The sequence below is a fragment of the Enterobacter sp. MEB024 genome (assembly GCF_030209635.1).
GTDB classification, from domain to species: domain Bacteria; phylum Pseudomonadota; class Gammaproteobacteria; order Enterobacterales; family Enterobacteriaceae; genus Enterobacter; species Enterobacter ludwigii.
Map to the genome: position 1 here is coordinate 1 of NZ_JARVRQ010000013.1, position 57671 is coordinate 57671.

General features: G+C 55.4%; 48 protein-coding genes (1 of these 48 running past the window's edge). 28 read left to right on the plus strand and 20 right to left on the minus strand.

The window, feature by feature from the left end; genetic code table 11:
• The first annotated feature begins 191 nt into the window (after positions 1-191).
• Genes murB through QRN24_RS18420 form a run of 3 tightly spaced genes read left to right on the plus strand, consistent with a single transcriptional unit; the run spans position 192 to position 3181 of the window.
• Entirely contained in the window at positions 192-1220 is a 1029-nt protein-coding gene (gene murB / locus QRN24_RS18410; protein WP_047742659.1) for a UDP-N-acetylmuramate dehydrogenase, read from the plus strand.
• Positions 1217-2179 carry a bifunctional biotin--[acetyl-CoA-carboxylase] ligase/biotin operon repressor BirA gene (birA, locus tag QRN24_RS18415; protein WP_047355813.1) on the plus strand — a complete coding sequence of 321 codons (963 nt, stop codon included), beginning with the start codon at positions 1217-1219 and terminating at the stop codon, positions 2177-2179. Before murB ends, birA begins: the two co-directional genes overlap by 4 nt.
• Before the next feature lie 6 nt (positions 2180-2185).
• Positions 2186-3181 (plus strand): family 8 glycosyl hydrolase, encoded by a 996-nt coding sequence (locus QRN24_RS18420; RefSeq protein ID WP_270293051.1) that lies wholly within the window; start codon positions 2186-2188, stop codon positions 3179-3181.
• Positions 3182-3225: 44 nt separating this feature from the next.
• Here the strand turns inward: QRN24_RS18420 and bcsG are convergent, their stop codons facing one another.
• From bcsG to bcsE, 3 genes are read right to left on the minus strand one after another with little or no spacing between them, the layout of a single operon-like run.
• Positions 3226-4905, minus strand: a complete 1680-nt coding sequence (gene bcsG / locus QRN24_RS18425; RefSeq protein ID WP_020884479.1) for a cellulose biosynthesis protein BcsG — start codon at positions 4903-4905, stop codon at positions 3226-3228.
• Entirely contained in the window at positions 4898-5095 is a 198-nt protein-coding gene (gene bcsF, locus QRN24_RS18430; protein WP_025202797.1) for a cellulose biosynthesis protein BcsF, read from the minus strand. Before bcsF ends, bcsG begins: the two co-directional genes overlap by 8 nt.
• Positions 5089-6651, minus strand: coding sequence for a cellulose biosynthesis c-di-GMP-binding protein BcsE (gene bcsE, locus QRN24_RS18435; protein ID WP_020884480.1), 1563 nt, complete (start codon positions 6649-6651; stop codon positions 5089-5091). The genes bcsF and bcsE overlap by 7 nt, the downstream gene beginning before the upstream one ends.
• 173 nt (positions 6652-6824) lie before the next feature.
• Here bcsE and bcsR point away from each other — a divergent pair, with 173 nt between their 5' ends.
• The 9 genes from bcsR (at position 6825) to QRN24_RS18480 (ending at position 22688) form a co-directional block, all read left to right on the plus strand.
• A complete protein-coding gene (bcsR, locus tag QRN24_RS18440; protein WP_020884481.1) occupies positions 6825-7013 on the plus strand; it encodes a cellulose biosynthesis protein BcsR in 189 nt (62 codons plus the stop codon).
• 11 nt (positions 7014-7024) lie between these two features.
• Positions 7025-7777: a cellulose biosynthesis protein BcsQ gene (gene bcsQ / locus QRN24_RS18445; RefSeq protein WP_025202798.1), complete on the plus strand. Its 753-nt coding sequence runs from the start codon at positions 7025-7027 to the stop codon at positions 7775-7777.
• Positions 7774-10389 (plus strand): UDP-forming cellulose synthase catalytic subunit, encoded by a 2616-nt coding sequence (bcsA, locus tag QRN24_RS18450; protein WP_025202799.1) that lies wholly within the window; start codon positions 7774-7776, stop codon positions 10387-10389. Before bcsQ ends, bcsA begins: the two co-directional genes overlap by 4 nt.
• Before the next feature lie 10 nt (positions 10390-10399).
• Entirely contained in the window at positions 10400-12820 is a 2421-nt protein-coding gene (bcsB, locus tag QRN24_RS18455) for a cellulose biosynthesis cyclic di-GMP-binding regulatory protein BcsB (RefSeq protein WP_032670490.1), read from the plus strand.
• 6 nt (positions 12821-12826) lie between these two features.
• Entirely contained in the window at positions 12827-13933 is a 1107-nt protein-coding gene (gene bcsZ, locus QRN24_RS18460; RefSeq protein WP_020884485.1) for a cellulose synthase complex periplasmic endoglucanase BcsZ, read from the plus strand.
• A complete protein-coding gene (gene bcsC / locus QRN24_RS18465; protein ID WP_073397708.1) occupies positions 13915-17397 on the plus strand; it encodes a cellulose synthase complex outer membrane protein BcsC in 3483 nt (1160 codons plus the stop codon). Before bcsZ ends, bcsC begins: the two co-directional genes overlap by 19 nt.
• Before the next feature lie 119 nt (positions 17398-17516).
• The gene (gene hmsP, locus QRN24_RS18470; RefSeq protein WP_284942953.1) at positions 17517-19523 is read left to right on the plus strand and encodes a biofilm formation regulator HmsP; all 2007 of its coding nucleotides are present in this window, start codon (positions 17517-17519) and stop codon (positions 19521-19523) included.
• A gap of 159 nt (positions 19524-19682) precedes the next feature.
• The gene (locus QRN24_RS18475; RefSeq protein ID WP_014172087.1) at positions 19683-20969 is read left to right on the plus strand and encodes a dicarboxylate/amino acid:cation symporter; all 1287 of its coding nucleotides are present in this window, start codon (positions 19683-19685) and stop codon (positions 20967-20969) included.
• A gap of 225 nt (positions 20970-21194) precedes the next feature.
• The gene (locus QRN24_RS18480) at positions 21195-22688 is read left to right on the plus strand and encodes a M16 family metallopeptidase (protein ID WP_025202804.1); all 1494 of its coding nucleotides are present in this window, start codon (positions 21195-21197) and stop codon (positions 22686-22688) included.
• A 45-nt stretch (positions 22689-22733) separates the two neighbouring features.
• On the opposite strand, the gene kdgK is transcribed toward QRN24_RS18480, so the two are convergent.
• Positions 22734-23663 (minus strand): 2-dehydro-3-deoxygluconokinase, encoded by a 930-nt coding sequence (kdgK, locus tag QRN24_RS18485; RefSeq protein ID WP_020884489.1) that lies wholly within the window; start codon positions 23661-23663, stop codon positions 22734-22736.
• 228 nt (positions 23664-23891) lie between these two features.
• Here kdgK and pdeH point away from each other — a divergent pair, with 228 nt between their 5' ends.
• Positions 23892-24665, plus strand: coding sequence for a cyclic-guanylate-specific phosphodiesterase (gene pdeH / locus QRN24_RS18490; protein WP_032679195.1), 774 nt, complete (start codon positions 23892-23894; stop codon positions 24663-24665).
• A 65-nt stretch (positions 24666-24730) separates the two neighbouring features.
• A complete protein-coding gene (locus QRN24_RS18495; protein WP_086532996.1) occupies positions 24731-26773 on the plus strand; it encodes an AsmA family protein in 2043 nt (680 codons plus the stop codon).
• 60 nt (positions 26774-26833) lie between these two features.
• Here QRN24_RS18495 and QRN24_RS18500 read toward each other — a convergent pair whose 3' ends face one another.
• The 3 genes from QRN24_RS18500 to QRN24_RS18510 all read right to left on the minus strand — a co-directional run bounded on the left by QRN24_RS18500 (position 26834) and on the right by QRN24_RS18510 (position 30393).
• A complete protein-coding gene (locus QRN24_RS18500; protein WP_014172082.1) occupies positions 26834-28156 on the minus strand; it encodes an MFS transporter in 1323 nt (440 codons plus the stop codon).
• Between the two features lie 261 nt (positions 28157-28417).
• Positions 28418-29443 (minus strand): inner membrane protein YhjD, encoded by a 1026-nt coding sequence (gene yhjD / locus QRN24_RS18505; protein ID WP_284942954.1) that lies wholly within the window; start codon positions 29441-29443, stop codon positions 28418-28420.
• A gap of 50 nt (positions 29444-29493) precedes the next feature.
• Positions 29494-30393, minus strand: a complete 900-nt coding sequence (locus QRN24_RS18510) for a LysR family transcriptional regulator (protein WP_284942955.1) — start codon at positions 30391-30393, stop codon at positions 29494-29496.
• 119 nt (positions 30394-30512) lie between these two features.
• Between QRN24_RS18510 and QRN24_RS18515 the strand changes: the two genes are divergently transcribed.
• Entirely contained in the window at positions 30513-31271 is a 759-nt protein-coding gene (locus tag QRN24_RS18515) for an SDR family NAD(P)-dependent oxidoreductase (RefSeq protein ID WP_025202809.1), read from the plus strand.
• A 173-nt stretch (positions 31272-31444) separates the two neighbouring features.
• Complete coding sequence (locus QRN24_RS18520) at positions 31445-32047, plus strand: response regulator transcription factor (RefSeq protein WP_078774781.1); 603 nt, start codon at positions 31445-31447, stop codon at positions 32045-32047.
• Here QRN24_RS18520 and QRN24_RS18525 read toward each other — a convergent pair.
• Both QRN24_RS18525 and QRN24_RS18530 read right to left on the minus strand, forming a co-directional pair.
• Complete coding sequence (locus tag QRN24_RS18525) at positions 32026-32364, minus strand: lysozyme (protein ID WP_014172077.1); 339 nt, start codon at positions 32362-32364, stop codon at positions 32026-32028. The two genes, QRN24_RS18520 and QRN24_RS18525, sit on opposite strands and share 22 nt — an antisense overlap.
• A 71-nt stretch (positions 32365-32435) precedes the next feature.
• Positions 32436-32975, minus strand: coding sequence for a GNAT family N-acetyltransferase (locus QRN24_RS18530; protein WP_284942956.1), 540 nt, complete (start codon positions 32973-32975; stop codon positions 32436-32438).
• Between the two features lie 148 nt (positions 32976-33123).
• On the opposite strand from QRN24_RS18530, the gene QRN24_RS18535 reads away from it, so the two are divergent.
• Complete coding sequence (locus tag QRN24_RS18535; protein ID WP_032679187.1) at positions 33124-34713, plus strand: STY4199 family HEPN domain-containing protein; 1590 nt, start codon at positions 33124-33126, stop codon at positions 34711-34713.
• A gap of 60 nt (positions 34714-34773) precedes the next feature.
• Here QRN24_RS18535 and QRN24_RS18540 read toward each other — a convergent pair whose 3' ends face one another.
• The 3 genes from QRN24_RS18540 to QRN24_RS18550 form a co-directional block, all read right to left on the minus strand.
• Positions 34774-36423, minus strand: a complete 1650-nt coding sequence (locus QRN24_RS18540; RefSeq protein WP_020884498.1) for an alpha,alpha-trehalase — start codon at positions 36421-36423, stop codon at positions 34774-34776.
• Positions 36424-36694: 271 nt separating this feature from the next.
• Positions 36695-38047 (minus strand): glutathione-disulfide reductase, encoded by a 1353-nt coding sequence (gene gorA, locus QRN24_RS18545; RefSeq protein ID WP_284942957.1) that lies wholly within the window; start codon positions 38045-38047, stop codon positions 36695-36697.
• A 71-nt stretch (positions 38048-38118) separates the two neighbouring features.
• Positions 38119-38961, minus strand: a complete 843-nt coding sequence (locus tag QRN24_RS18550; protein ID WP_020884500.1) for a 23S rRNA (adenine(2030)-N(6))-methyltransferase RlmJ — start codon at positions 38959-38961, stop codon at positions 38119-38121.
• 214 nt (positions 38962-39175) lie between these two features.
• Between QRN24_RS18550 and prlC the strand changes: the two genes are divergently transcribed.
• Both prlC and rsmJ read left to right on the plus strand, forming a co-directional pair.
• Positions 39176-41218: an oligopeptidase A gene (gene prlC, locus QRN24_RS18555; RefSeq protein WP_032680115.1), complete on the plus strand. Its 2043-nt coding sequence runs from the start codon at positions 39176-39178 to the stop codon at positions 41216-41218.
• A gap of 7 nt (positions 41219-41225) precedes the next feature.
• Positions 41226-41987 carry a 16S rRNA (guanine(1516)-N(2))-methyltransferase RsmJ gene (rsmJ, locus tag QRN24_RS18560; RefSeq protein WP_040018266.1) on the plus strand — a complete coding sequence of 254 codons (762 nt, stop codon included), beginning with the start codon at positions 41226-41228 and terminating at the stop codon, positions 41985-41987.
• Between the two features lie 86 nt (positions 41988-42073).
• Here rsmJ and uspA read toward each other — a convergent pair whose 3' ends face one another.
• Positions 42074-42511: a universal stress protein UspA gene (gene uspA / locus QRN24_RS18565; protein WP_003861223.1), complete on the minus strand. Its 438-nt coding sequence runs from the start codon at positions 42509-42511 to the stop codon at positions 42074-42076.
• A gap of 283 nt (positions 42512-42794) precedes the next feature.
• Between uspA and uspB the strand changes: the two genes are divergently transcribed.
• Positions 42795-43130 (plus strand): universal stress protein UspB, encoded by a 336-nt coding sequence (gene uspB, locus QRN24_RS18570; protein ID WP_003861224.1) that lies wholly within the window; start codon positions 42795-42797, stop codon positions 43128-43130.
• Between the two features lie 54 nt (positions 43131-43184).
• Here uspB and pitA read toward each other — a convergent pair whose 3' ends face one another.
• Positions 43185-44684 (minus strand): inorganic phosphate transporter PitA, encoded by a 1500-nt coding sequence (gene pitA, locus QRN24_RS18575; protein WP_014172068.1) that lies wholly within the window; start codon positions 44682-44684, stop codon positions 43185-43187.
• A gap of 229 nt (positions 44685-44913) precedes the next feature.
• On the opposite strand from pitA, the gene QRN24_RS18580 reads away from it, so the two are divergent.
• A complete protein-coding gene (locus QRN24_RS18580) occupies positions 44914-46110 on the plus strand; it encodes a BaiN/RdsA family NAD(P)/FAD-dependent oxidoreductase (protein WP_284942958.1) in 1197 nt (398 codons plus the stop codon).
• A 32-nt stretch (positions 46111-46142) separates the two neighbouring features.
• On the opposite strand, the gene QRN24_RS18585 is transcribed toward QRN24_RS18580, so the two are convergent.
• Both QRN24_RS18585 and QRN24_RS18590 read right to left on the minus strand, forming a co-directional pair.
• Entirely contained in the window at positions 46143-47081 is a 939-nt protein-coding gene (locus QRN24_RS18585) for an NAD(P)-dependent oxidoreductase (protein ID WP_284942959.1), read from the minus strand.
• On the minus strand, positions 47081-47773 hold the full coding sequence (locus QRN24_RS18590; protein WP_025202818.1) for an RraA family protein: 693 nt from the start codon (positions 47771-47773) through the stop codon (positions 47081-47083). Before QRN24_RS18590 ends, QRN24_RS18585 begins: the two co-directional genes overlap by 1 nt.
• A 169-nt stretch (positions 47774-47942) precedes the next feature.
• Here QRN24_RS18590 and QRN24_RS18595 point away from each other — a divergent pair, with 169 nt between their 5' ends.
• Positions 47943-48680 (plus strand): IclR family transcriptional regulator, encoded by a 738-nt coding sequence (locus QRN24_RS18595; RefSeq protein WP_020884507.1) that lies wholly within the window; start codon positions 47943-47945, stop codon positions 48678-48680.
• Positions 48681-48717: 37 nt separating this feature from the next.
• On the opposite strand, the gene QRN24_RS18600 is transcribed toward QRN24_RS18595, so the two are convergent.
• Entirely contained in the window at positions 48718-50052 is a 1335-nt protein-coding gene (locus QRN24_RS18600; RefSeq protein ID WP_078774775.1) for an MFS transporter, read from the minus strand.
• Positions 50053-50386: 334 nt separating this feature from the next.
• Between QRN24_RS18600 and QRN24_RS18605 the strand changes: the two genes are divergently transcribed.
• Together QRN24_RS18605 and QRN24_RS18610 are read left to right on the plus strand one after the other, a co-directional pair.
• On the plus strand, positions 50387-50785 hold the full coding sequence (locus QRN24_RS18605) for a potassium channel family protein (protein ID WP_032680118.1): 399 nt from the start codon (positions 50387-50389) through the stop codon (positions 50783-50785).
• A 165-nt stretch (positions 50786-50950) separates the two neighbouring features.
• Positions 50951-51979 carry a TerC/Alx family metal homeostasis membrane protein gene (locus tag QRN24_RS18610; RefSeq protein ID WP_025202820.1) on the plus strand — a complete coding sequence of 343 codons (1029 nt, stop codon included), beginning with the start codon at positions 50951-50953 and terminating at the stop codon, positions 51977-51979.
• A 45-nt stretch (positions 51980-52024) separates the two neighbouring features.
• Here QRN24_RS18610 and QRN24_RS18615 read toward each other — a convergent pair whose 3' ends face one another.
• Positions 52025-52687, minus strand: a complete 663-nt coding sequence (locus tag QRN24_RS18615) for an HAD family hydrolase (protein WP_014172059.1) — start codon at positions 52685-52687, stop codon at positions 52025-52027.
• 240 nt (positions 52688-52927) lie between these two features.
• Between QRN24_RS18615 and QRN24_RS18620 the strand changes: the two genes are divergently transcribed.
• Complete coding sequence (locus tag QRN24_RS18620; protein WP_059305858.1) at positions 52928-53455, plus strand: NlpC/P60 family protein; 528 nt, start codon at positions 52928-52930, stop codon at positions 53453-53455.
• Positions 53456-53459: 4 nt separating this feature from the next.
• On the opposite strand, the gene QRN24_RS18625 is transcribed toward QRN24_RS18620, so the two are convergent.
• On the minus strand, positions 53460-54254 hold the full coding sequence (locus QRN24_RS18625; protein WP_025202822.1) for an SDR family NAD(P)-dependent oxidoreductase: 795 nt from the start codon (positions 54252-54254) through the stop codon (positions 53460-53462).
• A 33-nt stretch (positions 54255-54287) separates the two neighbouring features.
• Positions 54288-55169, minus strand: a complete 882-nt coding sequence (locus tag QRN24_RS18630) for a LysR family transcriptional regulator (RefSeq protein WP_020884513.1) — start codon at positions 55167-55169, stop codon at positions 54288-54290.
• A 99-nt stretch (positions 55170-55268) separates the two neighbouring features.
• On the opposite strand from QRN24_RS18630, the gene QRN24_RS18635 reads away from it, so the two are divergent.
• The 3 genes from QRN24_RS18635 to arnC all read left to right on the plus strand — a co-directional run.
• Entirely contained in the window at positions 55269-55775 is a 507-nt protein-coding gene (locus QRN24_RS18635) for a phenolic acid decarboxylase (RefSeq protein ID WP_020884514.1), read from the plus strand.
• Between the two features lie 322 nt (positions 55776-56097).
• Positions 56098-57237 (plus strand): UDP-4-amino-4-deoxy-L-arabinose aminotransferase, encoded by a 1140-nt coding sequence (gene arnB, locus QRN24_RS18640; protein ID WP_284942960.1) that lies wholly within the window; start codon positions 56098-56100, stop codon positions 57235-57237.
• 1 nt (position 57238) lies between these two features.
• Positions 57239-57671, plus strand: the start of a protein-coding gene (gene arnC / locus QRN24_RS18645) for an undecaprenyl-phosphate 4-deoxy-4-formamido-L-arabinose transferase (RefSeq protein WP_020884516.1). 551 nt of this gene lie beyond the right edge of the window; 433 of the gene's 984 nt are visible here — the first part of the coding sequence; its start codon is at positions 57239-57241; the stop codon falls past the right edge of the window.

The window sequence follows — 57671 nt, forward strand, 5'->3', positions numbered from 1 at the left end:
CCGTAGCGCCGATGGTAGTGTGGGGTCTCCCCATGTGAGAGTAGGGAACTGCCAGGCATCAAATAAGTGAAGAGGCCATCCGAAAGGATGGCCTTTTTGCGTTTTTATCCCTTCCTCGTTTCTCTAAACTAATCACCTATCCCCCCGTATATACGGTAAACTATCCCGGTTTTTGTCTCAGGATAGCGTCTATGAATCACTCCCTTAAGCCTTGGAATACCTTTGGCATTCAACGTAATGCTAATAAAATTGTACGTGCCGATACTGCACAGCAGCTGCTGGATGCCTGGCAAAGCGCAACAGAACAAGACGAACCTGTACTGATTCTGGGCGAAGGAAGTAATGTCCTGTTTCTCGATGATTTTGCGGGAACGGTGATCGTTAACCGCATCATGGGAATTGATGTGGAAGAGCGCGCCGATAGCTGGCATCTGCACGTTGGCGCCGGTGAAAACTGGCATCATCTGGTGCAATACACCCTGGACAAAGGGATGCCAGGACTGGAAAACCTTGCCCTTATCCCTGGCTGCGCCGGATCATCCCCCATTCAAAATATCGGTGCCTATGGCATCGAACTGAAACACGTTTGTGAATACGTAGATTGTATTGAGCTGTCGACCGGCGCGGCTCAGCGTTTAACCGCTGAACAGTGCCGTTTTGGCTACCGTGACAGTATTTTCAAGCATGAATATCAGGATCGCTACGTGATTGTCGCCGTAGGCCTGCGTCTGTCAAAAAACTGGCAGCCGGTGCTGACCTACGGTGATTTAACGCGTCTCGATCCCGAAACGGCGACTGCCCGTGATGTTTTTGACTCGGTGTGCCATATGCGCACGACCAAACTTCCTGATCCTAAAGTGAATGGAAATGCGGGAAGCTTCTTCAAAAACCCGGTTATCAGCAGCGAAAACGCACAAGCGTTTCTTGCAGGTTGGCCTGCCGCCCCCCATTACCCACAGGCGGATGGTAGCGTGAAGCTGGCCGCGGGCTGGCTTATCGATCAGTGCCAGTTAAAAGGCGCCTCCGTGGGCGGTGCGGCCGTTCATCGCCAGCAGGCTCTGGTGCTGATTAATCAAAACGATGCGACCAGCGAGGATGTTGTCCAGTTGGCCCATCACGTCCGTCAGCAAGTGGGCGAAAAATTTAACGTCTGGCTGGAGCCAGAGGTCCGCTTCATTGGCCGTACGGGTGAAGTGAATGCCGTGGAGGTTATCGCGTGAAGGACAATACTATCCCTTTAACCCTGATAAGCATTCTTGCCGACGGTGAATTCCATTCCGGCGAGCAGCTGGGTGAACACCTGGGCATGAGCCGTGCCGCCATTAACAAGCATATCCAGACCCTCCGCGACTGGGGTGTTGATGTCTTTACGGTACCCGGAAAAGGCTACAGCCTGCCGGAGCCGATTCAGCTGCTGAATGAAGAGCTGATCCGCAGCCAGGTAGAGCAGGGCAATGTTGCGGTCTTGCCGGTGATCGATTCGACCAACCAGTACCTTATGGATCGACTCAGCGAATTATCCTCCGGGGATGCCTGTGTAGCCGAGTACCAGCAGGCCGGGCGTGGCCGTCGAGGCCGCAAGTGGTTTTCGCCATTTGGTGCCAACCTCTATCTCTCCATGTACTGGCGTCTGGAGCAGGGTCCGGCTGCTGCTGTTGGCCTGAGTCTGGTCATCGGGATTGTGATGGCGGAAGTGCTGCACGATCTGGGCGCTGATAAGGTGCGGGTGAAATGGCCAAACGACCTTTATCTGAACGATCGTAAACTTGCCGGTATTCTCGTTGAATTAACGGGTAAAACAGGCGACGCGGCGCAAATTGTCATTGGTGCAGGCCTCAATATGGTGATGCGCAATGTACAAAATGACGTGGTGAATCAGGCGTGGACCAACCTGCAGGAAGCGGGGATCACCATCGATCGCAACACCCTTGCCGTGCGTATGATAAAAGAATTACGCAGTTCGCTTTCGCTCTTTGAACAAGAGGGGTTGGCATCCTTCCTGTCCCGTTGGGAAAAGCTGGATAACTTTATTAACCGTCCGGTGAAATTGCTGATTGGTGATAAAGAGATCTACGGTATTTCCCGCGGCATCGACGCACAGGGCGCGTTGCTCCTGGAGCAGGATGGCGTGATCAAACCCTGGGTGGGCGGTGAGATTTCACTGCGCAGCGCGGAATAACCCATTATGCGAAAACCCGCATGCGCCGCTCTGGCCGTCATGATGAGTTTACTGTTCTCCCCCCTCTCTCAGGCGGGCCAGGCCTGGGAGAGTTACAAAGCACGCTTCTTTACGCCGGAAGGGCGGATTGTCGATACCGGCAACGGTAATGTTTCGCATACTGAAGGCCAGGGCTTCGCCATGCTGATGGCGGTGGCTAACGACGATAAAACCACGTTCGATAAGCTCTGGAAATGGACTGACAGTACGCTGAAGAACAAAGAAAATGGTCTGTTTTACTGGCGTTATAACCCTGCCGAGTCCAACCCGATTGCTGACAAAAATAACGCCGCCGATGGCGATGTCCTGATTGCCTGGGCGCTGTTGAAAGCGGATACGCGCTGGCATGACAAACAGTACAGCGCCGCATCGGATGCGATAACGAAAGCACTCATTAGCCACACCGTGACCCGTTATGCGGGTTACCGCGTGATGCTGCCCGGCGTCCAGGGGTTTACCCTCGACGGTGAGATCGTGCTTAACCCCTCTTATTTCGTCTTCCCGGCCTGGCAGGCCTTTGCCAGTCGCAGCCATTCGCCGGTCTGGGGCAAGTTGATTCAGAATGGCCATCGTTTGCTGGCAAAAATGGGATCGGGTAAAGCTAGGCTTCCCACGGACTGGGTCTCGCTGGACTCTACGGGCACGTTGTCCCCGGCCAAAGCCTGGCCGCCACGGATGAGCTACGACGCGATCCGCATTCCACTTTACCTGGCCTGGTCTGATAAGAAGAGCCCGCTGTTAACGCCGTGGCGAGCCTGGTTCGGTCAGTTCCCCCGCGAACAAACTCCCGCATGGGTAAACGTGACGACCAATGAATATGCGCCTTACATGATGGAAGGGGGGCTGCTGGCGGTACGTGATTTAACGATGGGACAGCCATCCGGAGAACCCGAGATCACTGCAAAGGATGATTACTACTCCGCAAGCCTGAAAATGCTTGTATGGCTTGCTGAGCAGCCATAACGGAACGGGTGAGCCCTCTCCCCTGGGGGAGAGGGAAATGCGGTTTACTGCGGATAAGGTACCCAGTCTCCACCGTTCAGGCGAACGTACGGTTTGTTCTGATACTGAATCACGACCGCGTTCGCGTTCTCAGAGACTTCGGCAGTTTGCGGCAGGTTACTGGTAAGCTGATCCCAGTTCACGCTGTCTTCCACAAACAGTTTGCCGTCAACCGCGCGGGCAACCAGTTCTGAAATGGCCAGATAGCTGGTTGGCTGGGCGATCTCAATCGGTGCGCCCTGATGAGGTGCCTTCATACCAAAGAATTTAATGCCTGCCGGTACGTTGGTAATAGACGGGCTAGGGATATCACGCAGACCTGACACCTGCATTCTGTCGCCTTTCAGCGCGGCGCCGTGTTCAGGTACCACAACCACCATCACTTTACGGCCCGATTTATCCAGCTCCGTAAAGAATGCGTCCAGTTCATCGAAGAATTTCTGCGCACGAACTTTATAATCGGCCGTTTTGCTCACGCCAGGGAAGTGGTTACCATCGTGAAGCGGCAGCGTGTTGTAGAACGTTGCACTGCGCGGATTACTGTCTTTTTCGATGGTCTTCAGCCAGCGTTGCAGCACGGCGGTATCGTCATAAACAGGTGAACCGTCAAAGCCCAGCAGAGTGACCGGCAGTCCGGTTTGATCCATCAGCTGTGCCTGCATACCACCCTGTTCGCGTACCTCTTTCAGGAAGTTACCGAACTGGCCGTTATGTCCCAGCATCAGATGCTGCGTGAAGCCCAGTTTTGAGAGGTTATCGAACAGATAACACTGGTTGCCGGCGGGTTGATACAGGTTCTTATGCGATGTCTGACCGCAGCTTGCACGAAGCAGGCGAATTGCCGCCGGGCCGCTGTACGAGGTGGCAGAGTTAAAGTCTTTAAACTGGATATCGAAATGGGACCACAGCGGGTGAGACATCAAACCCGCGGCATCGACGTCAGCCCAGGAGAGTGAACAGATGTTGATCACCAGCAGCTCAAACGGCTGAGCATCCGCCGGCAGGGCTTCCGGGAATTTGGTCTGACGTTTATCTTCCGCGGTATAGAAGCTGGAGAGCCAGGCGTTCAGGTTAGTGGACGTCGGCGGTGCGGTCTGCGTCGGGATATCGCCGACCACAGGCGTATCACCTGCCGTCGTGACGGTTGCCGCTGCACTTCCCCCGGTAGTGGTCACCGTGGTCGTGGGTTGACCCGCGGGCCACAGGGAGAAGTCTGGACCCGCAAGCGTTAGCACGTTCAGCCAGATCATAATGGCGACGACAAATACCGTGACGCGGATCCATTGTGACAGGAACAGCCAGGCCACCAGCAGCACAAAGACGGCACCTATCATTTGCCAGTTAATAAAGCGCTCGGTCAGGTCAAGGACATAGCTGGCGCTAAACCCTGCCACCTGCGAACCCTGACTCATAATGCTGTCCGGCCCCGGCAGCCAAGTGTCATGCCAGAACAGAGCAAAGCCGACAGGGATAGCAATCCAGTGACGCAAGCGATGCAGCCTGATATTGGGCAAAGGCATCAGCAGGAAAGCCATAAACACCAGGTTGAGCAGGGGATGGAAATTCAGATAGCCTGCCCACAGCAGACCAAACTTCACCAGAAAGTAGAAGTTCCAGCCGGAAAGGCCGCGCCAGTATTGCCAGAGCGGCGATGGTGACGAAGCGGTATAGGTAGAATTAGTCATGTTTTCGGTCTGCCTTGACGTGTGATGCCCGTGTCAGTGTTCCGGCTGGTTTTACATAGCGAGGTTTTACAAACAGCACTCTGGCCGTATCGCGGATACGGCGTATGGAATGGCGCGCATAGTAGCCAAGCGGGAAAAAGATCAGCGCACAGAATACGACCAGTTGAATGATATCGCTGATATTCATGATGGTGCGTTCTCCCCATTCTCAGTTAACAGGCGAAGGGGTTCCGGTATTCGCCGCCAGACGTGTCCGTCATGTCGGGCGTTGAGAATCGGTTTGGCATCGCTCTTCACGGTGAGCGGTTTCGCCCATTGTTCAGGCTCGAGGGCACGCATCTGCACCAGCTCTGCACTGATAGAATTATCTTCGAACCAGATCATACGGTTCGAGAAAATATCCCCGGTTGGCAGGGGAAAGATATGGTTAAGGGCGGTATCAAGATCGTTTATCCGGCAGAAGGACAAGAACAGCACCAGGCGGTTGTCGCCGATGGTCATGATGTCTCCTGTGCGGTTCGGACGACATAACGTGAGCGCCTGTTCAACGCGGATACCCGGTACCGGGCGCAAGGCAACCATCACCCCTTTCCCGTCTGCAGGAAGCAGCGTGTTGCTCATCATGTTGCCGACGGCGTCGCAGAAGGTATCCCATTTCTGGTATCCGCGCAGCTTCATCGGCTGCGTCATGGAGAGCAGGGTGGAGATATCTTCCGGTACGTGACGGTTGAACTGCTGACCCTGAACGCTTTCGAGAAGCGTCAGGCAGCGTGATAACGGCGCATTCCACGGAATCACCATATTGGCACCGCAGCCCAGAAGCAGGCGCTCATCCGTGGCGCGAAGGCTGGTGTTATTTTCGCGCACCACTATTTTTAAGGCGCTTCCGCGCTGGCGACGTAAGGTGTGGATCTGTCGCGCCAGCGTTTCAATCTGGTTATTTTGCATGAGCGAAAAAACAATGGTTGCCGCCTGGGTTGTGCGAGCTTCATTAAAAAGCGCTTCGTTAGAATCAAACAACGACCAATTTTCCGAGAGCGCAGGCGCCCCCTCTAAAACGGCAATATGGCTCAGGATTCGTTTTTCATCGCTGCGCGGTTGCACCACGGTTTCTTCCTGCTGCGCCAGGTGCCATTCGCCCTCAATATGTTTAAGGGTGAGCTGTTGTCTGGCGCTTACGCCTTTTTCATTACACCAGAACGCAATATCGTAGAGATAGCTGTCTGCCTGGTTCCGAAGACTCGCCAGACCAAACAGGGAGCGATATTCGCCCATTAAAAGGGAAAACAGTTTGTCGTTATTACTGCCAGGATTGACTATCAATAGCGTGCAATTTTGAAATTTTGCCCATTTATTGATTTTTTCCAGCCAGGGCAGTAGTTTTTCAGCAGGGATATTTTGCAGGGCGTTATTTGAGCATTTCAGAATCACCAGATAGTGATCCGGATCAATAGAGCACTGAATGTCGCGGGACAAAAAGTATAGACTATCGGCCTCCGCAGGCATGGAAAATAATCGCACCGTCTGCGGACCGCGATCGTTTTCAAGGGTGATAATTTTCTTTGGCTCTTCGCCCATGCTCACGACGGCCACGCGGGAATCCTTGCCCTGAGCGGCAATTGTCTTGTTTACCAGACTGATAGCATCTTCATTACGATCCGTATTAATCCACCAGACTCCTCCGACTGGCATGTGGCTCAATTCGTCCCATAATGACTGGATGCCAATAGAAAATATGGAGTCCACGGTGTCCCTCTTTTCGTTTAATTTCTCTGTATCTCAGTTTACTAGCGAAAGCGTAGAAATAAACCTAACATTGAAATTAAAGAACATCAGATTTAGCATGTAAATGAAATTTGATAGGGCAGGAAGCCTCGCTACTTCTGATTGTGCGATTTTACTCAAAGGGATGGAATAGAATGGATAATAACGAACCCGGCACCCCAGTCGACTCAACCCTGGGTTACACATTCCAGAACGACTTTCTGGCGCTGACGCAGGCGTTTTCATTACCTGAAATAGATTACACCGACATTTCCCAGCGGGAACAGTTGGCCGCGGCTATTAAACGTTGGCCGCTATTAGCTGAATTTGCCCAACAACAATAAGGGAGCCATTGATGGCCATACTAGGATTACAGGGCGTCCGTGGTGGAGTAGGTACAACATCCGTTACCGCGGCGCTGGCGTGGTCATTACAGCTTTTAGGTGAATCGGTATTGGTGATTGACGCCTGTGCCGATAATTTGCTGCGCATGTCGTTTAATGTCGACTTTACGCGTACAGAGGGTTGGGCTCGCGCGCTGCTTGATGATAAAGACTGGCGCGATGCGGGTATGCGTTATACCTCGCAGCTTGATGTACTGCCCTTTGGCCAATTGACCACTACCGAGCGTGAAAATGAAGCTGCCTATCAGCGTCTGTTTTCCCAGTTCACCGTCGCGCTGCAGGAGCTGAAAGAAAAAGGCCATTATAAGTGGATCCTTCTGGATCTGCCGCACGGCGCCGGCACGCTGACCCGACAGCTTATGGCGCAGTGCGATCGCGTGCTGTCGATTGTGAACGTCGACGCGAATTGCCATATTCGTCTGCATCAGCAAGGGTTGCCTGAAAATGGTCATATCCTGATTAATGATTTACGCATTGGCAGCCAGATCCAGGACGATCTGTATCAGGTTTGGCTGCAAAGCCAGCGCCGTCTGCTGCCGATTGTTATCCATCGTGATGAGGGCATGGCGGAATGCCTTGCCTCCAAACAACCACTCGGTGAATACCGCAGCGATTCCCTGGCGGCAGAAGAGATCCTGACGCTGGCGAACTGGTGTCTGCTGCACTTTGCCAAAGGGGCAGAGCCTGCAGGGAGTTCTGTATGAGCCGTCTCGCCAGCTGGTTACTCATCCCGCCGGTCAGTTCGCGTCTGAGCGAACATTACCGGCATTTTCGCCGGCACGGAGCTTCGGCATTCAGCGCCGCGCTCGGCTGCTTCTGGATGATTCTGGCCTGGACGTTCATTCCCCTCGAACACCCGCGCTGGCAGCGCATTCGTGCGCAGCACAGTGAGTTATATCCGCATATTCATCCCGATCGCCCGCGACCCTTGGATCCGGCGCGTTATATCATTCAGGCTGTCTGGCTGGTGGCCACGTCGTCCCGCTCAGAAAACAAAGCGCCGCGCTGGCGCAGCTTCTCCCGCGTGCAACATTTACGTGAGCGCTATCACCAGTGGCTGGACAGTTTGCCTGACCGCGTGGGTGACAAGACCAGCCATCTGGATAACCATAAAGAGCTCGGGCATCTGCACCCGGGCTTGCGGCGTTTTATACTCGGCGTAATTGTCGTTTTCTCGCTCATTCTGGCCCTGGTCTGTATTACGCAGCCCTTTAACCCCCTGGCGCAGTTCACCTTCCTGATCCTGCTGTGGGGTGTGGCATTGCTGGTACGCCGTATTCCGGGACGCTTCTCCGCCCTGATGCTGATTGTGCTGTCACTGACCGTCTCCTGTCGCTACATCTGGTGGCGTTACACCTCAACGCTCAACTGGGATGACCCGGTCAGCCTGGTGTGCGGTCTGGTTCTGCTGTTTGCGGAAACGTACGCCTGGGTTGTACTGGTGCTGGGGTATTTCCAGGTCATCTGGCCGCTCAACCGTCAGCCGGTTCCGCTGCCAAAAGACACGTCACAATGGCCGTCTGTCGATCTCTTCGTGCCGACCTACAACGAAGACCTGAGCGTGGTAAAAAACACGATTTACGCCGCGCTGGGTATCGACTGGCCGAAAGATAAACTCAAAATCTGGGTTCTGGATGACGGCGGCCGCCCGGCGTTCCGCCAGTTCGCGGAAGAGGTGGGTGTCGAGTACATCGCCCGTACCACGCATGAACACGCCAAGGCCGGGAACATCAACAACGCCCTCAAATATGCCAAAGGTGAGTTTGTCTCAATCTTTGACTGCGACCACGTGCCGACGCGCTCGTTCCTGCAGATGACGATGGGCTGGTTCCTGAAGGAGAAAGAGCTGGCGATGATGCAGACGCCGCACCATTTCTTCTCGCCGGATCCATTTGAACGTAACCTTGGCCGTTTCCGTAAAACCCCTAACGAAGGTACGCTGTTCTATGGCCTGGTGCAGGACGGGAACGACATGTGGGATGCGACTTTCTTCTGCGGTTCCTGTGCGGTTATTCGCCGTAAACCGCTGGATGAGATCGGTGGCATTGCCGTCGAAACGGTCACCGAAGATGCGCATACCTCGCTGCGCCTGCACCGTCGGGGCTACACCTCTGCGTATATGCGTATTCCGCAGGCCGCGGGTCTGGCAACGGAATCTCTCTCGGCGCACATCGGCCAGCGTATTCGCTGGGCGCGCGGCATGGTGCAGATTTTCCGTCTCGATAACCCCCTGATTGGGAAAGGGCTGAAACTCGCGCAGCGTCTGTGCTACGTCAACGCCATGTTCCACTTCCTGTCCGGTATCCCGCGCCTCATCTTCCTGACCGCGCCGCTGGCGTTCCTGCTTCTTCACGCCTATATCATCTACGCGCCTGCGCTGATGATTGCGCTGTTCGTTCTGCCGCACATGATTCACGCGAGCCTGACGAACTCGAAGATTCAGGGTAAATACCGCCATTCGTTCTGGAGTGAAATCTACGAAACGGTGCTGGCCTGGTACATCGCGCCGCCGACGATGGTGGCGCTGATCAACCCGCACAAAGGTAAATTCAACGTCACTGCGAAGGGCGGTCTGGTGGAAGAGGAGTATGTCGACTGGGTCATCTCCCGGCCGTACATCTTCCTGGTGTTGCTGAATATCGTGGGCGTGATTGCCGGTATCTGGCGCTACTTCTACGGCCCGGAAAACGAGATCCTGACCGTGTTCGTGAGTATGGCATGGGTGTTCTACAACCTGATTATCCTCGGCGGCGCGGTTGCGGTGTCGGTGGAGAGCAAACAGGTCCGCCGTGCGCATCGCGTGGAAATCTGCATGCCTGCGGCAATCGCCCGTGAAGATGGTCACCTCTTCTCCTGTACTGTGCACGACTTCTCAGACGGTGGTCTGGGGATAAAAATCAACGGTCAGGCGAAGGTGCTGGAAGGGCAGAAGGTTAACCTGCTGCTGAAGCGCGGCCAGCAGGAGTACGTCTTCCCGACGCAGGTGGTGCGTGTAGCCGGTAATGAAGTCGGTCTGCAACTGATGCCGCTGACGAAAAAGCAACATATTGATTTTGTGCAGTGTACGTTTGCCCGCGCGGACACGTGGGCTCTCTGGCAGGACAGCTTCCCGGAAGATAAACCTCTGGAAAGCCTGCTGGATATTCTGAAGCTGGGGTTCCGTGGCTATCGTCACCTTGCAGAATTTGCCCCGTCGTCGGTGAAATTAATTTTCCGGTCCCTTACTTCGCTGGTTTCCTGGATCGTATCGTTCGTTCCTCGTCGTCCCGAGCGGGATGAGGCGAAGCAGGCGGACCCGGTTATGGCTCAACAATGATGATAACGCGATGAAAACTAAACTTTCCTGGTTATGTGCAGTGGCAATGGGGGTAAGTGCGCTCCCCACAACGATGGCTAACGCAGCACCCGATAACGCAGCGGCAACGCCTGCTCCGACGGTACCTGTGGTCGCCCAGGCGACCGATCCGGTTATCACCGCGGCACCCGGTCAAACGGAAAACGTCATTCCGAACCAGCCTACGGACGGCAACACCCTGCCGGCAGACAGCAATGTCGTCGGTCAGGTGATGCCGGGCGTACAGGGAGCGAACGCGCCTATTGTCGCGGAAGATGCCCCGTCACGGGACGTGAAGCTGAGCTTTGCGCAGATTGCGCCGCCGCCGGGCAGCATGGTGCTGCGCGGTATTAACCCTAACGGCGGCATTGAGTTCGGTATGCGCAGCGATGAGGTTGTCTCTCACGCCATGCTGAACCTTGAATACACGCCATCACCGTCGCTGTTGCCGGTACAGTCTCAGCTGAAGGTTTACCTGAATGATGAGCTGATGGACGTCCTGCCCGTCACAAAAGAGCAACTGGGTAAGAAAACACAGGCCCAGGTGCCGATTAACCCTCTTTTCATCACCGACTTTAACCGCATACGTCTGGAGTTTGTCGGTCACTACCGTGACGTCTGTGAGAACCCTGCCAGCAATACCCTGTGGGTAGACGTAGGACGCAACTCTTCGCTGCAGATGACCTACCAGTCGCTGGCGCTGAAAAACGACCTCTCGTCGTTCCCGGTTCCGTTCTTTGATCCGCGTGATAATCGTCAGTTAGTGCTGCCAATGGTGTTTGCGGCGTCTCCGGACGTCACCGAGCAGCTGGCGGCCACCATTGTGGCATCGTGGTTTGGTTCACGTTCCGGCTGGCGCGGGCAGAACTTCCCGGTAATGTACGACAAAATGCCGGACAGAAACGCGATCGTGTTTGCGACCAACGCGAAACGTCCTGCCTTCCTGCGCGATCACCCGGACGTAAAAGCGCCGACCATTGAGATGATGAGCCACCCGGATAACCCGTACGTGAAGCTGCTGGTGGTCTTCGGGCGTGATGATAAAGACCTGGTGCAGGCGGCAAAGGGCATTGCCCAGGGTAACGTTCTGTTCCGTGGAAACAGCGTGGTGGTGGATGAGGTTAAACCGCTGCTGCCGCGTAAACCTTATGACGCACCAAACTGGGTGCGTACTGACCGTGCCGTCACGTTTGGCGAACTGAAAACGTATGAAGAACAGCTGCAGGCGACGGGGCTTGAGCCAGCCCCAATTAGTCTGTCACTGAATCTGCCGCCAGACCTGTACCTGCTGCGCACCAACGGTATTGATATCAATCTGAGCTACCGTTACACCGCGCCGGCAACCAAAGACAGTTCACGCATGGATATCAGCCTGAACAACCAGTTCCTGCAATCTTTCAGTCTGACAAGCACGCAGGATACTAACCGACTGATGCTCCGTCTGCCGGTGTTGCAGGGGCTGCTGGACGGGAAAACGGACGTCTCTATTCCGGCGCTGAAGCTTGGGGCGATCAACCAGCTGCGCTTTGATTTCCAATACATGAACCCGATGCCCGGCGGCTCAGTGGATAACTGCATCACCTTCCAGCAAGTACAGAACCACGTTGTGATTGGTGATGAGTCAACCATCGACTTCTCGAAGTATTATCACTTCCTTGCCATGCCGGACCTGCGTGCATTTGCCAATGCCAGCTTCCCGTTCAGCCGTATGGCCGATCTCTCTGAATCCATTGTCGTCATGCCAAAAGCGCCAAATGAGGGCCAGGTGACGACCCTGCTGGACACCATGGCGTCCGTGGGTGCGCAGACCGGATTACCGGCAATTAATGTCACGTTGACTGACGATGGTAGCCAGATCCAGAACAAAGACGCGGACATCATGGTGATCGGTAACATCCCGGATAAGCTGAAGGATGACAAGCGTATCGATCTGCTGGTCAAAGCAGCGCAGTCCTGGGTTAACACGCCACTGCGTCAGACCGAGTTCCCGAGCATTATGCCGGATATCAACGATCGTCAGGCCAGCGTGCAGACAACCGTTACGTCTCAGGGGCCAATGGCCGCGGTGGTTGGCTTCCAGTCACCTTACAACGAGCAGCGTAGCGTAGTGGCGCTCCTGGCGGACAGCCCGCGTGGGTATGCGTTACTCAACAGCGCGATGAACGACAGCGGCAAACGTGCCGCGATGTATGGTTCGGTGGCGGTGATCCGCGAGTCTGGGGTCAATAGCCTGCGCGTGGGCGATGTGTACTACGTGGGCCATCTGCCGTGGTTCGAGCGTCTGTGGTATGCGCTGGCTAACCATCCGGTTCTGCTGGCTATCCTGGCCGCCGTCAGCGTGGTGTTGCTGGCGTGGGTGCTGTGGCGTCTGCTGCGTATCATCAGCCGTCGTCGCCTTAACCCGGATGAGTAACAGGTGATGAAAGCGTTTCGCTGGTGTGTGTTAGCAGCGTTGATGCTGGCGGCGATCCCTCTTCGCGCCGCCTGCACCTGGCCTGCCTGGGAGCAGTTTAAAAAGGATTACATCAGTGAGAGCGGGCGTGTCATTGATCCCAGCGACACGCGCAAAATCACCACGTCGGAAGGGCAAAGCTATGCGTTGTTCTTTGCCCTGGCCGCGAACGATCGCAAAGCCTTTGATCAATTGCTGACGTGGACGCGCGACAACCTGGCCGGGGGCAATCTGAACGATAATTTGCCCGCCTGGCTATGGGGTCAGAAAGACCACGACAACTGGGCGATAATCGATACCAACTCCGCCTCGGATGCCGATGTCTGGATTGCCTGGTCACTGCTTGAGGCGGGCCGGCTGTGGAAACATCCGGACTATACCCGCACGGGTAAGGCGCTCCTTAAACGCATTGCCCATGAGGAAGTGGTGAAAGTACCGGGACTCGGCTCCATGCTGCTGCCCGGGAAGGTCGGTTTTGCCGAGGAGAAAGCCTGGCGCTTTAACCCCAGCTATCTTCCTCCGCAGATAGCGAGCTATTTCACGCGCTTTGGTGCCCCGTGGACGACCCTTCGTGAAACCAATCTGCGCTTGTTGCTGGAAACGGCGCCAAAGGGGTTTTCGCCGGACTGGGTGCAGTATCAAAAAAACAGAGGCTGGCATTTGCAGCAGGATAAATCGCTGGTGGGCGGCTACGACGCCATCCGCGTCTACCTCTGGGTCGGAATGATGAGTGACAAAGACGCCCAGAAAGCCCGGTTGCTTACGCGCTTCCGGCCGATGGCGACAATGACCACGAAACACGGTGTACCGCCGGAAAAAGTGGATGTGGCGAGCGGGAAGCCTGCGGGCAAGGGGCCGGTCGGCTTTTCCGCTGCGATGCTGCCTTTTTTACAGCAGCGTGATGCGCAGGCGGTACAGCGCCAGCGCGTTGCAGATAATTTTCCCGATAATAATGCCTATTACAGCTACGTACTGACTCTCTTCGGGCAAGGATGGGATCAGCATCGTTTTCGCTTCACCGCTCAAGGTGAATTAATACCGGACTGGGGCCAGGAATGCGCAACTTCACAGTAAATCTTCTCAGTTTATCGCTTAGCCTGGCACTGATGCCGCTGGCTCAGGCCGCTAACTCCCCGCAGCAGCAACAGCTGCTGCAACAGGTGCGGCTGGGTGAATCGACGCAGCGTGAGGATTTGGTTCGTCAGTCGCTCTACCGCCTTGAGCTGATTGACCCGAACAACCCCGACGTCATTGCGGCGCGCTTTCGTTACCTGCTTCGTCAGGGTGATAACGCCGGTGCGCAAAAAGAGCTGGATCGTCTGAAAGGGATCGCGCCGGGCTCCAGTGCGTATCAGTCCTCGCGCAATACGATGCTGCTTTCTACGCCTGAAGGCCGTCAGCAGTTACAGCAGGCCCGGTTACTGGCTACAACGGGTCATACTCAGGAGGCCATTGCGGCCTATGACAAGCTTTTTGACGGTAATCCGCCGGGCGGTGACGTGGCGACGGAATACTGGAATGTTGTGGCGAAAGATCCTGCCCGCCGTAGCGTCGCCATTAACCAGCTGAAGAAAATTAACGCCAGCAGCCCGGGCAATACGCAGCTGCAGGGCACGCTGGCACAGCTGCTGTTCCAGACCGGTCGTCGCGATGAAGGCTTTGCGGTGTTGCAGGAGATGGCCAAATCCAGCAATGGCCGCAGCCAGGCATCTGATATGTGGTATGAGCAGATCAAAGATCAGCCTGTCAGCAACGCCAGCGTCAGCGCGCTGCAAAAATACCTGAGCGTCTTCAGTGACGGCGACAGCGTAGCGGCGGCGCGTACTCAACTTGATACGCAGCAAAAACAGCTAGCCGATCCAACCTTCCGTGCGAAAGCACAAGGGCTGGCGGCGGTGGATGCCGGGCAGGGCGATAAGGCGGTGGCGGATCTGCAAAAAGCGGTCAGCGCAAATCATGCCGACAGCGAAGCCGTGGGCGCGCTTGGACAGGCGTACTCTCAGAAAGGCGATCGCGCCCGTGCGGTGGCGCAGTTTGAAAAGGCGATCGCCCTCGATCCGCAGAGCGATAACCGCGGTAAATGGGACAGTTTGCTGAAAGTTAACCGCTACTGGCTGCTGATCCAGCAGGGTGATACCGCCCTGAAAGCGAACAATACGGCGCAGGCGGAACGTTATTACCAGCAGGCGCGTACACTCGACAATACCGACAGTTATGCGGTGCTGGGGCTGGGAGATGCCGCGGCGGCGCGTAAAGACACGGCTGCGGCGGAACGTTATTACCGTCAGGCGCTGCGTATGGACAGCGGTAACAGCAATGCCGTTCGTGGCCTTGCCAATGTTTATCGTGCGCAGTCCCCGGAAAAGGCCGCGCAGTTTATCCAGTCGCTCTCTGCCAGCCAGCGCCGAAGCATTGATGACATTGAACGTAGCCTGACCAACGAGCAGCTGTCAGCCCAGGCGGAACAGCTGGAAAACCAGGGGCAATACGCTCAGGCGGCGGAAATTCAGCGTCGTCGTCTGGCACTCTCTCCGGGCGACGTCTGGATAACCTACCGTCTGTCGCGCGATCTCTATAGCGCGGGCCAGCGCAGCCAGGCGGATAACCTGATGCGCCAGCTTGCCAGCCAGAAACCGTCCGATCCGGAACAGGTGTATGCCAGTGGGCTGTATCTCTCCGGAAACGATCAGGACCGGGCCGCGCTCACGCATCTGGAGACGCTTCCGCGCAGCCAGTGGAACGCCAATATTAAGGAGCTTGCCGACCGCCTGCAGAGTAACCAGACGCTGGAAACGGCAAACCGACTGCGCGACAGCGGCAAAGAGCAGGAGGCGGAAAACCTCCTTCGCCAGCAACCGTCCTCTACCCGTATCGACTTAACCCTTGCGGACTGGGCGCAGCAGCGTGGCGATCTGGAGGCCGCGAAAACGGCTTACAACACCGTGCTGGAGCGTGAACCGCAGAACGAAGATGCGATCCTCGGTCTGACCGAAGTGTATAGCGCCCAGGGCAACAAAGAGGCAGCCCGTGCCGCGCTGGCAAAACTGCCTGCTGCGCAAAACGGAGAGCCGCTGTCGCTCAATATGCAGCGCCGGATCGCGATGGCGCAGGCAGGCCTTGGGGATTCCGCCGCCGCAGAGCAGACGTTCAGCAAGATTATTCCTCAGGCGAAATCACAGCCTGCATCTATGGAAAACGCGCTGGTATTACGTGATGCCGCACGTTTCCAGACGCAAAATGGTCAGCCTCAGCAGGCACTGGAAACGTATAAAGATGCGATGGTGTCGTCAGGCGTCACGACGACACGTCCGGCTGACAATGACAGCTTTACCCGCCTGACGCGTAACGACGAAAAAGACGACTGGCTGAAACGCGGCGTGCGTAGCGACGCCGGTGATTTGTACCGTCAGCAGGATGTTAACGTCACGCTGCAGCATGATTACTGGGGCTCCAGCGGCACCGGCGGCTATTCCGATCTTAAAGCGCATACCACCATGTTACAGGCGGATGCACCACTGGCGGATGGCCGTATGTTCCTGCGTAGCGATTTGGTCAATATGGATGCCGGGTCCTTTTCCACCGATAACGGTACCTACGATCCGAAATGGGGCACTTGTGCCGAAACGCCGTGTAGTGGCAACACGCATCAGTCAGCAAATGGTGCGAGTATTGCCGTGGGCTGGCAGAACAAAACCTGGGCGTGGGATATTGGTACCACGCCGATGGGCTTTGACGTTGTCGACGTGGTCGGTGGTGTAAGCTACAGCAGTGACCTGGGGCCAATCGGTTATACCGTTAATGCCCATCGTCGCCCGATCTCCAGCTCTCTGCTCGCCTTTGCCGGGCAAAAAGATACCAACACCGGCACCACCTGGGGCGGCGTGCGCGCAACCGGCGGTGGCGCGAGCATCAGTTATGACAAAGGTGAGGCGCACGGCGTCTGGTCGAGCCTGAATGCGGAAACGCTGACGGGTAAAAATGTGGAAGATAACTGGCGCGTCCGCTGGATGACCGGTTACTACTACAAGCTCATCAATAAAAACAATGAGCGTCTGACCGTCGGCGTGAGCAACATGCTCTGGCACTACGATAAAGATCTGAGCGGTTATACCCTGGGTCAGGGCGGTTATTACAGCCCGCAGGAGTATGTCTCCTTCGCGTTGCCTGTCACCTGGCGTAAACGTACCGAGAACTGGTCCTGGGAGCTGGGCGGATCGGTGTCATGGTCTCATTCTAAAACTAACGACGTGATGCGCTACCCCATTCAGGGACTGATTCCGACCGATGAGCCCGGTCGCTACACCGACAGAGGCGAAATGGAAACCGGCAGCAGCTCCTCAGGCACGGGTTATACCGCACGGGCCATTATCGAGCGCCGGGTCACGTCCAACTGGTTTGTGGGCCTCGGTGTGGATATTCAGGAAGCAAAAGATTATACCCCAAGCCACGCACTGCTTTATGTACGCTACTCTGCTGCAGGCTGGCAGGGCGATATGGACTTACCGCCGCAGCCGCTGATCCCTTACGCGGACTGGTAATCGGATTTAACTTAATCCATTTGTAAGTCTCTCTTAAAAGTACAGCAATCGGGTATACTCAGGCGCACCAGGTTTACACCCTGGTGCGCCCTGCGCTTCGAGTTTTGTGGAGAGTCATTTTGCGTGTCAGCCGTTCCTTAACTATCAAACAGATGGCGATGGTTTCTGCCGTCACAATGCTGTTTGTACTCCTTTTTTGCGTAATTTTGCTGTTTCATTCCGTACAGCAGAATCGCTATAACACGGCTTCGCAATTAGAAAGTATTGCCCGCTCGGTGCGTGGCCCGCTCTCTGCCTCTATTTTGAAAGGGGATATTCCCGAAGCGGAAACCATTTTAAAACGCATTCAGCCTGCCGGTGTCGTGAGCCGCGCAGACGTGGTGTTACCCAATCAGTTTCAGGCGCTGCGGATGAGTTTTATCCCCGAGCGCCCCGTCCCCATGATGGTGATGCGACTGTTTGAACTGCCGGTGCAGATTTCGCTGCCGGTCTATTCGCTTGAGCGTCCCGCGAATCCACAGCCGTTGGCCTACCTTGTTCTGCAGGCAGACTCGTACCGCATGTACAAGTTCGTCATGAGCTGGGTTGTCACGTTAGTGACCACTTGCTTACTTATGACGCTTATTCTGAGCGTGGCGCTGACCTGGTGTATTAACCGTCTGATTGTGCATCCGCTACGCCGGATTGCCCGGGAGTTGAACACGCTTTCACCGCAGGACCAGGTGGGGCATCAGCTTCCGCTGCCGCGTCTTCATCATGATGACGAGATTGGTATGCTGGTACGCAGCTATAACCTCAACCAGCAGCGGATGCAGCGCCAGCAGGATGAGCTGAACAGCAGCGCCACGCGCTTCCCGGTGTCGGAGCTGCCCAATAAAGCCTTCCTGATGGCGATGCTGGAACAGACTGTCGCCCGCCAGCAAACCACCGCGCTGATGGTGATCGCCTGTGAAACCCTGCAGGACACCGCCGGCGTGCTCAAAGAGAACCAGCGTGAAATGCTGCTCCTGACGCTGGTGGAGAAAGTGAAGTCCGTGCTGGCCCCGCGCATGGTGCTGACCCAGGTCAGCGGGTATGACCTGGTGGTAATTGCCAACGGCGTGAAAGAGCCGTGGCATGCGATCACGTTAGGTCAGCAAGTACTCACTGTCATTAATGAGCGGCTGCCCATTCAGGGCATCCAGCTTCGTCCAAGCGCCAGTATCGGTATTGCGATGTACTTCGGTGACTTAACGGCGGAACAGCTTTACCGTCGTGCTTTCTCGGCGGCGTTTACCGCCCGGCGCAAAGGGAAAAATCAGATCCAGTTCTTCGACCCGGAACAGATGGAAAGGGCGCAGCAGCGCCTGACGGAAGAGAGCGACATTTTGACCGCGCTGGATAACCGTCAGTTTGCCCTCTGGCTCCAGCCGCAGGTGAATTTGCTGACGGGCGAGGTGATCAGCGCGGAAGCGCTGCTGCGCGTGCAGCAGCCGGATGGTTCATGGGAATTGCCGGAAGGGCTCATTGAGCGCATCGAATCCTGTGGCCTGATGGTCACCGTCGGTTACTGGGTGCTGGAGGAGTCGTGCCGACAGCTTGCTGCCTGGCAGGAACGAGGCGTGACGCTCCCGCTGTCGGTCAACTTGTCCGCCCTGCAGCTGATGCATCCGACCATGGTGTCTGAGATGCTGGAGCTGATCCATCGTTACCGGATCAAGCCTGATACGCTGACGCTGGAAGTCACGGAAAGCCGGCGTATTGACGATCCTAATGAGGCGGTCGCGATTCTGAAACCGCTGCGTAATGCCGGTATACGCATCGCGCTGGACGATTTCGGTATGGGTTATGCCGGGCTGCGTCAGCTCCAGCATATGAAAACCCTGCCGGTGGATGTGCTGAAAATCGACAAAGCCTTTGTTGAAGGGTTGCCGGAAGACAGCAGCATGGTCCAGGCCATTATCCAGCTGGCCCGCAGCCTGAAACTGCAGCTGATTGCCGAAGGGATTGAGACAGACGCGCAGCGCACCTGGCTGGCTGAAGCGGGCGTGGAGGGTGGACAGGGCTTCCTGTTTGCACCGGCTGTTCCGTCGGATGTCTTTGAACAACGCTACCTTTCCGGTGGGGACAATAGCGCAAACGTGTAATTTTGTTGCTGGCTTGTGCGAGCCAGCTCAAAGTTCTTAACATTTGTGTTTCAAATTTGAACTGGGTTTATTTCTGTCCTGTTATACGGGTGTTATTTTAAAGCCGCAGGTTAACCATAACCTTACAAAGCCTGTGGTTTTTCTTCCCAAGGACACCCTATGAAAACCTCACTCTTCAAAAGTCTCTATTTTCAGGTCCTGACAGCCATCGCAATCGGTATTTTGCTTGGTCACTATTACCCTGAACTTGGCGCACAAATGAAACCGCTTGGCGACGCATTCGTTAAGCTCATCAAAATGGTCATCGCCCCGGTGATCTTCTGTACCGTCGTGACGGGCATCGCTGGCATGGAAAGCATGAAGGCGGTAGGCCGTACCGGTGCAGTGGCGCTTCTCTATTTCGAAGTGGTCAGTACCCTTGCGCTGATTATTGGTCTTATCATCGTGAACGTGGTGCAGCCCGGCGCGGGGATGAACGTTGACCCGTCGACGCTGGATGCCAAAGCGGTCGCGGTGTATGCCGATCAGGCGAAAGACCAGGGGGTAGTGGCCTTCCTGCTGGACGTTATCCCAGGCAGCGTCATCGGTGCATTTGCCAGCGGCAACATTCTGCAGGTGCTGCTGTTTGCCGTCATGTTTGGCTTTGCCCTGCACCGTCTGGGCAACAAAGGCCAGCTGATCTTTAACGTCATCGAAAGCTTCTCGCAGGTCATCTTCGGCATCATCAATATGATCATGCGCCTGGCGCCTATTGGGGCCTTCGGTGCGATGGCATTCACCATCGGTAAGTACGGCGTGGGTACCCTGGTGCAGCTGGGCCAGCTCATCATCTGCTTCTATATCACCTGTATTCTGTTCGTGGTGGTGGTGCTGGGCTCAATCGCCCGCGCGGCAGGGTTCAGCATTTTCAAATTTATCCGTTATATCCGCGAAGAGCTGCTGATTGTTCTGGGGACCTCTTCATCAGAATCGGCCCTGCCGCGCATGCTCGATAAGATGGAAAAGCTGGGCTGCCGTAAATCGGTGGTGGGGCTGGTCATCCCGACGGGCTACTCCTTCAACCTTGATGGCACCTCGATATACCTGACAATGGCGGCCGTGTTTATCGCTCAGGCGACCAACAGCCATATGGACATTTTCCATCAGGTTACCCTGCTGGTGGTGCTCCTGCTCTCGTCTAAAGGGGCCGCAGGTGTTACTGGCAGTGGCTTTATCGTGCTGGCGGCCACCATTTCCGCGGTCGGACACCTGCCGGTGGCGGGTCTGGCGCTGATTCTCGGTATTGACCGCTTTATGTCTGAAGCCCGTGCCTTAACCAACCTCGTGGGTAACGGTGTGGCAACGGTAGTCGTGGCAAAATGGGTGAAAGAGCTGGATCACAAAAAGCTCGACGATACGTTAAATAATCGCCAGTCAGACAGCAAAACTCCTGGTTTATCCTCTTAATATTGTCACAAATGCCCGCATTCCCTTGTCGGGATGCGGGCTCCTGCGCATAATAACTGTTCGTACCTGTCATAATTCGACAAGATTTTTTTGGGTATATTTCACTTCTGACCGTGACGTTTTGTAGAACACGCGGTCTAATCGACGTGTTTTCATCGTCATCTTTTAGAGTGAAACGCGTCGCGAGACACTCTCTTTAACCAGGAATGTTGATCAGGGGTTCACATGCAGGGCACAAAAATTCGACTCTTAACCGGCGGTTTGCTGATGATGGCAGCAGCCAGTTATGTGCAGGCAGATGCGCTCCAGCCAGACCCGGCCTGGCAACAAGGGACACTAGCGAACGGTTTTCAGTGGCAGGTTTTAGCCACCCCACAACGTCCGAGTGACCGTGTTGAAATCCGTCTGTCTGTTAATACCGGCTCCCTCACGGAAAGCACTCAGCAAACCGGTTTTAGCCATTTTATTCCCCGACTGGCGCTCACGCAGAGCGGCAGTTTGCAAGCAGTTCAGGTGCGTTCGCTCTGGCAACAGGCCATTGATCCGAAACGTCCGCTTCCGCCGGCTGTGGTCTCGTATGACTACACCATGTTCAACCTGAGCCTGCCAAATAACCGTAACGACCTGCTCAAAGAAGCCCTTACGTATCTCGCCGATGCGTCGGGCAATCTGGCGATTACGCCGGAAACCGTTAACTATGCGCTGAGCAACAGTGACATGGTTGCCACCTGGCCTGTGGACACCAAAGAGGGCTGGTGGCGTTACCGCCTGAAGGGTTCAACGCTGCTGGGGCATGACCCGGCCGAGCCGCTGAAACAGCCGGTGGACGCTGAGCAGGTAAAATCGTTCTACCAGAAATGGTACACCCCGGACGCGATGACGCTTATCGTGGTGGGGAATGTGGACAGCCGTGCGGTGGTGGAGCAGATCAACAAAGCGTTTGGCGAACTGAAAGGCAAACGCGAAACACCGGCCCCTGTCCCAACGCTCTCTCCACTGCGTGCAGAGCCTGTCAGCATTATGACGGATACCGTTCGTCAGGATCGCCTCTCCGTCATGTGGGATAACGCCTGGCAGCCAATTCGTGAGTCAGCGGCGCTGCTGCGCTACTGGCGTGCCGATCTGGCACGTGAAGCGCTGTTCTGGCACGTTCAGCAGACGCTCAGCAAGAATAACGTGAAGAATATCGGTCTCGGCTTTGACTGCCGCGTGCTGTTCCAGCGTGCACAGTGTGCCATTAACGTTGAATCGCCGGGCGATAAGCTGAATGCGAATCTGGGCGTGGTGGCAAAAGAGCTGGCAAAAGTGCGCAAAGAGGGCCTGTCGGAAGAAGAGTTCAATGCGCTGGTCGCACAGAAAAAACTTGAGCTGCAGAAGCTGTTTGCAACGTATGCCCGCGCCGATACCGACATTCTGATCAGCCAGCGTATTCGCTCACTGCAGAATCAGGTGGTGGATATTGCGCCGGAGCAGTACCAGAAGCTTCGTCAGGACTTCCTGGAGGGGTTGACCGTCGATATGTTGAATCAGGACTTACGTCAGCAGCTGTCGCAGGAAATGGCGTTGATTCTTCTGCAGCCGAAAGGCGAGCCGGAATATGACATGAAGGAACTTCAGTCGACCTGGAATACCATTATGGCCTCCACGCCGCAGCCATCGCAGGCTGCTACGGCAGATGATTTGCACCAGGACGCAACGGATATCCCGCAGGGGCAGTAATGCCCCTCATCCAGAACCCTCTCCCTGTCGGAGAGGGTTTTGTTTTTACTGTGGCATTGCCTCACGCGGAATAATTGCCCCGCGATACTGGATCACGGTGCTCGCCGTCAGGTGTCCACGCTGGGCCGCCGCTTCTGGCGTCCCGCCCGTCAAACGCACCGCCAGATAGCCCGCACTGAATGAATCACCCGCCGCCGTCGTATCAATCACTTTCTCTTTCGGCAACGTCACCGCAGGGACGTCGATGACGGCTTCACCTTCGATGGCGACCAGACACGAATCAGCCCCGCGCTTAATCACCACTTCACTTACGCCGGCGGCCTGCGTACGCGCAATCACCTCATCAACGGGTTTCTCACCCCACAGCGCATCTTCATCATCGAGCGTCAGGAAGGCGATATCGGTGCATTGCAGTATCTGCTGATAAACCTGCTGCGTCTCTTCACGGCTGGCCCACAGGCGCGGACGGTAGTTATTATCGAAAATAACCTTGCCGCCATTGGCGCGGCATTCACGCAGTAACGACAGCAGTTTTTCACGGCTGGCTGAGCTTAAAATAGCCAGGCTAATCCCGCTCAGATAAAGATAATCAAAGGTGGCTAACGCTTCGCAGATGGCAGCCGCATCGTCGCTCTCCAGCCAGAATTTGGCCGCGGCTTCGTTACGCCAGTAGTAGAAGGTCCGCTCGCCGGTATCGTCGGTTTCAATGTAGTAAAGCCCCGGCAGGCGGTTTTCCATACGCTGTATCAGCGAGGTGTCCACCTGCTCACTCTGCCAGGCTTCCAGCATTTGCTGGCTGAAACTGTCCGTCCCCAGGGCGGTGACGTAGTTCACGGTAAGGGCCTCAGGGGCAACCTGACGGGCAATATAAACGGAGGTGTTTAACGTATCGCCACCAAAACCGCGGCTGACTTCCGCGCCTTTTTGTGACAGCTCAATCATGCATTCGCCAATCACGGCAATTTTCTTGGTCATAGTCGTGAACCTGAACAGAGTAATTTTCGGTAGTGTGCGCTGAGTGAATTATGCGGTCAACTATATTAAAACGACGTTCCATTATTTTATTTGAGCCAGCGCGTGTTCCTGTTAATTTCTGCCCGCTTAATTTCATTTTCCCGGTGAATTGAACATAAAGTTCTCAATTGCCGGGCCGATAACCCTTTGACGAGTCCAGAAAGGCCATCCAACAACAGGACATCTGAAATGAAGTCAGAGCAGGTTATCCAGCGGCTGAGCACTACGCCTGAGGCAAGTATTGAGAACTTGCAGGAGCATCGCTACTGGCTGCAATGTGAGCGTGCGTACACCTATCAGCCGATCTACCGAACGGACGGTCGACTGATGGCTATTGAAATTTTGACCGTCGTGACGCACCCGTCAAACCCCTCACAGCGTATCGCACCGGACCGCTATTTTGCCGAAGTTGCCGTGCGCCAGCGCCTGGATGTGCTGGAAGAACAGCTCCGTATGCTGGCAACCAAACAGGCCTTTTTCGAACAGCATGCCATCCTCGCCTCGGTCAACGTCGATGGACCCACCCTGCTGGCGCTGCGCCAGAACGCGAAATTACAGGAGCTGATCGCCTCCTTACCGTGGATGCGCTTTGAGCTGGTGGAGCATGTTCGTCTGCCACAGGACTCATCATTTGCCTCGATGTGCGAATTCGGCCCGCTGTGGCTGGATGACTTTGGCACCGGGATGGCGAACTTCTCTGCCCTCAGCGAAGTGCGTTACGACTACATTAAAGTGGCCCGCGACCTGTTCATTATGCTGCGCCAGACCCCGGAAGGGCGGAATCTGTTTACGCTGTTATTACAGCTGATGAACCGCTACTGCCAGGGCGTGATAGTGGAAGGTGTGGAAACGCTGGATGAGTGGCGTGATGTGCAAAATTCTCCCGCGGCGGCGGCACAAGGCTATTTCCTCTCTCGTCCGGTCCCAATGGATACCCTCGATTCCGTGATAACGATCCTCTGATCTGCCCGCTTCCCTTTGTCTGAACTATAGTTTTACAGGTAAGGTCATCAGGAAAGGGGATAACAATGACAAAAACAACCAGGGTAATCTCCTGGACAGCAGGGATTTTATTGTTGTTGATCGTGGTCGCCGTCGTCATTATCGCGACGTTTGACTGGAACCGCCTTAAGCCGACCATCAACCAGAAAGTCTCCACCGAACTCAATCGCCCCTTCGCCATACGCGGCGATCTCGGGGTGGTGTGGGAACGTCAGAAAGAGGAGACCGGCTGGCGAAGCTGGATCCCCTGGCCGCATGTCCACGCCGACGACATCATTCTCGGCAACCCGCCGGATATTCCTGACGTGACAATGGTGCATCTGCCCCGCGTAGAAGCCACGCTGGCCCCGTTAGCGCTACTGACCAAAACGGTTTACCTGCCGTGGATCAAGCTTCAGCAGCCCGATGCGCGTCTGATCCGCCTTTCCGAAAAGAACAACAACTGGACGTTTGATCTCGCCAGCAGCGACGAAAAAGATCCCAATGCGCAGCCCTCATCATGGTCATTCCGTCTCGACAATATTCTCTTCGATCGCGGGCGGATCGCCATCGACGACAAGGTCAGCAAAGCTGATATCGAGATCCTGGTCGATCCGTTGGGCAAACCGCTGCCGTTTAGCGAAGTGACCGGCGCAAAAGCGAAGGGCGATAATGCCAAAGCCGGGGATTACGTTTTCGGCCTGAAGGCCGAAGGACGCTACAAAGGGCAGCCCCTGACCGGCACCGGTAAAATTGGCGGCATGCTGGCGCTTCGAAGCGACTCGACGCCATTTCCTGTGCAGGGGGATTTCCGCTCCGGGAACACGCGGGTGGCCTTCACCGGGACCGTCAACGATCCTATGAACATGGGGGGCGTTGATCTGCGGCTGAAGTTTGCCGGTGATTCGCTGGGTGAACTGTATGAACTCACTGGCGTCCTGCTGCCAGATACACCACCGTTTGAGACGGACGGACATCTGGTGGCAAAAATCGACACGGAAAAATCGTCAGTATTTGATTATCGCGATTTCAATGGCCGTATTGGCGACAGCGATATCCATGGATCGTTGACCTACACCACCGGAAAACCGCGCCCGAAACTGGAAGGCGATGTGGAGTCTCGCCAGCTGCGGCTGGCCGATTTGGGGCCGCTGATCGGGATTGATTCCGGTAAAGGCACGAAATCAAAAGAGGTGAAGAAAGATCGCCAGCCGGCGGGGAAAGTCCTGCCTTACGATCGCTTTGAGACCGATAAGTGGGACGTAATGGATGCGGATGTTCGCTTTAAAGGGGGCAAAATCGAGCATGGCAGTACGCTGCCGATCAGCAATCTTTCGACCCATATCCTGCTTAAAAATGCCGATTTACGCCTGCAGCCGCTGAAGTTTGGCATGGCGGGTGGGACCCTCTCATCGAACATTCACCTCGAAGGCGATAAAAAGCCGATGCAGGGGCGTGCCGATATCAAGGCCCGCCGGCTCAAACTGAAAGAGCTGATGCCGAACGTGGAATTGATGCAGAAAACCCTGGGTGAAATGAACGGCGATGCGGATATCCGTGGCGTGGGGAATTCCGTGGCTGCACTGCTCGGGAGCAGTAACGGTAACCTGAAGCTTCTGATGAACGACGGGCTGGTGAGCCGCAACCTGATGGAGATCCTGGGGCTGAACGTCGGGAACTACGTCATCGGGCAAATCTTCGGTGATGATGAGGTGCGGGTGAACTGTGCGGCGGCCAACCTGGATCTGGTCAACGGCGTGGCGCGCCCGCAAATTTTTGCTTTCGATACGGAGAACGCGGTTATCAACGTGACCGGTACCGCCAGTATGGCCTCCGAGCAGCTTGATTTAACCATCGATCCGGAAAGTAAGGGGATTCGTATCATCACCCTGCGTTCGCCGCTCTACGTGCGTGGGACCTTTAAAAATCCGCAGGCGGGTGTGAAACCCGGTCCGCTGATTGCGCGCGGCGCGGTGGCGGCAGCACTCGCGACGCTGGTTACGCCAGCGGCGGCGCTGTTGGCGTTAATTTCGCCGTCAGAAGGGGATGCGAATCAGTGCCGGAACATTTTGTCGCAGATGAAAAAATAACGTGCGGCTTTCGGGACCTTTACCCTCTCCCTGGGGGAGAGGGTATCAGGCCGCGGTGAATTACAGAGACTGGTGCTTCGTCTCGTGGGTCAGCAGCAGGGCAATCAGCGTCAGTGCTGCCATGGCGGCCAGGTAAACGCCCACGTAGAACAGGCCATAATTTGCCTGCAGCCAGGTGGCGATATAAGGCGCAACGGACGCACCCAGAATAGAGGCAACGTTATAGGAGAACGACGCGCCGGTATAACGCACTTCCGTCGGGAACAGCTCTGGCAGCAGCGCGCCCATCGGGCCGAAGGTCAGGCCCATCAGGCTCAGACCAATGAGCAGGTACGCCATGACCAGCGCAGGGCTACCTGAACCCAGCAGCGGCGGGAAGACGAACAGGGCAAACAGAATGATCAGCGTGGTGATAACAATCATGCTTGAGCGACGACCAAACTTATCCGCCAGCAGGCCGGCAATCGGCACCATGACGCCAAACCCAATGACCGCCATCATCAACATCCACAGCACTTCGTTACGCGGCAGGCCGAGCCCAACCGGCGCGGCGGCGGTGCTGAACGTCATTGAGTAGACCGTCATGATATAGAACAGCGTGTAGGTCGCGAGCATGATAAACGTGCCCAGTACCGTCACGCGGACGTGTTTAGTCAGCAGCGTACCCAGCGGCACTTTTACCTGTTTTTTCGCGGCGGCAACTTTAGCGAAAACCGGCGTTTCGTGAAGCGACACGCGGACATACAGGCCAATCAGCACCAGCACGGCGGAGAAGACGAACGGAATACGCCAGCCCCAGCTCATGAACTGTTCGTCCGTCAGCAGCCAGGAGAGCAGCAGGAAAGTCCCGTTCGCAAAGAAGAAGCCAATCGGTGCGCCAAGCTGCGGGAATGAACCGTACAGCGCGCGTTTGCGTGCCGGTGCGTTCTCCGTGGCCAGCAGCGCCGCCCCCCCCCATTCACCGCCCAGCCCCAGACCCTGACCAAAACGCGCCAGCGCCAGCAGCATCGGGGCCAGAATACCAATGGTTTCGTAGGTAGGCAGCAAGCCGATAGCGACGGTGGAGATCCCCATCGTCAGCAGCGAGGCCACCAGCGTGACCTTACGGCCGATGCGATCGCCGAAGTGTCCAAACAGGGCAGAGCCAATCGGACGCGCAACAAACGCGATCGCAAAGGTAGCCAGAGACTGCAGCGTGGCTGCCGTCGGGTCACCCTGCGGGAAGAAAATATGCGGAAAGACAATGACCGCTGCGGTGGCATAAATGTAAAAGTCGAAGAACTCAATGGCGGTGCCAATCAGCGAGGCGACGACAACTTTGTTTCGCGAGTTAACCGGCGCGGTTTCCGCGCCGGAGTCGAGTGTTGTGGCTGTTGCTTGCATAATATTTTCTTATTTTTAGTCGGACGAAAGGCCATATTACGCACAGCAAAAGCGACATTTCAATCTGTAACAAAGCCGCGCACTGGTGATAAAAGCAACAAAAAGCGGATAATGTTCAGGCCAGACAAAACACTTCTATGAAATGCTTCACAGTTTTCAAATATCAGCTGATAAAACTGGTTTTTGGTTAAATAAAAGTTACGGACTGGATTTATATGCTGAAATGATGAATCGGGCTGAAGTTTCAGCCCGGGAGAGACGTTATCGGTGTGTTTTACCCGGCATGCGCGGGTCGTCTTTGTACTCGGCGGTGGCAATCCATGCCGCGCAGAACAAGGTCAGGCGGGCGAAGAAGTAGAAGAACGCCATCAGCCCCAGCACCGAGCCAAACGCCGCGCCAGAAGGGGATTTCACCAGCGATGGCAGAGTGTAAGTCATCACAATTTTGATCACTTCAAAGCCTATCGCCGCAATCAATGTGCCGCGGATCAGCGCCTTTTTACGCGGACGATGGCGGGGCAAGCGCCAGAAGATCCAGAAGAACAGCAGATAGTTGGCGAAGATGGAAATAGCCAGTCCAATGCCGCGCCACGCGGGCTTCAGCCACTCGATGTAATCCAGATAGAGCGCAGAGATAATCATCTGCTGCGCCGAACCGGCGACAGAGGTGATGGAGAGCGTCACAATCAGCGCGACGAGCAGGCCAATCAGCGAAACAAAGTCGCGAAGATACTTAACCCAGATTTTCTCCTGGTCTTGAGGCTTACGCTCCCACACCTCACGCGACTGGGCACGAATGGCCTCGCGGAGGTTGCCCATCCAGTTAATCCCGGAGTAAAGGGCAATCAACAGACCGACGATACCGACCGTCGTACGTTGCTGTACGGCGGTATTAATGGTGTTTTTGAGCGTGGTGGCGAGGGTCGGATCACTGACGTTATTCAGGATTTTATTGAAGATATCCTGCAGCAGCGTTGGGTGTGACGCGAGCACAAAACCGGCTGCGGCAAAAGACACCATCAGGATCGGGATCATCGATAAAAAAGAGAAATAGGTGATGGCAGCCCCAAACTGGTTACCCATGCGGTCATTAAACCGCTCTGTCGCGCGTATCAGGTGCGCAATCATGGGGAACTGCTGTATCCGCTCTGCCAGGCTGGTGACAGTCCCCAGCGCTTTGCTGGCGGCGCCTGGCATTTTTACTTCTTCGGGCCCGGTTTCCATCTTCTGGATGGGTTCGTAATCTAAATGTTGGGTAGGTCGTTGCGGGTTGTTTTCCGGCGTCACGCGACTTTTCCTTTTCGTTTGGCTGGATGTTATTGAATTATAGCTTGCGACTAATCCACGTAAGCTTTTGTGAGTGCAGTCAGCCACTCCATAAACAGATGTACCCGACGGGAGAGGTTGCGCCGGTGGGGATAAATCAGCGATACCGGCATCGGTTCCGCCCGGTACTGCGGGAGAACTTCAATCAACTTCCTGGTGTGCAGAGCGTCACGCACGCCAACGCGCGGCACCTGGATAATACCTAGCCCGGCGATACAGGCCGCCTGATACGTTTCTGTGCTGTTGACGGTCAAAACCCCGCCCGTCTTCACCCACTGCGTCGACGTGCCGTTATAAAACTCAAAGCCCTGGGGACGTGTTCCCAGCGTGGCGGCGTAGTGAATGACGGCGTGTGAACCCAAATCTTCCAGTGTTTCCGGATAGCCAAAACGCGTGACATAATCCGGGCTGGCGCAGTTAATCACCGACAGCTTGCCCAGCGGGCGGGCGATAAGTCCCGAGTCTTTGAGCGCGCCGACGCGTACCACACAATCAAACCCTTCACGAATAACATCCACCAGGCGATCGCTGCTGCTAAGTTCCAGCTCGATGCCCGGATATTGCTGCAGAAAAGCAGGCAGTTTGGGGATGACTAAATTTCGAGCAACGCTGACGGGCATATCCACGCGTAACCGACCGCTGATGGTGGAGGGGTCATGCTGGAACATACCGTCCAGTTCATCCAGGTTTGTCAGAAGATCTTTTGCCCGCTCGTAATACACCATGCCGTCCTGTGTCAGGCTTACGCGACGCGTGGTTCGGTGCAATAGCTGGGTTCCCAGTCGGTTTTCCAGCGCCTGAATTTGCCGCGAAACACTGCCTTTCGGCAGCGTCAGTGACTCCGCCGCCCGGGAAAAACTCTCCAGTTCCGCGACACGAACAAACAGCTGCATTGCGTGAATTTTATCCATAGACGAAGCTCATTGTTGTTGCAATTGAAACAGTGAAGCGCTCTGTGACATCTTTATTGATCTTCTATCACCTAATAAGCTCTTTCTCAATCTCCACAACAGTCAAAACGAGGTTTCTTATGTCTGAACGTATTGCATTAGTCACAGGTGGTAGCCGTGGTCTGGGTAAAAACGCGGCGTTGAAGCTCGCAGCAGACGGAACGGGAATTATCCTGACCTATAACCGAAGCCAACAGGAAGCGCTGGATGTTGTGCGCGAAATTCAGCAAAAAGGCGTTAACGCGGCAGCATTGCAGCTCAACGTCGGAGATGTTGCAAGTTTCGACCTTTTTGCCGCTCAGCTTCAGGAAATCCTTAATACCGTATGGCAGCGTGAAACCTTTGATTATTTATTAAACAACGCCGGGACGGGCTTGTACGCGCCCTATGCTGAGACAACGGAAGCCCAGTTTGATGAGGCACTGAATATCCATTTCAAAGGGCCTTTTTTCCTGACGCAGCGTTTGCTTCCCTTGCTGAACGACGGTGGGCGGATCCTGAACGTCTCCAGCGGGCTGGCCCGTTTTACGCAACCCGGTTCCGGCACCTATGCGGCAATGAAAGGGGCGATGGAAGTGCTGACCCGCTACCAGGCGAAAGAGCTGGGCGCGCGCGGTATCTCCGTCAATATCATTGCTCCCGGTGCGATAGAAACCGACTTTGGCGGCGGACGCGTGCGTGACAACGCGCAGCTTAACCAGATGCTGGCATCGCAGACGGCGCTCGGGCGCGTAGGGCTGCCGGATGATATCGGTGATGCCATTGCGGCGCTGCTCAGCGATAAACTGGGCTGGATGAATGCGCAACGTATTGAAGTATCAGGCGGTATGTTCCTGTGATGCCTTCGCTTAAGGGGATGGAACCTCTTAAGGAAATCCTCAAATTGAATGTGTCCAGATACTGGGAGATATAAATAACACTGGTGGATTTGTAACGTCTCCGTTCATTGAGTTTTTTCTTAAATAATGCCTCTGTAGAATCTCCCTTCGCGACTCTCAGAGGGAGAAAAACGATGCGGGTAATTATGTTTGACAGGCAGTCCCTGTTTATTCACGGAGCGATACACAGTCTTCAGAAATTAATTCCGGAAATAAATATTACGGGAAGCTGTCAGGCAGAAGATTTATGGGCGCAAATTTCAGCGTCACCTTCGGCTATCGTCATGATTGACGGGAATTTAATTGAGGATGAGGGGATCGCCTGGCTGGAAGCGATCATGCAGCGTTTCCCGACGATACGCGTGGTAATGGTTCTGGCTAAAAAAGAGGCCCGCTGGGTTGAACAATTGCTGCAGCGAAACGTGATGGCCATTGTTCCCCGCAATGCGCACCCGGAGCGCTTTTCCGCGGTGCTGGATTCGGTCTCCCGAGGAATGGTGTGCTTCCCCGGTGAGTGGGTGAGGCAACCGTCGGCGCCGCAGGCGTTATTATCCTTAAGCGAACGCCAGCGCGAAGTCCTGAAATTACTGGCGGCGGGGGAGTCCAACAAAGAGATCGGGCGCAATCTCAACATCAGCGCCGCCACGGTGAAAGCGCACCTGGAAGCGCTTTTCCGCCGTCTGGAGGTGAAAAACAGAACCCAGGCCGCGATGTACTATACCCGGGCGACGGCCTGAAGAATTGCGGTCGGGAGTGAGGTCGTCTCACCGAAACTGAGCATCATCAACACCAGCGCGTCGTGCTGCTGTTGGGTTAACGGGCGTTTAAATTTTTCCCGCAACAGCGTTTCGCACAGCTGAATATCATCGTGAAGTAAATATTCAGCCTGTAGCGGCGTGATAAGACGCTGAAAACATTCGCCCTGGCGAATAACATGGCCATAGCCTATAACCCATAAACCGTTTTCATCACGATATTTCTCCAGAGAAAGCCCCTGGTGTTTTTTTATTAACGCAATGGCGGCAGAAGATATCTTCAGCGCATGACCTTTCATATTCGTTTCCTCTTAATGGCAATATTGTAGAGGAAACGACACACGCGAAATATCCGCCAAATGGCTATAGGTCAGGAATAATTGCTGAGATATTCCTGCTGCAATAAACCGAACAGCCAGTCATTATGCCATTGTCCGCCAAGGTAATAACTCTCGCGTAACTCGCCCTCCAGACGAAAGCCCGTTTTTTCCAGCAGGCGTCTGGAGGCGATATTCCCCGCCGTGACGGTGGCGGTGAGGCGGCGTATGCCGCCCTGATGAAAGGCGTAACCGCACAGCGCCTGCAGTGATTCGAAGCCGTAGCCTTTCCCCTGGGCCGCAGGTGCAAAAAGAAAACCCACTTCCGCGCAATCGTCATCGCGATGAATATAACCGGTGACGCCGAGCGGTACGCCGGAGGTGGCGTCACGCACAACGAGGCAAAGCCAGTGCGCGCTGCCCGGCGTCCAGGGCGTCAGACGAGATTCGAACGCCTCGCGGATCGCCTCCACGGGGCGATCTTCCGCGACAAAACGCATCACCTCGGGGTCGTGCTGCAACGCCAGGAAAAAGGGCCAGTCATGGTCTTGCAGCGGTGAACAGATAAGACGCGATGTCGTTAAGACAGGCATTCAGATTCTCCTGAAACATTTAAAATGATTTTCGTGGTGTCACTTTATTTCAACAGAAAGTCAGGTATGGTTAACCTCGTATAAATAAAAAGAAAAACGGCCATTACGGGCCCATTCTGGTTGTCTTCGTTGTCGCTTAAGGAAAACAATGACTCTCAGCACAGCACACCCTATCCGCGAACAGTTCGAACACTGTCTGGCGGTTATTCGCCAGGCCTCGGTTGAAATTTTACTTCTCCTGAATGTACATGTTTCTGAGGGAAAAGATCCACGCTGGTTTCTGGAACAACTGGACAGCGCGCGTTTAGGCCTGGGGGGCTGGAATGCGGTTGCGAAGACGCTCAATTTGAATGACGCGGAGATGTCCGAATTCACGCTGCAATTGCGTCTGCTTCAGCAGCGTGTTCCTCAGTACGAAAGCGGTCAGGATGTCAGTGAAAACCAGCTGATTGCCGCGATGCGGTTTGTGACCACACTGGAGCACCTTCGTTTGCAGCAGCCTCTTCTGACCTACAGCACCGAAGTGGCGCCAGGCAGTGAACTCCAGCAACAACAGGCGCACAAGCAGGTGCGTACGATTGAGTTGATGATAAAAGGGCTGATCCAGCAGGCCTGGCCCGATCAGGTGCGGCTGAATAACCATCTTAAAACCCTGTTTAACGCGGACCGCGTGCGGCGCTGGCTGAAGCTTGGTGACATCAATGATGTGCTGAGCGGCATGATGTTCAGTGAGCTGGCACAGATGCTGGTGGATAAAAAAGAGTTCAGCCGCTACTACGCCTCGCTGTTTAGCGATCCGTCAATGCTCACGCTGATGGTGGAACCGCGGAAAACCCTGCAAACCTTCCTCGATGATATTCGGCAAATCCGCAACAATATTACCGTGCAGAAAGCGTTAAGTTCGGCGCAAATCCAGCTGCTGGATAACTACTACACGCAGATCACCCGACCGGTTCAACGTGCTTTTGAAGAGGGGAGAACCCGCGTCAACCCGGCCGGACTGATGGCGGTGGATGCCAGCGAGCTGCATGCTTTCTGGGAAAAGGCGCAGAAAATGGATCGTGTGACCGGCGGGGATCTCTTTGAGGTTCGTGACACGATTGAAAAACCGACCCAGCGCGCACCGCGCACGCCAGAACAGCGTGAGCAGCTTATTTCCGGCGCGTTATGGGGGGCGGTTGGCGTGATGGTGATTGCCATTGTGGCGGGCGGCTTCTGGCTGGTAACCAGCAGTAAACCCCAGCCTGCAGCCGGGAACGTTGCAGAAACGGCCCAGCCTCAGGAGATGCGCGAAACCCCCTCCTCGCGCGAGACGCTGTCGCGCATGGGCGTGACCTGGGACGAGAATAATTTCCGCTCGGCGATTAACCGCAATGATACCCGGGTGGCACTGCTGTTTTTGCAGGGAGGGATGGACTGGAAGCTCTCCTGGACGGAAGAGGCGATGTCGGCTGACTATGACGACGTTCTGGAGCTGATGTTGCGCTACCGACAGAACATGGTGGAACAGAAGCCGTGCCGGCGCTTTATCAACACGCTCAGCCATGCCATGTCGAATGGCGAGTCCCTGACGTCAATGCGTAAACAGTATCTGAAGGCGTTTTGCACCGTGCCTGCCGTGGTGAAGCGCCAGCAGCATGATCTGGATTTGGCGACGCGTCGGGCACAATCACAGCCGGATGCCACCACAAAAAAATGGCAGTCCATCCAGACCGCCATTTATGAAGTGATTCGTTAATCCTGTCTTCTCCCTCTCCCGGGAGGAGAGGGATGGATACGGGCATCAGACCGCAGAAAGTCACGGCTCCCCATACAACCCAATCAACCGCCGTACCACGCCGTTAGTCCAGCCGAAGCCATCCTGCAGCGGGTACTCACCCCCGCCCCCTTCGCGCGGCGTACTGCTGGCGATGTGATATTTCTCAATCAGCTTATGGTGGGCTTTATAGAAATGATTCACCGTCTGCAGCCAGCTCCAGGCAATCTCATCGCCCAGCGAGTCATTGCCGTACTGTTTGAAGCCCTGAATCGCCATCCACTGCAGCGGCGCCCAGCCGTTGGGTTTATCCCACTGCTCGCCGGTCTCGTACTCGGTGGCCAGAATCCCGCCCGGCGTCAGCAGACGTGCTTTTACCGCATCAGACAAGCGTTCAGCCTGCTCGTGGGTCGCCATGCCAACGTACAGCGGCACAATGCTCGCCGCTGAGAACAGCGCCATGACCTCGCGGCGCCAGTCGTAGTCACGGTAACAGCCATTCTCGTCATCCCACAGATACCGGTTCACCGCGGCGCGGCGATCGCTGGCTTTCTGGCGGAACAGTTCCGCGGTCTCTTTATCCCCTTTCGATGCCGAAATATTGGCGATCGCGCTTTCCAGTTTGAACAGGAACGCGTTCAAATCGATAGGAATAAACTGCGTGGTGCGGATGCTGGCAAGTCGGCCAGGCTCCCGTAGCCAGCGCGAGGAGTAATCCCAGCCGGAGGCCGCACCTGCGCGCAAATCGCGATAAACCTCATTCGGCGGACGGCCAGAGTGACGGGCGGTTTCCACATCCTCAATCCATGATTCATCGCGCGGCGTGTCACGGTCGTCCCAGTAGCGGTTTAACAGCGAGCCATCCGGCATACGCACCGCGCTGCGATAGGCCTGATTAAGCAGCAGCGATTCCGCCCCGTCCATCCAGAAGGCATGCTCCATTTTGAGGTGTTCAAGGTAGCGCTTTGCGCCGCGCACACCATCCTCTTCAAACAGCTCTACCATCAGGGCAAATACTGGCGGCTGGGAGCGGCTGAGATAATAGGTACGGTTACCGTTCGGGATATGGCCGTAGCGTTCAATCAACCACGCGAAGTTATCCGCCATACATTTCAGCAGATCGTTACGTCCGCTCTCTGCCAGACCCAGCATGGAGAAGTAGGAATCCCAGTAATAGGTCTCACTAAAACGCCCGCCGGGCACGATATAGGCCTGCGGCAGCGCCAGCAGAGAAGACCAGGGGATGTGGTCCTGCGGCTCGCGCGTCAGCACGGGCCACAGGCTGTCAATGTGCTCTTTTAGCGACAGGCCGGGGTCGGAGACATATTCCGTGGTATAGGTCTCTGGCAGCCAGAAGTGGTTCTCCACGAACCGGCGCAGGTCGAAATCCCGGTGGCGCCTGACCTTGCGATAGCGGATCAGAATATCCAGAGGATCCATCTTCGGGGCACAGTCGGGGAAGGTTTTGCTGTCCGCAAACAGCCGTGTCGACTGCACGTGCTCGAACAGTTCCAGATAGCGATCGGCGGGCGTCAGAGCATCAGAGGCGGGTAGCCCCTCAATCATTTCGGGTTCCGGCTCCGCCTCAATCATTTCATCCAGTTTTAACTCGCAGGGATCGGTCTCGTAGCGCAGCTCTTCTGCAATCTCGAACTCGATGTTCTCGGCAGCCTGTAGTTTCTGGTTGAACATGGCGATAAGGACCTCCGGTTGTGTGTTCAAAATAACAGTTTTTTCCGGGCGTCTTATAAGCGTAGACATTCGCTTCGGTGTTGGCTGAGGGAAATGTGCGGTTGATCACGTTTTTAAACGCGGGGTATTTGCGGAGTTAAAACAGTAATTGCCTGAAAAATAAAGGCTAAAATGGATTTTTAGAAAGATTTATGGGGCAAATAATTCAGAGCATTCGTTGTGCAACGATTTATGTCTGAAACAAACGCCCCTCCGCAGAGGGGCATTTTGCTTAACGCATGGTGACAAATTCTTCGGCCGCTGTCGGGTGGATCGCAACGGTGTTATCGAAGTCTTTCTTGGTGGCACCCATTTTGAGCGCCACGGCGAAGCCCTGCAGGATCTCGTCCATGCCAAAGCCAATGCCGTGGATACCGACAATCTTCTCTTCCGGACCCACGCAGACCAGCTTCATGCGGCATGGCTGACGGTGAGAGGTGACGGCGGTATACATCGCGGTGAATGCAGATTTATACACTTTCACCTGGTCGTCGCCATACTGCTCGCGCGCCTGAGGTTCTGTTAAGCCCACTGTGCCGATTGGCGGGTGGCTGAAGACCACGGTCGGAATGTTACTGTAGTCCAGATGCTCTTCCGGTTTGTTGTTAAACAGACGCTCAGAGAGGCGACGGCCCGCGGCAACCGCAACCGGCGTCAGTTCGACCGCACCGGTGTTATCGCCCACCGCGTAAATGCCCGGAACGCTGGTGTTCTGGAATTTATCGACAACGATATACCCTTTCTCATCGGTTTTAACGCCCGTCGCCGCCAGGTTGAAGTTGTCGTTAGCCGGTTCACGACCAATCGCCCAGATCAGGCAATCCATAGTCTGGCTACGGCCATCTTCCAGCTCAAGCGTCAGGCTACCGTCTGCATTTTTCACTACCGCTTTTGGCACGGCGTGGGTGTGCAGCGTTGGGCCTTCGGTATTCATCACTTCGACCAGCGTATCGACGATCAGCGGGTCAAAGTTGCGCAGCGGCGCGTGTTTACGCACGAACAGGTGCGTTTCTGCGCCCAGGCCATTAATCACACCGGCCAGTTCTACGGCGATGTATCCCGCGCCCACCACGGCAACACGTTCTGGCAGAGCAGGCAGCTCGAAGAAACCGTCGGAGTCGATACCGTATTCCACACCGGGAATATCCGGGTGGCTCGGACGCCCGCCGGTCGCGATCAGGATGTGATCGGCAGTGATCGTCTCACCGTTAACTTCGATCGTCTTCGCGTCAACAAAGCGCGCAAAACCATGAATAACATCGACGTTGTTCTTGCCCAGCACATTGTCGTACGAGGTATGAATACGGTCGATATAGGCTGTACGGCTGGCGATCAGCTTGTTCCAGTCAAAGTTATTGATGGTGGTGTCAAAGCCGTAATCCGGGCCATACATATGGATTGCTTCACGGATTTGGGCCGCATGCCACATCACTTTCTTCGGTACACAACCCACGTTGACGCAGGTGCCGCCCAGCGCTTTGGCTTCGATCAGCGCACATTTCTGGCCATACATGGCCGCGCGGTTGATGGAGGCGATGCCGCCGCTGCCGCCGCCGATTGCGATGTAGTCATAATGCTTAGTCATAGCTTTTATCCTTAATCGTGAATTGCCGCGATTGTATACCTGAAATCAATAGTTTCCACCGATGACTGCGATTACTCCGGCACGATCCAACTGACGGTGGCATGGCCCGTTCCGGCCGGCACCAGCGTCTTGTGCAGCCACGGCAGCACGTTGTTCATCTGCGCTTCGAGCTTCCATGGCGGGTTGATCACAATCATGCCGGAAGCGGTCATGCCGCGCTGGTCGCTGTCCGGGCGCACGGCCAGTTCAATTTGCAGAATTTTGCGGATACCGGTCGCTTCCAGGTCTTTGATCATGCGTTTAATTTGCGCGCGCAGCACCACCGGATACCACAGGGCATAGGTGCCCGTCGCAAAACGTTTGTAGCCGTCGTTAATACCGCTCACTACCGCCTGATAGTCGGTTTTGATCTCATAAGGCGGGTCGATCAGCACCAGACCGCGACGGGATACCGGCGGCAGTTTGGCCTTCAGCTGCTGGTAGCCATCCGCCTTTTCCACACGGGCGCGGCTGTCTTTCTGGAATTCAGAACGCAGCAGCGGGAAGTCGCTTGGGTGCAGCTCGGTCAGCTGAAGGCTGTCCTGCTCGCGCAGCAGCTGGCGGGCAATCAACGGCGAGCCAGGGTAGTAGCGCAGCTGGCCGTTGCGGTTAAAATGATTCACCACACCAATGTAGGGCTCCAGCTCTGCCGGCAGGTCGTCCTGCTGCCAGATGCGGGCGATCCCTTCCAGGTATTCCCCGGTGCGTTCGGCATGTTCGCCGCTCAGCTGATAACGTCCCGCGCCCGCGTGGGTGTCCAGATAGAGAAACGGTTTATCTTTCTCTTTGAGTGATTCAATGATCAGGCTCTGAACGGTGTGTTTAAGGACGTCGGCGTGGTTGCCTGCGTGAAAGCTGTGGCGATAACTGAGCATGAATGAATGTGTTCCAGGTAGTAAACGTAGGCCTGATAAGCGTAGCGCCATCGGGCAAAAATAGAGCGTATCGCCACAGTATACAGAAAAGTTTATCCTGCCGCGAAAGCGCAACGTCTGGCATTGAAATCCTCTACACTTATCCCCATTCTAGATCGCATATGCACAGCGCCGGATGCGCGCTTCATTCATCTTATTCAACAGGACAGCGTTTATGACCAATCCATTACTGACGCCTTTTTCGTTGCCACCGTTTTCTAAAATCCGCCCTGAGCATGTGGTTCCAGCCGTAACACAGGCGCTGGACAACTGCCGTGCGGCGGTAGAAAGCGTGGTGGCGCAGGGCGCGCCGTACACCTGGGAAAATCTGTGTCAGCCGCTGGCCGAAGTGGATGACGTGCTGGGACGCCTCTTCTCCCCGGTAAGCCATCTGAATTCAGTGAAAAACAGCCCGGAACTCCGTGAAGCGTATGAACAAACCCTGCCGTTGCTCTCTGAGTACAGCACCTGGGTTGGTCAACACGAGGGGCTGTACAAAGCCTATCGCGACCTGCGCGATGGCGACCACTATGCCGAACTCAATACCGCGCAGAAAAAATCGGTCGATAACGCTCTGCGTGATTTCGAACTCTCCGGTATTGGTTTGCCGAAAGAGAAACAGACCCGTTACGGTGAAATTGCGGCCCGTCTGTCTGAGCTGGGCAACCAGTACAGCAACAACGTGCTGGACGCGACCATGGGCTGGACGAAGCTGATTACCGACGAAGCCGAGCTGGCCGGTATGCCGGAAAGCGCGCTGGCGGCGGCGAAAGCGCAGGCCGAAGCGAAAGAGCAGGAAGGCTTCCTCTTAACCCTGGACATCCCGAGCTACCTGCCGGTCATGACCTACTGCGACAATCAGGCGCTGCGCGAAGAGATGTACCGTGCGTACAGCACCCGCGCTTCCGATCAGGGTCCGAATGCCGGTAAGTGGGATAACAGCCCGGTGATGGCTGAAATCCTCGCGCTGCGTCACGAGCTGGCACAGCTGCTGGGCTTTGAGAGCTACGCCTCCAAATCCCTCGCCACCAAAATGGCGGAAAATCCACAGCAGGTCCTCGATTTCCTGACTGACCTGGCGAAACGTGCGCGTCCGCAGGGCGAGAAAGAGCTGGCACAGCTGCGCGCCTTCGCGAAAGCGGAATACGGTGTCGATGAGCTGCAGCCGTGGGATATCGCCTGGTACAGTGAAAAACAGAAACAGCACCTTTACAGCATCAGCGATGAGCAGCTGCGTCCTTACTTCCCGGAAAACAAAGCCGTTAACGGTCTGTTTGAAGTGGTTAAACGCATTTACGGGATCACCGCCAAAGAACGTACCGACATCGACGTCTGGCATCCGGACGTGCGCTTCTTCGAACTGTATGACGAGAAGAACGAGCTGCGCGGGAGCTTCTACCTGGATCTGTACGCTCGCGAGAACAAACGCGGCGGTGCATGGATGGATGATTGCGTCGGGCAGATGCGTAAAGCGGACGGCTCCCTGCAGAAGCCGGTAGCGTACCTGACCTGTAACTTCAACCGTCCGGTGAATGGCAAGCCTGCACTGTTTACCCATGACGAAGTGATTACCCTGTTCCACGAGTTCGGCCACGGCCTGCACCATATGCTGACCCGTATCGAAACCGCAGGCGTTGCCGGTATCAGCGGTGTGCCATGGGATGCGGTCGAACTGCCAAGCCAGTTTATGGAAAACTGGTGCTGGGAGCCGGACGCGCTGGCGTTCATCTCCGGCCATTACGAAACCGGCGAGCCGCTGCCGAAAGAACTGCTGGATAAAATGCTGGCGGCGAAAAACTACCAGGCGGCGATGTTTATCCTGCGTCAGCTGGAGTTCGGCCTGTTCGACTTCCGTCTGCACGCCGAGTTTAGTCCGGAGCAGGGGGCGAAAATCCTCGAGACGCTGGCCGAGATTAAAAAGCAGGTCGCCGTTATTCCTGGCCCAACCTGGGGCCGCTTCCCGCACGCGTTCAGCCATATCTTCGCGGGCGGCTATGCGGCAGGCTATTACAGCTACCTGTGGGCCGACGTGCTGGCGGCGGATGCGTTCTCTCGCTTTGAAGAAGAGGGCATTTTCAACCGTGAAACCGGCCAGTCGTTCCTTGATAACATCCTGACGCGCGGCGGTTCTGAAGAGCCAATGGTGCTGTTCAAACGCTTCCGTGGCCGCGAGCCGCAGCTGGATGCGATGCTTGAGCACTACGGAATTAAAGGCTAACCGTTACGTGAAGATCTGTTTAGTCGATGAAACAGGCGCCGGAGACGGCGCCTTATCTGTTCTGGCCGCCCGCTGGGGGCTGGAGCATGATGATGAAAACCTGATGGCGCTGGTGATGACGCCGGCGCATCTGGAATTACGTAAGCGTGACGAACCCAGGCTCGGCGGGATATTTGTCGATTTTGTGGGGGGCGCCATGGCGCACCGGCGCAAGTTCGGCGGCGGTCGCGGTGAAGCGGTTGCCAAAGCGGTTGGCGTCAAAGGAAGCTATCTTCCGGACGTGGTGGATGCCACGGCGGGTTTAGGGCGCGATGCGTTTGTCCTGGCCTCGGTAGGGTGTCACGTGCGGATGCTGGAGCGCAATCCGGTCGTGGCCGCGCTGCTCGACGACGGGCTGACGCGCGGCTATGCCGACCCGGAGATTGGACTGTGGCTGCAGGCGCGCTTGCAGTTGATTCACGCCTCCAGCCTGACGGCGCTGACCGATATCACTCCGCGTCCGCAGGTGGTCTACCTCGACCCGATGTTCCCGCATAAGCAGAAAAGCGCGCTGGTGAAGAAAGAGATGCGGGTGTTCCAGTCGCTGGTCGGACCGGATTTAGACGCGGATGGTTTGCTGGCGCCTGCTCGTCAGCTAGCCACGAAGCGCGTGGTGGTGAAACGCCCGGACTATGCGCCGCCGCTGGCGGACGTGGCCACGGCCAATGCGGTGGTTACCAAAGGGCACCGGTTTGATATTTATTCGGGGACGCCGGAACAGGAAGGTTAGGGTGTGCAGTTTGATGCTGTCACCCCAACCCGCGCTGGAAAGAGGCTCGAACGGTTCCCTCTCCCTTTGGGAGAGGGAAAGCAGACTTACTCGTCTTCTTCGTCACGCAGTGGAACAATCAGCATATCCACATGAACGGTGTTAATCAGCTGACGCGCGGAAGACATCAGCTTGCTCCAGAAGTCCTGGTGGTGACCACAAACGACCAGGTCCATATCGTATTTCTTAATCGCATCAACCAGCACCTGACCCAGATCGCCGCTGCCGCTTAAGGTTTCGGTGATAGGGTAGCCCGCGTTGGTGGACAGTTCGCTCAGGGCGTGGTGTGTCTCTTCAGAGATGCGTTTCTGCATATCACCGAGATTGACGTCAATCAGACCGGTATAGAGGTCGGAGTAATTCACATCAACGTGGATAAGAGAAACTTTCGCGTTGTAAGGGCGTGCCATGGATACCGCTTTATCAACCAGCACTTTACTCTCCGGAGAGAGGTCTACCGCGATGAGAATGTGTTTGTAAGCCATAGTGTTACTCCTTCCTTAAGTTATCGATGACTAAATGGAAAAGCCGTCGTCTGATGCTTTCATTACGGCCCAGTAAAACATATTTTTCAAGCTTTGGTGTTGATAACGATTAACCTTGTGGCAAAAAAATTAACGGATCTCCTACACTATTTAATGAGCCGTTCGGATATTAAAACGCGAACCGGATCGACTTTTGTTCATTCTTTCACTGAACTGTCTGTCAGGGCACTGGAGTGCGGTAGCTCAGAGGCCTTGCTTCGTGGGCGTACGCCGGGGAGGATGTATGATTAGCACCGTCGCATTGTTTTGGGCGTTATGCGTGGTTTGCATAGTGAATATGGCGCGCTACTTCTCATCGTTACGTGCGCTGTTAGTGGTACTTCGTGGTTGCGATCCGTTGCTTTATCAGTATGTGGACGGTGGAGGGTTCTTCACCTCGCACGGACAGCCCAGCAAGCAGATGCGTCTGGTAGGGTATATCTATTACCAGCGCTATCGCGATCACCACGATGAAGAGTTTATTCGCCGTTGCGAGCGTCTTCGCCGTCAGTTCATTTTAACCAGCGCCCTGTGTGGTCTGGTTGTGGTCAGCATGATTGCCTTGATGATTTGGCACTGAGCATAAAAAAAGCGGGTCAGTTTCCTGACCCGCTTTTTTATCGCGTTCTGCCGATTAGATAAGCTTCAGCGAAATCCAGTACAACCCACCCGACAGCAGGATAGAGGCCGGAAGGGTAAATACCCAGGCCATCAGAATGTTGGTCACGGTTTTGCGTTGCAGACCGCCGCCGTCAACAATCATGGTCCCTGCCACGGAAGAGGAGAGTACGTGGGTGGTCGAAACTGGCATACCGGTATAGCTCGCCAGACCGATTGAAACCGCCGCCGTCATCTGCGCGGACATACCCTGCGCATACGTCATGCCTTTCTTACCGATCTTCTCGCCGATGGTGGTCGCCACACGACGCCAGCCAATCATCGTACCGATACCGAGAGCCAGTGCGACAGCCATGATGATCCAGATTGGCGCGTACTCAATAGTATTGAGCATATCGCCTTTCAGTTTCTTCAGCAGACGCTGGTCGTCAGCATTCACTTCTGGCAGCTTCGCCACTTTATCCGTGACATCAGAGATGCACAGCATAATGCGACGCAGTTGACCACGTTGCTCAACGGACAGTTTGTCGTAGCTTTCGATATTACCCAGCATGCCTTTGGCACGTTCCAGCGCGTTAATCGCGTTTGCCGGATGGCAGTGGAATTCGCCCGGCGCAGTGGTAGCGCCTGCTTCAGGAGAAGGGATCAACTGGTCAACGCCGGTTGCCTTCTTCAGCAGCTCAGGGTGTTGCTGGAAATAGATTTCAACATTGTTCACCGCATCACGGGTACGGGTGATTTCGTAACCGGAGGCGTTCATGTTGACCACGAATCCCGCCGGTGCAACGCCAATCAGTACCAGCATTACCAGACCAATGCCTTTCTGACCGTCGTTCGCGCCGTGAGAGAAGGCAACGCCGATAGCGGAAAGGATCAGGGCAATCCGCGTCCAGAATGGCGGCTTTTTCTTGCCGTCTTTCTTCTCACGCTCTGCCGGCGTCAGGTGAATACGGGAGCGTTTTTTCGTATTGCTCCAGTAACGACGCAGGATGAAAATCAATCCGCCTGCGACCACCAGACCCACGATAGGGGAGACAATCAGTGAGGCGAAAATTCCCAGCACTTTCGGGATGTTTAACGCATCAACAACCGAGGTACCGGTCATGAGGGCATTCGTTAACCCAATACCGATAATCGCGCCGATGAGGGTGTGAGAACTGGATGCAGGCAGGCCGAAATACCAGGTACCGAGGTTCCAGATAATTGCAGCAAGCAGCATTGAGAACACCATAGCGAGGCCATGGCCAGAACTAACGTTGAGAAGCAGATCCGTTGGCAACATATGCACGATCGCATATGCAACGCTCAGTCCACCCAGAAGAACACCAAAAAAGTTAAATACCGCCGCCATAACAACCGCGAGCTGCGATCGCATTGCGCGAGTGTAGATAACCGTTGCTACTGCGTTTGCAGTGTCGTGGAAGCCGTTGATCGCTTCGTAAAACAGTACAAAAACCAGAGCAAGCAATAATAAAAGCCCGGTATGTAAATCCAGGCCAGCAAACAAATGTAGCATAGGACGTTACGCCATTTTGAGGACATGAACGCGGCGCATTATCCAGGACAAATGCGCGGCGGGCAAAGTGAAATATAGCTTTTTTTTGATATAACTTCGGCTTTGTTGGCGTTAGGTAAAGAAATATATTTTATATTTCAAGTATATGACTGATATCTCGGTTAATTACGCTGGTGTGACCACAGAGGAAACTTTACAATCCGCGGCAGTTAACGAAGAGGATTTTGACGTGGAAAGGTTTGATGCCGTGGTAATTGGCGCCGGTGCGGCGGGTATGTTTTGTGCGGCGATGGCCGGACAGGCGGGTCGTCGCGTGCTGTTGCTGGATAACGGTAAAAAGCCAGGACGTAAAATTCTGATGTCCGGTGGCGGGCGTTGCAACTTTACAAATCTCTATGTCGAACCCGCAGCTTATCTGAGCCAGAACCGTCATTTTTGCAAATCGGCCCTGGCGCGTTACACCCAGTGGGACTTTATCGACCTGGTGGGTAAGCACGGTATCGCATGGCATGAGAAGACGCTGGGCCAGCTGTTCTGTGATGACTCCGCCCAGCAGATTGTCGATATGCTGGTGGCCGAGTGCGAGAAGGGCGGCGTGGTGATGCGCCTGCGCACGGAAGTGCTGGAGGTGTCCCGCGATGAGCAGGGCTACACGCTGCAGTTAAACGGGGAAAGCGTCAGCGCCGATAACCTGGTGATTGCCAGCGGTGGCCTCTCCATGCCGGGGCTCGGTGCTTCACCATTCGGCTACAAGATTGCCGAACAGTTTGGCCTGAACGTGCTGCCCACCCGTGCGGGGCTGGTACCGTTCACCCTGCATAAGCCTCTGCTGGAACAGCTCCAGACGCTTTCTGGCGTCTCGGTGCCGTCGGTCATTACGGCTGAAGACGGTACGGTGTTCCGTGAAAATCTGCTGTTTACCCACCGTGGTCTTTCCGGCCCGGCGGTACTGCAAATCTCCAGCTACTGGCAGCCAGGGGAGTTTGTCACGGTTAACCTGCTACCCGATTGCGACCTGGAGGCTTTCCTCAACGAGCAACGCGCGGCGCACCCGAATCAAAGCCTGAAAAACACGCTGGCCATGCAGTTGCCAAAACGTCTGGTGGAATGTTTGCAGGTGCTGGGGCAGATCCCCGATGTGTCGCTCAAGCAGCTTAACAGCCGCGAACAGGAGGCGCTGGTTGAGACGCTGACAGCCTGGCGGGTGCAGCCCAACGGCACCGAAGGCTACCGCACGGCGGAAGTGACGCTTGGCGGGGTCGACACCCATGAACTCTCCTCACGCACCATGGAAGCGCGCAACGTGCCGGGGCTCTATTTTATTGGCGAAGTGATGGATGTGACCGGCTGGCTCGGCGGGTACAATTTCCAGTGGGCATGGGCAAGTGCCTGGGCGTGCGCTCAGGCGCTGGCAGAAGACAAGTGACATAAGAGCACTGCCACTCGTCACAGATGGCTTTACGGGCTGGCGGTGGTTACGTCTGTTACAGCAAGAATATTGCTCGCGGCCACTGTCCCCATCTTGATATATGACGCTGCGGTAACGCCGCCAATATGCGGTGAAATAACCACGTTTTCTACGGACTGCCAGAGGTGCGGCGCCGTCAGCGGCTCGTGGGTAAAGCTGTCCAGCGCTGCGCTGTGCAGCGTGCCATCCCTGAGCGCCGCCAGTAACGATTCATCGTCGATCAGTCCGCCGCGTGCCGTATTTACCAGAATTGCGTTCCGCTTGCAGTGTGCGAGCGTCTGGCTATTGATCATCCCCCGATTCTCATCGGTCAGCGGACAGTGCAAAGAGATGACATCGGAACGGGAAAGAAGTCCTTTCAGCGTTTCTGCGCGTTCGCACAGGGCAGGCATGGACTTAGCATAGGGATCGTAAGCCAGCACCTTCATGCCGAATGCGTGGCCAATATGTGCCACACGCGAGCCGATAGCACCCAATCCGATGAGCCCTAACGTTAAGCCCTCCAGTTCAATGGATTTATGCGTTGCCTTATCCCAGTGCCCGTCTCGCAGGCGCTTGTCCAGAGGTACCACCGACTTTGCGCAGGCGAGGATCTGCGCCCAGGTATGTTCAGCCACTGCCGCCGCGTTTGTACCTGGCGCAGCGCGGACGGCGATGTTGCGCTCGGCCGCTGCCGTCTGGTCTATCACATCGATCCCGCTTCCGTGCTTGGAAATAACCTGCAGAGCGGGGGCGGCATCCATGACTTTCGCGGTAATCTTGCCGTAACGTACCAGAATCGCCACAGGATTGTGTCGTTCACACAGCGCGATCAGTTCATCTTCTGTGGGCTGGCGGCCCGCAAACACCACCTCAAAGCCCTGCAACATCACCATGGCCTGCTCCGCCAGGTCGCTTCCGGTAACCAGAACTACGTCTTTGCCCCCCATCACAGCGTCTCCCCGTCATCTAACATACCTGCCTTACGCAGCGCGTCATCAAGCCAGTGTGGACGTAAATCGCCTTCACGGATGGCGGCAAGGCGTCGGGTCTCCATCTCCAGCTTTCCTTTTGCCAGCGCGATAACTTCCTGAACCTCATCGCGCGGGATGACTACCACGCCGTCGATATCCGCGACAACCAGATCCCCGGCCTGAACCGTCGCCCCGGCGACTGAAATGGGATGATTAACCCGACCAGAAATTAGCTTTGTCGGGCCGCAGGGGTTCAGACCGGCAGAAAAGACAGGGTAGTGACCTTTGCTCAAGGTATCGGCGTCTCGTACAGCGCCATCAATAATAATGCCCGCAATGCCGCTCGCCTGAGCCTGAGTGGCCATGATTTCCCCAAGCAGCGCGCAGCTCAGGTCGCCTTTGCCATCGACGATCAGGACATCGCCGGGCTGCGCCACCGCCATCGCGGCATGAATCGCCAGATTATCACCCGGACGGACTTCAACGGTGATGGCCGGACCCGCAACGGACATGTGTGGGGCCAGCGGTTTGATGCGGCCATGAAGCGTACCGCGGCGACCGGCCACGTCGGCCAGAATAGCGGCCTGATACTCGGCAGCCCGACGAACGTCCTCGGCAGAAACGCGATCAAACTGGCGATTAATCGGTTTTTTTTCAGTAACGGACATGAATGCCTCCATATTGTTTTACTAAGTACAATGCAGGTGTACAGTGCAAAACAACTATAGCGGTGTTGCTTTCCTTTTAGCCAGACCCGAGATGGCGTTTGTGATGTAAACACGAAGTGACTCACAAAATTTGAGGTACACTCACTGCCGGGCTAACAAGGAGATAATGATGGGGAATGAAGGCGTTGTAGCGGTTGAAAAAGCGCTGGCTTTACTGGATTGCTTCCGTCCTGGAGATGAGAGCCTGACGCTGACCGCGCTGGCACAGCTATCGGGTTATCACAAAACCACGGTTTACCGCTTGATGAATTCTCTTGAACGGATGAATTACGTCGTCAGGCATGAAGACGGCAATTATGCGCTCGGCCCACGTCTGCTTTACCTCGGCAAGCTGTATGAACAATCTTTCCATCTTTCCCGAGTGGTTCAGCCAGAGCTTCAGGCCTTATCCCTGGCGTCTCAGGAGAGTGCCAGCTGGTATGTGCTGGAGGGAGGGCAGCGGCTTTGCCTGTTTCGCGCTGAAGCGTCGCATGGCCTGCGACACAGCAATCTTCCCGGTAGCCAGTTCCCGCTCGATAATTCGGCCATCAGTAAGGTATTACGCCATTGGGGGCTCAATGAGAGCCTGCCGGAGGGAGACGCTGAACTCCCATTCTACACGTCAGGCGCACGCGATCCCCACACCGCTGCGTTTGCGATGCCTGTCTTCGGCGTTCACGACAAGCTGGTTGCGGCGTTAGCCCTGACCGGCCCCATCTCACGGCTGACGGAAGATCGTCGTGAGAAGGAGATAGGTCAGTTGATGAAGGCGGCAGCAAGCCGTCTGTCGCAGAAAATGGGAGCCAGTAAGCTCTTCTGTCAGCAGTTTTTTGGGGAAACGAGCGATACGGCGGAAGAACATCTTTAAATGCAGAAGCGGGACAGTTGTCCCGCTTCTGTCAACGCTAATGCGTGACCTGTTTTTCGTGTAGCTGAGCGTTGCGGGCCTGTCGGCCCATAATGAGCACCGCTATCCCCCCGGCCACGCACAGTGCGGCCAGCGGAAGCATCGCCAGCGTGTAGCTGCCCGTCCGCTCATTGATAATGCCGTACGCGTTTACCATCACCGCCCCGCCTATCAGGTTTGCGATGGCACCAATCGCGGCCAGTCCCGCCGCCGCTGAGGTACTGCTCATCCAACCGGACGCCAGCGCCCAGAAAGGCCCTTTCATTGAATAGGCGCCTATCAGCATAATGCTGAGGATAACGATCGTGGCAGACAGCGAAACGCTCACAAAGGCGGCGAACACGCCGGCGGCAATTATGAATAGCGTGAGTGCGGTATGCCAGCGGCGTTCGTTGGTACGATCGGAATTCCGTCCCCATACAATCATGAGAACAGATGCCAGACCGTAAGGAATGGCGTTAAGCAGACCTGTCTCAAGATTATCGAGATGGAAGGATTTCAGCAGTTGAGGAGACCAGACGCTGATGGTGGTACCCGCGGACGATGCACCCGCGTAAATCAGCGCCATCAGCCAGATTTGGCGATGCTTTAGCAACTGCCAGGTGGTCTGGTGTCCGATATTCTTTTGCTGATTGCGCTCGGTTTCCAGCGTGGTTTCCAGCCAGTGTTTCTGTTCACTGCTAAGCCAGCTCGCCTGATGAGGGCGATCCCGGAGAATAAACCAGGCGGCAATACCCAGCAGCACCGCCGGCAAGCCTTCAATAATGAACAGCAGATGCCAGCCGCGAAGACCCAGCCAGCCATCCAGTGACAGTATCAACCCGGAAAGCGGGGAGCCAATGAAGTTAGCGAGCGGGATGGCGACCATAAAGGACGCAATAATGCGTGCGCGGTAGCGGGACGGGATCCACCAGGTCAGATACAGCACGACGCCCGGGAAGAAGCCCGCTTCTGCAGCACCGAGAAGAAAACGGACGATATAGAGCGACGTGGTGTTCTGCACCAGGGACATACACATGGAGACGATGCCCCAACTGATCATAATGCGCGGGATCCACAGACGGGCGCCGACTTTCTGCATGGCCAGGTTGCTGGGTACTTCAAACAGAAAATAGGCCACGAAATAAAGACTGCTGGCGAAGCCAAATGCAGCTTTGCTGAGGCCAAGGTCCTCATTCATCTGCAGCGAAGCCATGCCGATATTCCCGCGATCGATAATGGAGACCAGGTAACTGACAATCAGAAACGGGAGAATTCGCCAGATCACCTTCCGCATCGTCTCTCTTTCTATGTCCTCGGTGGCGGTAGCACCGTTACGTAAATGTTCTGTCATTGTGTCCTCGCAGGGTATGTTCTTTGTTTTATTAGGTACAACTGAGTTTTATTAAACAAAACCACTATAGCGACGGCGCGTTCTTTTTATCCAGTTAATGGAAGGTTTAAATGATGTAAATAAGAGGTGACTCACAGATAGTGCGCTCCAGATATATCGCTCACAGCAGTCGAACCAGCCGCAAAGAGGAGACTCTAAAAGGGTGATAATCACGCAGCGCAATTATTGCACCAACTTTTTTCCTCCGATCCACTAAGCTTCGACCAGGCCAGACAGCTCCAGGTGCCCCGCTGCGTTCGTGGGGTCATTTTTCTTCCCGGTCAGAGCACCTTTCATGCAGCTACTCAGCATCATTATTTTGCTTACCCTTACGGTGGTCATCCATTCGCTGTGGATGTTTTGCGTTTTAAAATTCATTAACTTAGAGGTCGGCTCTGCGGTGCGTGTGGTTTTGCGTAACGTCGGGATCGTTATCTCCATGATCTTCGCCCATCTTCTTGAAGCCGGTCTCTTCGCCGGGTTTTATTTTGTTATTGATGCATTTAACGACTGGAACACCAGCTTCTACTTTTCGCTGGTCAGTTACGCCACGGTGGGATACGGCGATGTCACGTTGCCTCAGCACTGGCGGCTGATTGGGGGTGTGGAAGGCCTGGTCGGCGCCTTGATGGTGGGCTGGTCAGTGGCGGTTCTGGTGGCCGTACTGCAGCGTTTGCGCGGCATGAGCGCCTAAACGGCAGATGCGCGACCCCATGGAGTGCGGTAAAGTACCTCTCTTTGCCGGGCCTGGAAGGCCGCGGCTTTAAGGGGTAAAGGCTGGTAAACAGCCTGCCCCTTTCCGTTCCTGGTTTACGCCAGTTTGCATGGTGCTGTGTTTTGTCTGCCAAAAGGGTTGTGTATGTCTGCTGCTCATCTCGGTTTCCCGACTGAAACCGTTGTTGTCTTTGTAGTGATGGCCGTCGGGGCGATGTTTATCGACCTCTTTATGCACCGTCACGATAAACCGATCTCGCTGAAAAGCGCTGCCATGTGGTCCCTCTTCTGGGTCATGATGGCCATGGCTTTCGCCGGGTTCCTTTATGTTCACCACGGCGCAGAGATGGCGAGCCTGTTCCTCACCGGTTACGCGCTGGAAGAGGTGCTCTCCGTCGATAACCTGTTTGTGATGATGGCGATTTTTGCCTGGTTCGGCGTGCCGGATAAATATCGTCACCGCGTCCTCTACTGGGGCGTGCTGGGGGCGATTGTTTTCCGCGGTATCTTTGTGGCCATTGGGACCAGCTTGTTAAGTCTGGGGCCTTACGTCGAGGTTATCTTCGCGCTGGTCGTCGGCTGGACGGCGGTGATGATGCTCAGACGTAATGAAGAGAGTGACGAGGTTGAAGATTACTCCGGCCATCTGGCTTACCGGCTGGTGAAACGCTTCTATCCTGTCTGGCCTAAAATCAGCAGCAATGCCTTTATTCTGACCCAGAAAGAGGTGGACGCGGAGCTGGAGAAACCTGAAAACCAGGACGTAACGGTTGGACGCGTGAAGAAGGCGAAACGCTACGCAACGCCGCTGTTGCTTTGCGTGGCGGTCGTGGAACTCTCTGATGTGATGTTCGCGTTTGACTCCGTGCCGGCCATTATTGCCGTCAGCCGTGAGCCGCTTATAATTTACAGCGCAATGATGTTCGCCATCCTCGGCTTGCGTACGCTCTACTTCGTGCTGGAAGCGCTGAAGCAGTATCTGGTGCATCTGGAGAAGGCGGTGGTGCTGCTGCTGTTCTTCGTGGCGTTCAAGCTCGGATTAAATGCCACCGATCACTTCTGGCACCACGGTTACAGCATTGGTGCCACGGCAAGCCTGTTTGTGGTGCTTGGCGTGCTGGCGCTGGGGATTATCACCAGCGTGATGTTCCCGGGTAAGAAAGAAGCCCATTAAAAGCAAAACGGCAACCTTTGGTTGCCGTTTTCGGGTAGACAGTGTCTAACACTTAATCGGTGAATGTCGACGCTTGCGCGGTGGATGGAAGTGCCGCCAGTGTGCATCCTGCGCCGCCGCCAGCAGTTCATGGTCGCCGCGGGTATCGCCCCACGCGCGCAGGTGGTAGCTATTCAGATCGCCATACACTTTTTCCAGCCTCGCCACCTTCTGGGCACAGCGGCAGTTGTTGCCGGTGATACGTCCGGTCAGCTTGCCGTCTTTCACTTCCAGCTGTGTGCCAATCAGCTTAATCCCTAGCTTGTCAGCCCATGGCTGGAGCACCAGCGCCGGGGAGGCGGAGCAGATGGTCACTTCCGCACCGGAATTCACCTCTGCGGCGACGGCCAGTACGCCGGCAGGGCGCATCAGCTTGTCCCAGTATTTTTCGCAAAACGCTTCCGCCTGCTGGCGTAGCCAGTGTTCATCCACGCCCGTCAGGAACGTTTTAATCAACACTTCCTTCAGCTCATCGCGCGTCAGCTTACGACGCACGCAGTGGAGCGTGGGCAAGGCCATACGCACCAGGCGGCCCGCGAAGTAACGTTTACCAAAGGCAAAACGCAGGAAAGGGATAAAGCTGTCGTGGTGCGTCAGTGTTCCATCAAAGTCGAAGACGGAGAGCACGTTGGATTTGGCCACGGCCTCGTCGGCAATCATATTGGTCATAAATACGTCTTAGCTAAAATACACATTCTGTTGATTAGTTTACCTGCTTTACCCTGTCTGTCCTTCTGTCTTGAGCATTTTTTTCGCGATCTTGCGATCGGAAAGTGAGTCCATTTTTGGTCTCAATAATAATTGGTTGAAAAGCGAGCTGTCTATATTATCGCCACATTGAGCGCTATTTCGGGGGAACGTTGGCCCCCACCGGTAAGGAAAATATTCACTCACTGAATCTATTTTGATATGACGTTTAGATCGCTTATTTCAATCCTCTCGTTAAGTCTGGCTTCGTTTTCGGCATTGAGTTTTCAACTGCCGGCGTCGATGCTGTCAATGAACCGCGAGCTTGCCCTTTCTCCGGCAAAATCCGCGCTGCTGCACCAGGAAACAGGACCACTGCGTAACCGGATCCTTGATCAATACCAGAAGTGGAAAGGCACCCACTATCAGTGGGGCGGGACCACACATCGGGGCGTGGACTGCTCCGCGCTGATGCAGCATCTGTTCAGCGATGCGGCGAACCTTAATCTGCCGCGCACGACGGGCGAACAGATCCATCGCGGCGTGAAGGTGGCGCAATACCGTCTGAAGGCGGGGGATTTGGTCTTCTTTCAGACCGGTCCAGACCGAAGGCACGTGGGCGTGTACATCGGCAATAGCCAGTTTATTCATGCCTCACGCAGCCAGGGCGTAACCGTTTCAACCCTGACTGATGACTACTGGCAGGCGCACTATATTACTGCCCGACGGGTCACAGACCGTTCTGTCTGAGGGATCAGATGATGTCATCCACCACGCCGCCATCGACGCGCAGTGCCGCGCCCGAGGTGGCGGAGGCCTGGGGCGAGCAGACATACACCACCATATTGGCGACTTCTTCCACCGTCGCGGCACGCTGGATAACCGAGCTCGGGCGGTGAGTCATCACAAACTCTTTCGCCAGCTCCTCCAGCGATTTGCCGGTTCTTTCGATCTCGTCTTTCATCATGCCGGCAAAACCGTCTGAAAGGGTGGGGCCGGGCAATACGCTGTTCACCGTGACACCGCTTCCCGCCACGAACTTCGCCAGCCCGCGAGCGAGCGACAGCTGCGCCGTTTTGGTCACACCATAGTGGATCATGTCCGCCGGAATATTGCAGGCCGACTCGGACGAAATAAACACCACGCGTCCCCAGCCTTTCTGCACCATACCCGGCAGCAGCGCACGGGAGATACGCACGCCGGACATCACGTTTGTCTGCCAGTAACGCTCCCAGGTGTCATCGTCGGTGCCATAAAAATCCTGCTGGCCGTAAATGCCGGCATTGTTGACCAGGATGTCGACGTGGGTCGCTACGTTCAGCAGCGATTCCACCCCTTCAGCCGTGCTGAGGTCGGCAATCGCGGCGCGTACCTGCACCCCAGGCACAACCTGTTGTAGCTGCTGGATACCTTTATTCACAGACTCCGTGCTACGGCCATTGATGATCACTTCCGCACCGCTTTCAGCCAGCCCTCGGGCTATGGCGAACCCGATCCCGCCGGTAGAGGCGGTCACCAGCGCGACTTTCCCCGTAAAATCGATCTTCATCATCTGCTCCTTATCGTGTTTAACGTTCGGACCTTAAAGCGTAGCAGGTGAGGATGGCGGCTCCTGGCTAAAAAGGCGCAGCAGGGTTTCAACCTGTTCATCCAGCGGGCCGAGCGAGCGTTTCACAATCAGGTGCAGCGGCGTAGCCCGGCGCGCGCCATGGCTAAGCGGCAGGCGTTTAAGCACCCCCAGATCAAGCTGGGTCTGAATACGCTCCTCTGGCAGCCAGCCATAGCCGACCTGGGACATCACCGCCTCTATGGCTGCGTCAATGGTGGAAAAGGTCCACGACTCACCGGCCGCACGCGCGGCGGTCTGGCTGTCGGCTATCTGAATGAGCGGCCACGGGCGCAGCATATCGTCGTTAAGCGGCGCGTCGAGGCTAAAGAGGGGATGTTGATGATGCGCCACGGCAACAAAGTCGATATTCATCAGCCATTCGCCAAGACCGGTTATGTCCTGGCGGCGGGTTAACACCATCACGTCGGCTTCATCATTAATGACATCGGTGCGGCTATTTTCCAGTACTTCGGTAAGACGGACCTGCGTTTGCGGATACAACTGCTGGAACTGACGCAAAATAGCGAACAGGCGTCGGCGCGGGAAAATGCTGTCCACCACCAGATCTAACCGCGTGCGCATTCCGTTACGCAGGCTTGCCGCACGGGTCTCAACATAGGCGAAGGCTTTCAGCAACGGTTTAACCTGGTTGAGCAGGAGTTCGCCGGCCGGGGTTAAGACAGCCCGCCGCCCCTCGGGCACCAGCAGCGCCACGCCCAGCCGCTCCTGCAGCAGCGACAGGTTATAGCTGACCGAGGACTGGCTGCGGTTGGTCTCTTCCGCTGCTTTGGCAAAGCTGCCTGCCTCGACCACTCTTTCCAGTAATGACCATTGTTCAAGCGTCGTCTTATGCATGATTAATCTAAAATTTGGATGAATTTGATTCAAACATAGCGTTATTCATTCATTTTTTGAAGGGGTACGATCGTCTCATCAAAACAAAGGAGACACATTATGAACACCTTCGACAAACATGACTTAAGCGGCTTCGTCGGCAAACACCTTGTATATACCTACGATAATGGCTGGAACTACGAGATTTATGTCAAAAATGAAACCACCCTTGATTACCGTATTCACAGCGGGATTGTGGCGAACCGTTGGGTGAAAGATCAGCAGGCTTATATTGTTCGCGTAGGGGAGAGCATCTATAAAATTTCCTGGACAGAACCAACCGGTACCGACGTGAGCCTGATTGCAAACCTGGGTGACAAACTGTTCCACGGCACCATCTTCTTCCCGCGTTGGGTGATCAACAATCCAGAAAAAACCGTCTGCTTCCAGAACGATCATATTCCATTGATGAATGCGTATCGTGATGCGGGTCCGGCATACCCCACTGAAGTCATTGATGAATTTGCGACGATCACCTTTGTTCGCGACTGTGGGGCGAATAATGAAAGCGTTATTGCCTGCGCGGCGAGCGAGTTACCAAAAAACTTTCCTGATAATTTAAAATAAGCGCGACAATTAACTAAAAAGAAAAGTTCCCGGCTATTTCTTCTTTTAAAAGAAATAGCCGGGATTTTTTTTGTTTGTTGATGTTATGTTTAAAAAATTGCAGGCAAAGGTCGAGTTTGATCACACAATAAATAATTCATAATAATTTAACTCTTTGTATTTTAAGTGGTTAATGGGTTGATAAAGTGAATGGAATGTCTTTCTTAATTTTTCCCTAAGAAATGTTAGCTACCTTGATATAAGTTTATGGTTCGTTGAAATAAACGAGCCGGCATTTGGTTAATATCAAAAGCGTGCCATTCTTATTTCAAGGAAATTAATGATGAGTGATTTTTTGCCTTTTTCCCGGCCGTCCATGGGTAGCGAGGAATTAGCGGCGTTGCAGGAGGTATTAACCTCCGGCTGGATCACCACAGGACCGAAAAATCAGGCGCTTGAAGAGGCATTCTGTCAGCTAACCGGGAATCAACATGCGATTGCCGTCAGCTCAGCGACCGCGGGAATGCATGTCACGCTGATGGCGCTGGGTATTGGTCCAGGCGATGAGGTGATTACCCCCTCCCTGACCTGGGTATCCACACTGAATATGATTGTGCTGCTGGGCGCAACCCCGGTGATGATTGATGTTGACCGGGATACGTTGATGGTCACGCCGGATGCGATCGACGCCGCCATTACGCCGCGCACAAAAGCGATTGTTCCGGTTCATTATGCCGGCGCGCCGTGTGACATCGACGCCATTCGCGCCATCGGGGAACGTCATGGTATCCCGGTCATTGAAGATGCGGCGCATGCAGCCGGCACGTACTACCACTCGCATCACGTGGGCTGGCAGGGCACCGCGATTTTCTCATTCCACGCCATTAAAAACATGACCTGCGCCGAAGGCGGGTTAGTGGTCACGGACGATGCGCAACTGGCGCAGCGGATCCGTAGCCTGAAATTCCACGGCCTGGGTGTGGACGCCTACGACCGCCAGACGCACGGTCGTGCGCCGCAGGCAGAAGTTATCACGCCCGGCTTCAAATACAACCTGGCGGATATCAACGCCGCGCTGGCGCTGGCGCAGTTGGGCAAACTGAAAGAGGCCAACGCACGACGTCATGACATTGCTGAACGCTATCTGCGCGAGCTTGCCGATACGCCGTTCCAGCCGCTGCGTATTCCTTCATGGCCGCACGTCCACGCCTGGCATCTGTTCATCATTCGCGTGGATGAAGCCCGCTGCGGGATTTCTCGCGACAACCTGATGGCAGCCCTGAAGGAAAAAGGCATTGGCACCGGCCTGCATTTCCGCGCGGCGCACACGCAAAAATACTACCGCGAGCGTTTTCCTGATGTATCGCTCCCGAATTCTGAATGGAATAGCGCGCGTATTTGTTCTCTCCCCCTTTTCCCGGACATGACTCATGACGACACAACCCGCGTCATTACCGCGCTCCATCAGCTTGCAGGAAATTGATATGTTCAGCGCACCGCCTGTACAAAAAGTTTCTGTGGTAATCCCCGTTTACAACGAACAGGAGAGCCTGCCCGAACTGATCAGCCGTACGACGGCCGCCTGCGACACGCTCGGCAAAGCCTATGAAATACTGCTGGTGGATGATGGCAGTAGCGATAATTCCGCGCTGATGCTGACCGAAGCCGCGCAGGCCGAGGGCAGCCATATTGTTGCCGTGCTGCTTAACCGTAACTACGGCCAGCACTCCGCCATTATGGCCGGGTTCAGCCACGTGACGGGCGATCTGATTATTACGCTTGATGCCGATCTGCAAAACCCGCCGGAAGAGATCCCGCGTCTGGTTGCAAAGGCCGATGAAGGGTACGACGTGGTCGGCACGGTGCGGCAAAACCGTCAGGACAGCCTGTTCCGTAAGCTGGCTTCCCGCACAATCA

What these genes read in the sequence shown, in the direction of transcription:
- murB (WP_047742659.1), top strand. Translation starts at nt 192, where the DNA reads ATGAATCACTCCCTTAAGCCTTGGAATACCTTTGGCATTCAACGTAAT.
- QRN24_RS18420 (WP_270293051.1), top strand. Translation starts at nt 2,186, where the DNA reads ATGCGAAAACCCGCATGCGCCGCTCTGGCCGTCATGATGAGTTTACTG.
- bcsG (WP_020884479.1), bottom strand. Translation starts at nt 4,905, where the DNA reads ATGACTAATTCTACCTATACCGCTTCGTCACCATCGCCGCTCTGGCAA.
- bcsR (WP_020884481.1), top strand. Translation starts at nt 6,825, where the DNA reads ATGGATAATAACGAACCCGGCACCCCAGTCGACTCAACCCTGGGTTAC.
- bcsQ (WP_025202798.1), top strand. Translation starts at nt 7,025, where the DNA reads ATGGCCATACTAGGATTACAGGGCGTCCGTGGTGGAGTAGGTACAACA.
- bcsA (WP_025202799.1), top strand. Translation starts at nt 7,774, where the DNA reads ATGAGCCGTCTCGCCAGCTGGTTACTCATCCCGCCGGTCAGTTCGCGT.
- bcsB (WP_032670490.1), top strand. Translation starts at nt 10,400, where the DNA reads ATGAAAACTAAACTTTCCTGGTTATGTGCAGTGGCAATGGGGGTAAGT.
- bcsZ (WP_020884485.1), top strand. Translation starts at nt 12,827, where the DNA reads ATGAAAGCGTTTCGCTGGTGTGTGTTAGCAGCGTTGATGCTGGCGGCG.
- bcsC (WP_073397708.1), top strand. Translation starts at nt 13,915, where the DNA reads ATGCGCAACTTCACAGTAAATCTTCTCAGTTTATCGCTTAGCCTGGCA.
- QRN24_RS18475 (WP_014172087.1), top strand. Translation starts at nt 19,683, where the DNA reads ATGAAAACCTCACTCTTCAAAAGTCTCTATTTTCAGGTCCTGACAGCC.
- QRN24_RS18480 (WP_025202804.1), top strand. Translation starts at nt 21,195, where the DNA reads ATGCAGGGCACAAAAATTCGACTCTTAACCGGCGGTTTGCTGATGATG.
- kdgK (WP_020884489.1), bottom strand. Translation starts at nt 23,663, where the DNA reads ATGACCAAGAAAATTGCCGTGATTGGCGAATGCATGATTGAGCTGTCA.
- pdeH (WP_032679195.1), top strand. Translation starts at nt 23,892, where the DNA reads ATGAAGTCAGAGCAGGTTATCCAGCGGCTGAGCACTACGCCTGAGGCA.
- QRN24_RS18495 (WP_086532996.1), top strand. Translation starts at nt 24,731, where the DNA reads ATGACAAAAACAACCAGGGTAATCTCCTGGACAGCAGGGATTTTATTG.
- QRN24_RS18500 (WP_014172082.1), bottom strand. Translation starts at nt 28,156, where the DNA reads ATGCAAGCAACAGCCACAACACTCGACTCCGGCGCGGAAACCGCGCCG.
- QRN24_RS18510 (WP_284942955.1), bottom strand. Translation starts at nt 30,393, where the DNA reads ATGGATAAAATTCACGCAATGCAGCTGTTTGTTCGTGTCGCGGAACTG.
- QRN24_RS18515 (WP_025202809.1), top strand. Translation starts at nt 30,513, where the DNA reads ATGTCTGAACGTATTGCATTAGTCACAGGTGGTAGCCGTGGTCTGGGT.
- QRN24_RS18520 (WP_078774781.1), top strand. Translation starts at nt 31,445, where the DNA reads ATGCGGGTAATTATGTTTGACAGGCAGTCCCTGTTTATTCACGGAGCG.
- QRN24_RS18525 (WP_014172077.1), bottom strand. Translation starts at nt 32,364, where the DNA reads ATGAAAGGTCATGCGCTGAAGATATCTTCTGCCGCCATTGCGTTAATA.
- QRN24_RS18530 (WP_284942956.1), bottom strand. Translation starts at nt 32,975, where the DNA reads ATGCCTGTCTTAACGACATCGCGTCTTATCTGTTCACCGCTGCAAGAC.
- QRN24_RS18535 (WP_032679187.1), top strand. Translation starts at nt 33,124, where the DNA reads ATGACTCTCAGCACAGCACACCCTATCCGCGAACAGTTCGAACACTGT.
- QRN24_RS18540 (WP_020884498.1), bottom strand. Translation starts at nt 36,423, where the DNA reads ATGTTCAACCAGAAACTACAGGCTGCCGAGAACATCGAGTTCGAGATT.
- gorA (WP_284942957.1), bottom strand. Translation starts at nt 38,047, where the DNA reads ATGACTAAGCATTATGACTACATCGCAATCGGCGGCGGCAGCGGCGGC.
- QRN24_RS18550 (WP_020884500.1), bottom strand. Translation starts at nt 38,961, where the DNA reads ATGCTCAGTTATCGCCACAGCTTTCACGCAGGCAACCACGCCGACGTC.
- prlC (WP_032680115.1), top strand. Translation starts at nt 39,176, where the DNA reads ATGACCAATCCATTACTGACGCCTTTTTCGTTGCCACCGTTTTCTAAA.
- uspA (WP_003861223.1), bottom strand. Translation starts at nt 42,511, where the DNA reads ATGGCTTACAAACACATTCTCATCGCGGTAGACCTCTCTCCGGAGAGT.
- uspB (WP_003861224.1), top strand. Translation starts at nt 42,795, where the DNA reads ATGATTAGCACCGTCGCATTGTTTTGGGCGTTATGCGTGGTTTGCATA.
- pitA (WP_014172068.1), bottom strand. Translation starts at nt 44,684, where the DNA reads ATGCTACATTTGTTTGCTGGCCTGGATTTACATACCGGGCTTTTATTA.
- QRN24_RS18585 (WP_284942959.1), bottom strand. Translation starts at nt 47,081, where the DNA reads ATGGGGGGCAAAGACGTAGTTCTGGTTACCGGAAGCGACCTGGCGGAG.
- QRN24_RS18590 (WP_025202818.1), bottom strand. Translation starts at nt 47,773, where the DNA reads ATGTCCGTTACTGAAAAAAAACCGATTAATCGCCAGTTTGATCGCGTT.
- QRN24_RS18595 (WP_020884507.1), top strand. Translation starts at nt 47,943, where the DNA reads ATGGGGAATGAAGGCGTTGTAGCGGTTGAAAAAGCGCTGGCTTTACTG.
- QRN24_RS18600 (WP_078774775.1), bottom strand. Translation starts at nt 50,052, where the DNA reads ATGACAGAACATTTACGTAACGGTGCTACCGCCACCGAGGACATAGAA.
- QRN24_RS18605 (WP_032680118.1), top strand. Translation starts at nt 50,387, where the DNA reads ATGCAGCTACTCAGCATCATTATTTTGCTTACCCTTACGGTGGTCATC.
- QRN24_RS18610 (WP_025202820.1), top strand. Translation starts at nt 50,951, where the DNA reads ATGTCTGCTGCTCATCTCGGTTTCCCGACTGAAACCGTTGTTGTCTTT.
- QRN24_RS18615 (WP_014172059.1), bottom strand. Translation starts at nt 52,687, where the DNA reads ATGACCAATATGATTGCCGACGAGGCCGTGGCCAAATCCAACGTGCTC.
- QRN24_RS18620 (WP_059305858.1), top strand. Translation starts at nt 52,928, where the DNA reads ATGACGTTTAGATCGCTTATTTCAATCCTCTCGTTAAGTCTGGCTTCG.
- QRN24_RS18625 (WP_025202822.1), bottom strand. Translation starts at nt 54,254, where the DNA reads ATGAAGATCGATTTTACGGGGAAAGTCGCGCTGGTGACCGCCTCTACC.
- QRN24_RS18630 (WP_020884513.1), bottom strand. Translation starts at nt 55,169, where the DNA reads ATGCATAAGACGACGCTTGAACAATGGTCATTACTGGAAAGAGTGGTC.
- QRN24_RS18635 (WP_020884514.1), top strand. Translation starts at nt 55,269, where the DNA reads ATGAACACCTTCGACAAACATGACTTAAGCGGCTTCGTCGGCAAACAC.
- arnB (WP_284942960.1), top strand. Translation starts at nt 56,098, where the DNA reads ATGAGTGATTTTTTGCCTTTTTCCCGGCCGTCCATGGGTAGCGAGGAA.